General features: G+C 62.5%; 44 protein-coding genes (2 of these 44 only partly in view). 35 read left to right on the top strand and 9 right to left on the bottom strand.

Annotated features, from left to right (window positions below; translation table 11 throughout):
• Window positions 1-245, bottom strand: partial view of a XylR family transcriptional regulator gene (locus tag ACQRBV_RS24855; RefSeq protein ID WP_060755418.1) — the beginning only. It extends 931 nt beyond the left edge of the window; only the first 245 of its 1176 coding nucleotides appear in the window; it begins with the start codon at window positions 243-245; the stop codon falls past the left edge of the window.
• Window positions 246-384: 139 nt separating this feature from the next.
• On the opposite strand from ACQRBV_RS24855, the gene xylA reads away from it, so the two are divergent.
• The 4 genes from xylA (at window position 385) to ACQRBV_RS24875 (ending at window position 5630) form a co-directional block, all read left to right on the top strand.
• Complete coding sequence (gene xylA, locus ACQRBV_RS24860; protein WP_411984647.1) at window positions 385-1701, top strand: xylose isomerase; 1317 nt, start codon at window positions 385-387, stop codon at window positions 1699-1701.
• Window positions 1702-1941: 240 nt separating this feature from the next.
• Window positions 1942-2943: a D-xylose ABC transporter substrate-binding protein gene (gene xylF, locus ACQRBV_RS24865; protein WP_104993322.1), complete on the top strand. Its 1002-nt coding sequence runs from the start codon at window positions 1942-1944 to the stop codon at window positions 2941-2943.
• Entirely contained in the window at window positions 2940-4493 is a 1554-nt protein-coding gene (xylG, locus tag ACQRBV_RS24870; protein WP_411984648.1) for a D-xylose ABC transporter ATP-binding protein, read from the top strand. The genes xylF and xylG overlap by 4 nt, the downstream gene beginning before the upstream one ends.
• Window positions 4494-5630 (top strand): sugar ABC transporter permease, encoded by a 1137-nt coding sequence (locus ACQRBV_RS24875; RefSeq protein ID WP_090371873.1) that lies wholly within the window; start codon window positions 4494-4496, stop codon window positions 5628-5630.
• Between the two features lie 71 nt (window positions 5631-5701).
• On the opposite strand, the gene ACQRBV_RS24880 is transcribed toward ACQRBV_RS24875, so the two are convergent.
• Window positions 5702-8251 (bottom strand): hypothetical protein, encoded by a 2550-nt coding sequence (locus ACQRBV_RS24880; RefSeq protein ID WP_411984649.1) that lies wholly within the window; start codon window positions 8249-8251, stop codon window positions 5702-5704.
• 476 nt (window positions 8252-8727) lie between these two features.
• On the opposite strand from ACQRBV_RS24880, the gene ACQRBV_RS24885 reads away from it, so the two are divergent.
• Complete coding sequence (locus ACQRBV_RS24885; RefSeq protein ID WP_104993318.1) at window positions 8728-9036, top strand: DUF6124 family protein; 309 nt, start codon at window positions 8728-8730, stop codon at window positions 9034-9036.
• A gap of 143 nt (window positions 9037-9179) precedes the next feature.
• Here ACQRBV_RS24885 and ACQRBV_RS24890 read toward each other — a convergent pair whose 3' ends face one another.
• Window positions 9180-10679 (bottom strand): CoA-acylating methylmalonate-semialdehyde dehydrogenase, encoded by a 1500-nt coding sequence (locus ACQRBV_RS24890; protein WP_411984650.1) that lies wholly within the window; start codon window positions 10677-10679, stop codon window positions 9180-9182.
• A gap of 109 nt (window positions 10680-10788) precedes the next feature.
• On the opposite strand from ACQRBV_RS24890, the gene ACQRBV_RS24895 reads away from it, so the two are divergent.
• The 13 genes from ACQRBV_RS24895 to ACQRBV_RS24955 all read left to right on the top strand — a co-directional run bounded on the left by ACQRBV_RS24895 (window position 10789) and on the right by ACQRBV_RS24955 (window position 27677).
• The gene (locus tag ACQRBV_RS24895) at window positions 10789-11718 is read left to right on the top strand and encodes a LysR family transcriptional regulator (RefSeq protein WP_060755425.1); all 930 of its coding nucleotides are present in this window, start codon (window positions 10789-10791) and stop codon (window positions 11716-11718) included.
• Between the two features lie 382 nt (window positions 11719-12100).
• Window positions 12101-13966: a 3-dehydroquinate synthase gene (locus ACQRBV_RS24900; protein WP_411984651.1), complete on the top strand. Its 1866-nt coding sequence runs from the start codon at window positions 12101-12103 to the stop codon at window positions 13964-13966.
• Window positions 13963-14847, top strand: a complete 885-nt coding sequence (locus ACQRBV_RS24905) for a UbiA family prenyltransferase (RefSeq protein ID WP_244383832.1) — start codon at window positions 13963-13965, stop codon at window positions 14845-14847. The genes ACQRBV_RS24900 and ACQRBV_RS24905 overlap by 4 nt, the downstream gene beginning before the upstream one ends.
• Window positions 14844-15512 (top strand): EboA domain-containing protein, encoded by a 669-nt coding sequence (locus ACQRBV_RS24910; RefSeq protein ID WP_411984652.1) that lies wholly within the window; start codon window positions 14844-14846, stop codon window positions 15510-15512. Before ACQRBV_RS24905 ends, ACQRBV_RS24910 begins: the two co-directional genes overlap by 4 nt.
• Window positions 15513-15536: 24 nt before the next feature.
• Entirely contained in the window at window positions 15537-16421 is an 885-nt protein-coding gene (locus ACQRBV_RS24915; RefSeq protein ID WP_090371887.1) for a TatD family hydrolase, read from the top strand.
• Window positions 16418-17638, top strand: coding sequence for a metabolite traffic protein EboE (gene eboE, locus ACQRBV_RS24920; protein WP_411984653.1), 1221 nt, complete (start codon window positions 16418-16420; stop codon window positions 17636-17638). The genes ACQRBV_RS24915 and eboE overlap by 4 nt, the downstream gene beginning before the upstream one ends.
• Window positions 17628-19073: an alkaline phosphatase family protein gene (locus tag ACQRBV_RS24925; RefSeq protein WP_090371891.1), complete on the top strand. Its 1446-nt coding sequence runs from the start codon at window positions 17628-17630 to the stop codon at window positions 19071-19073. The genes eboE and ACQRBV_RS24925 overlap by 11 nt, the downstream gene beginning before the upstream one ends.
• Window positions 19043-20182: a hypothetical protein gene (locus ACQRBV_RS24930; protein ID WP_411984654.1), complete on the top strand. Its 1140-nt coding sequence runs from the start codon at window positions 19043-19045 to the stop codon at window positions 20180-20182. The genes ACQRBV_RS24925 and ACQRBV_RS24930 overlap by 31 nt, the downstream gene beginning before the upstream one ends.
• 10 nt (window positions 20183-20192) lie before the next feature.
• Window positions 20193-22556 (top strand): hypothetical protein, encoded by a 2364-nt coding sequence (locus ACQRBV_RS24935; protein ID WP_411984655.1) that lies wholly within the window; start codon window positions 20193-20195, stop codon window positions 22554-22556.
• Between the two features lie 60 nt (window positions 22557-22616).
• Window positions 22617-23534 (top strand): hypothetical protein, encoded by a 918-nt coding sequence (locus ACQRBV_RS24940; protein ID WP_411984656.1) that lies wholly within the window; start codon window positions 22617-22619, stop codon window positions 23532-23534.
• Between the two features lie 19 nt (window positions 23535-23553).
• Entirely contained in the window at window positions 23554-24804 is a 1251-nt protein-coding gene (locus tag ACQRBV_RS24945; RefSeq protein ID WP_411984657.1) for a hypothetical protein, read from the top strand.
• A gap of 3 nt (window positions 24805-24807) precedes the next feature.
• Window positions 24808-26631: a hypothetical protein gene (locus ACQRBV_RS24950; protein WP_205345518.1), complete on the top strand. Its 1824-nt coding sequence runs from the start codon at window positions 24808-24810 to the stop codon at window positions 26629-26631.
• Window positions 26628-27677 carry a hypothetical protein gene (locus ACQRBV_RS24955; protein WP_411984658.1) on the top strand — a complete coding sequence of 350 codons (1050 nt, stop codon included), beginning with the start codon at window positions 26628-26630 and terminating at the stop codon, window positions 27675-27677. Before ACQRBV_RS24950 ends, ACQRBV_RS24955 begins: the two co-directional genes overlap by 4 nt.
• 52 nt (window positions 27678-27729) lie before the next feature.
• Here the strand turns inward: ACQRBV_RS24955 and ACQRBV_RS24960 are convergent, their stop codons facing one another.
• Window positions 27730-29892 (bottom strand): TonB-dependent receptor, encoded by a 2163-nt coding sequence (locus tag ACQRBV_RS24960; protein ID WP_411984659.1) that lies wholly within the window; start codon window positions 29890-29892, stop codon window positions 27730-27732.
• 167 nt (window positions 29893-30059) lie between these two features.
• On the opposite strand from ACQRBV_RS24960, the gene ACQRBV_RS24965 reads away from it, so the two are divergent.
• From ACQRBV_RS24965 to ACQRBV_RS24990, 6 genes are all read left to right on the top strand, one after another.
• A complete protein-coding gene (locus tag ACQRBV_RS24965) occupies window positions 30060-30575 on the top strand; it encodes a sigma-70 family RNA polymerase sigma factor (RefSeq protein WP_198763550.1) in 516 nt (171 codons plus the stop codon).
• The gene (locus tag ACQRBV_RS24970) at window positions 30576-31553 is read left to right on the top strand and encodes a FecR domain-containing protein (RefSeq protein WP_411984660.1); all 978 of its coding nucleotides are present in this window, start codon (window positions 30576-30578) and stop codon (window positions 31551-31553) included. It abuts the gene before it with no gap.
• A 31-nt stretch (window positions 31554-31584) separates the two neighbouring features.
• The gene (locus ACQRBV_RS24975) at window positions 31585-33948 is read left to right on the top strand and encodes a TonB-dependent siderophore receptor (protein WP_411984661.1); all 2364 of its coding nucleotides are present in this window, start codon (window positions 31585-31587) and stop codon (window positions 33946-33948) included.
• 174 nt (window positions 33949-34122) lie between these two features.
• Window positions 34123-34575 (top strand): (2Fe-2S)-binding protein, encoded by a 453-nt coding sequence (locus ACQRBV_RS24980; RefSeq protein ID WP_060755441.1) that lies wholly within the window; start codon window positions 34123-34125, stop codon window positions 34573-34575.
• Window positions 34575-36812, top strand: coding sequence for a xanthine dehydrogenase family protein molybdopterin-binding subunit (locus ACQRBV_RS24985; RefSeq protein WP_244383843.1), 2238 nt, complete (start codon window positions 34575-34577; stop codon window positions 36810-36812). The genes ACQRBV_RS24980 and ACQRBV_RS24985 overlap by 1 nt, the downstream gene beginning before the upstream one ends.
• Before the next feature lie 16 nt (window positions 36813-36828).
• Entirely contained in the window at window positions 36829-38160 is a 1332-nt protein-coding gene (locus tag ACQRBV_RS24990) for a c-type cytochrome (RefSeq protein ID WP_411984662.1), read from the top strand.
• A 150-nt stretch (window positions 38161-38310) separates the two neighbouring features.
• Here ACQRBV_RS24990 and ACQRBV_RS24995 read toward each other — a convergent pair whose 3' ends face one another.
• The 5 genes from ACQRBV_RS24995 to ACQRBV_RS25015 all read right to left on the bottom strand — a co-directional run bounded on the left by ACQRBV_RS24995 (window position 38311) and on the right by ACQRBV_RS25015 (window position 45973).
• Window positions 38311-39585 carry a sensor histidine kinase gene (locus ACQRBV_RS24995; RefSeq protein ID WP_104996112.1) on the bottom strand — a complete coding sequence of 425 codons (1275 nt, stop codon included), beginning with the start codon at window positions 39583-39585 and terminating at the stop codon, window positions 38311-38313.
• 26 nt (window positions 39586-39611) lie between these two features.
• Window positions 39612-42689, bottom strand: coding sequence for an efflux RND transporter permease subunit (locus tag ACQRBV_RS25000; protein ID WP_411984663.1), 3078 nt, complete (start codon window positions 42687-42689; stop codon window positions 39612-39614).
• Window positions 42686-43849: an efflux RND transporter periplasmic adaptor subunit gene (locus ACQRBV_RS25005; RefSeq protein ID WP_411984664.1), complete on the bottom strand. Its 1164-nt coding sequence runs from the start codon at window positions 43847-43849 to the stop codon at window positions 42686-42688. Before ACQRBV_RS25005 ends, ACQRBV_RS25000 begins: the two co-directional genes overlap by 4 nt.
• Window positions 43846-45222, bottom strand: a complete 1377-nt coding sequence (locus ACQRBV_RS25010) for an efflux transporter outer membrane subunit (protein WP_411984665.1) — start codon at window positions 45220-45222, stop codon at window positions 43846-43848. Before ACQRBV_RS25010 ends, ACQRBV_RS25005 begins: the two co-directional genes overlap by 4 nt.
• Window positions 45223-45304: 82 nt before the next feature.
• Window positions 45305-45973: a response regulator transcription factor gene (locus ACQRBV_RS25015; protein ID WP_244698331.1), complete on the bottom strand. Its 669-nt coding sequence runs from the start codon at window positions 45971-45973 to the stop codon at window positions 45305-45307.
• Between the two features lie 116 nt (window positions 45974-46089).
• Here ACQRBV_RS25015 and ACQRBV_RS25020 point away from each other — a divergent pair, with 116 nt between their 5' ends.
• The 11 genes from ACQRBV_RS25020 to ACQRBV_RS25070 all read left to right on the top strand — a co-directional run.
• Window positions 46090-46782, top strand: coding sequence for a response regulator transcription factor (locus ACQRBV_RS25020; RefSeq protein ID WP_060755448.1), 693 nt, complete (start codon window positions 46090-46092; stop codon window positions 46780-46782).
• Window positions 46760-48133 carry a sensor histidine kinase gene (locus ACQRBV_RS25025; RefSeq protein ID WP_411984666.1) on the top strand — a complete coding sequence of 458 codons (1374 nt, stop codon included), beginning with the start codon at window positions 46760-46762 and terminating at the stop codon, window positions 48131-48133. Before ACQRBV_RS25020 ends, ACQRBV_RS25025 begins: the two co-directional genes overlap by 23 nt.
• A gap of 377 nt (window positions 48134-48510) precedes the next feature.
• Window positions 48511-49527, top strand: a complete 1017-nt coding sequence (locus tag ACQRBV_RS25030) for an iron ABC transporter substrate-binding protein (RefSeq protein WP_060755450.1) — start codon at window positions 48511-48513, stop codon at window positions 49525-49527.
• Window positions 49528-51120 (top strand): ABC transporter permease, encoded by a 1593-nt coding sequence (locus ACQRBV_RS25035; protein WP_411984667.1) that lies wholly within the window; start codon window positions 49528-49530, stop codon window positions 51118-51120.
• Window positions 51117-52184: an ABC transporter ATP-binding protein gene (locus tag ACQRBV_RS25040; RefSeq protein WP_411984668.1), complete on the top strand. Its 1068-nt coding sequence runs from the start codon at window positions 51117-51119 to the stop codon at window positions 52182-52184. The genes ACQRBV_RS25035 and ACQRBV_RS25040 overlap by 4 nt, the downstream gene beginning before the upstream one ends.
• A gap of 59 nt (window positions 52185-52243) precedes the next feature.
• Window positions 52244-53008: a COG4705 family protein gene (locus ACQRBV_RS25045; RefSeq protein ID WP_411984669.1), complete on the top strand. Its 765-nt coding sequence runs from the start codon at window positions 52244-52246 to the stop codon at window positions 53006-53008.
• A gap of 23 nt (window positions 53009-53031) precedes the next feature.
• Entirely contained in the window at window positions 53032-53460 is a 429-nt protein-coding gene (locus tag ACQRBV_RS25050) for a hypothetical protein (RefSeq protein ID WP_411984670.1), read from the top strand.
• 73 nt (window positions 53461-53533) lie between these two features.
• Entirely contained in the window at window positions 53534-54199 is a 666-nt protein-coding gene (locus ACQRBV_RS25055) for a response regulator transcription factor (protein WP_060755454.1), read from the top strand.
• Window positions 54175-55521, top strand: a complete 1347-nt coding sequence (locus tag ACQRBV_RS25060) for an ATP-binding protein (RefSeq protein ID WP_060755455.1) — start codon at window positions 54175-54177, stop codon at window positions 55519-55521. The genes ACQRBV_RS25055 and ACQRBV_RS25060 overlap by 25 nt, the downstream gene beginning before the upstream one ends.
• 84 nt (window positions 55522-55605) lie before the next feature.
• Window positions 55606-56553, top strand: coding sequence for an ornithine cyclodeaminase family protein (locus ACQRBV_RS25065; protein WP_411984671.1), 948 nt, complete (start codon window positions 55606-55608; stop codon window positions 56551-56553).
• 21 nt (window positions 56554-56574) lie between these two features.
• Window positions 56575-57671, top strand: partial view of an NAD(P)/FAD-dependent oxidoreductase gene (locus tag ACQRBV_RS25070; protein WP_411984672.1) — the 5' portion only. Its footprint extends 37 nt past the window's final position; 1097 of the gene's 1134 nt are visible here — the first part of the coding sequence; it begins with the start codon at window positions 56575-56577; its stop codon lies beyond the right edge, outside the window.

Below are 57671 nucleotides of genomic sequence, written 5' to 3' on the forward strand. Positions count from 1 at the left end.
ACCGGCAAGCGGCTCCCGGCCAGCGCTTCGCCGATCAGCGGGTCGTCGAAATCCGCAATGATGCCGTCGCCCTGCCAATGCTCGATGCCTTTGAGGCGGCACAGAAAGTCTTCCTCCAGAAACAGATCCCACGATGCACGGGTACTGCTCAGGTAGTTACCGATGCCGGCGATGATGCCGCGATCGTAGATTTTGCTGCCGTTGAACAACAGGGCGATACGGTGAACGGGCGGTAGGGTTTTCATTGTTTTTGTCCTGAGGCCAGTCGCCACAGACTAAACCCCGCCACTCAAAATCGCACCCTCCCTTGGTGATTTTCATAATCGGCGGGCCCAACGCCGTTGCTAGTATCCAGACACCGCCAAGAACAATAAGGAAAACGCCATGCAGTATTTCCCTGGTGTCGAGAAGGTCCGCTTCGAAGGCCCCGACAGCGACGCGCCCCTCGCCTTCCGCCACTATGACGCCAACAAACTGATCCTCGGCAAACCCATGCGCGAGCACTTGCGCATGGCCGTTTGTTATTGGCACACCTTTGTGTGGCCGGGCTCGGACGTGTTCGGCCAGGGCACCTTCAAGCGGCCCTGGCAGCGCAACGGCGAGCCGATGGAGCTGGCGATCGGCAAGGCGCAGGCCGCCTTTGAGTTCTTCTCCAAACTGGGCATCGATTACTACAGCTTTCACGATACGGACGTCGCCCCCGAAGGCAGCTCGCTCAAGGAGTATCGCCATAACTTTGCGCAGATGGTCGATCACCTGGAGCGCCACCAGGAACAGTCCGGCATCCAGCTGTTATGGGGTACCGCCAACTGCTTCAGCAACCCGCGTTTTGCCGCCGGCGCCGCCAGCAACCCGGACCCGGAGGTGTTTGCCTATGCGGCCGCCCAGGTGTGCAGTGCGATGAACGCCACCTTACGGCTCAAGGGCTCCAACTACGTGCTGTGGGGCGGCCGCGAGGGCTATGAAACACTGCTCAATACCGACCTCAAGCGCGAGCGCGAGCAGCTCGGCCGGTTTATGCGCATGGTGGTGGAGCACAAGTACAAGATCGGCTTCAAGGGCGACCTGCTGATCGAGCCCAAGCCCCAGGAGCCGACCAAGCACCAGTACGATTACGACAGCGCCACGGTGTTCGGCTTCCTGCATGAGTACGGCCTGGAACAGGAGATCAAGGTGAACATCGAGGCCAACCACGCGACCCTGGCCGGGCACAGTTTTCAGCATGAGATTGCCACCGCCGTGTCCCTTGGCATTTTCGGCAGCATTGATGCCAACCGTGGCGACCCGCAGAACGGCTGGGACACCGACCAGTTCCCCAACAGCGTCGAGGAAATGACCCTCGCCACTTATGAAATCCTCAAGGCCGGCGGTTTCAAGAATGGCGGCTACAATTTCGACTCCAAGGTCCGTCGCCAAAGCCTGGACGAAGTCGACCTGTTCCACGGGCACGTGGCCGCCATGGATGTCTTGGCCCTGGCATTGGAGCGCGCAGCCGCCATGGTGCAGAACGACCGCTTGCAACAATTCAAGGACAAGCGTTATGCCGGTTGGCGGCAGCCGCTGGGCCAGGCCGTATTGGCCGGCGAGTACAGCCTGGAGTCCCTGGCCGAGCACGCATTTGCCAATGAGCTGAACCCGCAGGCTGTGAGCGGGCGACAGGAGATGCTCGAAGGTGTCGTGAACCGCTTTATCTACGGCTGATTGTAGTGAGCGGGCAAGCCCTAATGCCAGTCAGTTAAGGCTTAACGCGGTCATTGTGGGAGGGGGCTTGCTCCCGATAAGCCGCGCAGCGGCCTCAAAAATGGGCCTGCTACGCAGTCCATCGGGAGCATGCCCCCTCCCACAGGTTATCCATCGTCTGCTCTATCGCTTAACTGACAGGCATTAGGGCTTGCCCGCTCACTACAGAGTCTTATTACAACAATAAAAGGACGCACCACCATGAAGTCATTCAAACGCACCTTCCTTGCCTCGGCCCTGGCCTTGCTCGCCCTGCCGGTGATGGCTGATTCCGCTCACCCGAAAATCGGCTTTTCCATCGACGACCTGCGCCTGGAACGCTGGTCCCGCGACCGCGACTACTTTGTGGCGGCAGCCGAAAAGCTCGATGCCAAAGTGTTTGTACAGTCGGCCGACGCCAACGAGCAGAAGCAGATTTCCCAGATCGAAAACCTGATCTCCCGTGGTGTCGATGTGATCGTCATCGTGCCGTTCAACGCGACCGTACTCACCAACGCCGTCGCCGAAGCCAAGAAGGCCGGGATCAAGGTGGTGTCCTATGATCGCCTGATCCTCAATGCCGATATCGACGCGTACATCTCCTTCGATAACGAAAAAGTCGGCGAGATGCAGGCCGGCGGCGTGCTGCAAGCGGCGCCCAAGGGCAATTACTTCCTGCTCGGCGGCGCCCCCACCGACAACAACGCCAAGGTGCTGCGCGAAGGCCAGATGAAGGTGCTGCAACCGGCCATCGACAAGGGCGACATCAAGATTGTCGGCCAGCAGTGGGTCAAGGAATGGAACCCTACCGAGGCCCTCAGCATCGTCGAAAACGCCCTGACGCGTAACGACAACAAGATCGACGCCATCGTCGCTTCCAACGACGCCACCGCCGGCGGTGCGATCCAGGCCCTGGCCGCACAGAAGCTGGCCGGCAAGGTGCCGATCTCGGGGCAGGATGCTGACCTGGCCGCCGTGAAGCGCGTGCTCGACGGCACCCAGACCATGACCGTGTACAAGCCGCTCAAGCTGATCGCCACCGAGGCGGCCAAGCTCTCGGTACAACTGGCGCGCAATGAAAAACCTAGCTACAGCTCGCAATACGACAACGGCAGCAAAAAGGTCGACACCATCCTGCTCACGCCCACCCCGCTGACCAAGGCCAATATCGATCTGCTGGAGAAGGACGGGTTCTATACCAAGGCACAGATTGCCGGGCAATGATGGTCATGTCCGACTACCTGTTGCAAATGCGCGGCATCGTCAAAACCTTTGGCGGTGTGCCCGCCCTGAACGGTATCGATATCAACGTGCGGCCGGGGGAATGTGTCGGCCTGTGCGGTGAGAACGGCGCCGGTAAATCCACCTTGATGAAGGTGCTGTCGGCGGTCTATCCGCACGGCACCTGGGACGGTGAAATCCTCTGGGATGGGCAACCGCTCAAGGCCCAGTCCATCAGCGAAACCGAGGCCGCCGGCATCGTCATCATTCACCAGGAGTTGACCCTGGTGCCTGACCTGTCGGTGGCCGAAAACATCTTCATGGGCCACGAGCTGACCTTGCCCGGCGGGCGCATGAACTACCCGGCCATGCTCCACCGCGCCGAAGCCTTGATGCGCGAGCTCAAGGTGCCGGACATGAACGTGGCGTTGCCGGTGTCGCAATACGGCGGCGGTTACCAGCAACTGGTGGAAATTGCCAAGGCCCTGAACAAACAGGCACGTCTGTTGATCCTCGATGAGCCCTCCTCGGCCCTGACCCGGTCGGAAATCGAGGTGCTGCTGGATATCATCCGAGACCTCAAGGCCAAGGGCGTGGCCTGCGTGTACATCTCCCACAAGCTCGATGAAGTGGCAGCGGTGTGCGACACCATTGCCGTGATCCGCGACGGCAAACACATCGCGACCACCGCCATGGCCGACATGGATATCCCGCGGATCATCACCCAGATGGTCGGCCGCGAGATGAACAACCTCTACCCCACCGAACCCCACGCGGTGGGCGAAGTGATTTTCGAAGCACGCAACGTCACCTGTTATGACGTCGACAACCCCAAGCGCAAACGCGTTGACGATATTTCCTTTGTGCTCAGGCGCGGGGAAATCCTCGGCATCGCCGGGCTGGTGGGCGCCGGGCGCACGGAACTGGTATCGGCGCTGTTCGGCGCCTACCCCGGCCGCTACAGCGGCGAAGTATGGCTGGACGGCGTGCCGGTCGACACGCGCACGCCGCTCAAGTCGATCCGCGCGGGGCTGTGCATGGTGCCCGAAGACCGTAAGCGCCAAGGCATCATTCCGGATTTCGGGGTGGGCCAGAACATCACCCTGACCGTGCTGGAAACCTACTCATACCTGACGCGCATCGATGCCGAAGCCGAGTTGGGCAGCATCGAGCAACAGATCGCCCGCCTGCACCTCAAGACGGCCAGCCCGTCGCTGTCGATCACCAGCCTGTCCGGTGGCAATCAGCAAAAAGCCGTGCTGGCGAAGATGTTGATGGCCAAGCCCAAGGTGCTGATCCTCGATGAGCCCACACGCGGCGTGGACGTGGGCGCCAAGTACGAGATCTACAAATTGATGGGCGCACTGGCGGCCGAAGGCGTGTCGATCATCATGGTTTCCTCGGAACTGGCCGAAGTGCTGGGCGTGTCCAACCGCGTGCTGGTGATCGGCGACGGGCAACTGCGTGGCGACTTTATCAATGAAGACCTCACCCAGGAACAGGTGCTCGCCGCCGCGCTCAGCCAAAACCATCATGATCGGAAGACCGCGTAGATGAATCAGGTCAAACACCTTTTTACCCGCTACAAAATGCTGGCCCTGGTCATCGCCGTGGCGTTTATCTGGCTGTTTTTCAGCTGGCAGACCGAAGGCGGCTTCGTGACGCCGCGCAACCTGTCCAACCTGCTGCGGCAGATGTCGATCACCGGAATCCTGGCCTGCGGCATGGTGCTGGTGATCATCAGCGGCGAGATCGATTTGTCGGTGGGCTCATTGCTCGGGCTGCTGGGCGGGCTCGCGGCGATCCTGGACGTGGTGTACCACATTCCGCTGCTGGCCAACCTGAGCCTGGTGGCCTTGTGCGGGCTGATGATCGGCTTGGCCAACGGCTACATGACGGCTTACCTGCGTATCCCGTCGTTTATCGTAGGTTTGGGCGGGATGCTGGCGTTTCGCGGGATTCTGCTGGGGATCACCGGCGGTACCACCATCGCACCGGTATCGCCGTCACTGGTGTACGTGGGCCAGGGCTATTTACCGCATACGGTAGGAGTCGGCCTGGGCGTGCTGCTGTTTGCGCTGACCGTGTTCCTCACCTGGAAGCAGCGGCGCAACCGCGCCTTGCATGGCCTGGCGGCGCACTCGCGGGTGCGTGATGGGTTGCGCGTGGGGGTGATCGGCGTGGTGCTGGCCGGGTTCGTCACCACCCTCAACAGCTACGACGGCATCCCGGTGCCGGTGCTGTTATTGCTGGTGCTGCTCGGCGTGTTCAGCTACGTCACCAGCCAGACCGTGTTCGGTCGTCGCGTCTACGCGGTGGGCAGCAACATGGAAGCCACGCGCCTGTCGGGTATCAACGTACAGGCGGTGAAGCTATGGATCTTCGGCATCATGGGCGTGATGTGCGCCCTCGCCGGCCTGGTCAACACCGCCCGCCTCGCGGCCGGTTCGCCGTCGGCGGGCAACATGGGCGAACTCGACGCCATTGCTGCGTGCTTTATCGGTGGCACGTCCATGCGCGGCGGTTCGGGCACGGTGTATGGCGCGTTGCTCGGGGCGTTGGTGATTACCAGCCTGGACAACGGTATGTCGATGCTGGATGTGGACAGTTACTGGCAGATGATTGTGAAGGGCAGCATTCTGGTGCTGGCGGTGTGGGTGGATGTAAGTACGCGGGCTGGGCGGCGCTGAACCCGCCCTGATCATTCCCACGGGATGTGGGAATGATCAGGGCTATGCGTCCGTGCCGAAAGCCTATGACGTCAATAAATCTGGGCGCCATTGTAGATATTGTAGAGATGGTCAGGGACCTCGGAAGGCGACGAAAAATAGACGAACAACTTTCCACCGTGTTCCTGGACAGCCAATACTTTGACGGGTTGGCCCGCGCCGATCGCGACATGATCCTTCAAGAAACTGGTTGATACGTTCTTCTTCGGTATGGACTCATCAAAGACATAGACGACCTGCTGAGTCCCCTGCCCCTGACCTTTTGCCACGCCTTTCGCCCAGCCTTCCCACTCCACTGAATTGTGCACGGTCGCCGAGGCGGACTGTACGCCAGGATCCTGGAAGACTTTGCCTACGCCATTTTTAAGCCGATTTGCACCCTCTGGGGTGACGAACGCCGAACGATACGCCTTGCCCTCATAGGGCTTTAATTGATCAAACTCACGCAAAAACGCTTCAAGTTCCGGCGTACGCCGATTCGCACGCAGGGGCTGATTGACGAAGTCTGAGCCTGCGCGAGTATAAGTACCCACATGCTCAAAATCATCAGCATTACTTTCTCCGACAAGTTTAGTGAGGGTCTTGGTGAACTCGTCCTTCTGCTGCTCGGAGAGCGCGCCCCCTGACTGCTTGTGTTTTTCCACAACGCCAGCCAGTTCCTTACGGGCATTTCTATATTTTTGCGAAAAAGCCTCTGATATTTTCCCGCCGCCCTCTACGCCTCTTCTTCTCCATACACCGGCGTTATCAGGCTTGGCAATTTTTCCGCTACTGACCAACTTCGTTGGGTCATCCGGTTTGGCGATGCGTAACACATAGTGGACGCCATCGCCGGCATCAGGCTTTTCGGAAACAAAATACTTCACACCGTTAAGCTCAATCTGTCTGACACCCGGTTGGCTGCGGGGCAACGGCACGGCGGCAGCCTTGAACTGCTCAATGCCCTGAGTTGCTTTTTTGGAAGCATTGGGTGCCCACTTCAAACCCTGTACGCCGCCTTCCCATTTAACCCCGGCAACCCCAGGTTTTAAGCTGTAACTCGCAAAATTTACCGACGGTTTCAAAAGCTTCGGGAGGATGGGTTTGACCCATCGGACAACTCCCCTGGTCAAGCCAGCAGCGGCTTGTTCAACAGGCGTAAACAGTGAGAGCAGATCAATCCATATTTGCGCGATGCCCTCGAACGGGCGACCCGCAACTATTGCCTCGACACCGTGCCAAAAAGGCACGAAACCTTTAAGGATTTCACGACGCTTCTCCCTGTCGGCCTTGAATGCCTGATAGTTTTCTTTGTCCTCTTTCTCGGCTTCAGTCACGCGCTCCGGATCCTCTTTTGCCCTCTCCAGCAAATCCAGATCCTTCATAAAAAACAGTTTTTCGGACACCGTCGTGCCGATCTGGCCGGTTCGCTCCACGAACTTTGCCTGATAGGTTGGCTTTCCGGCGCTGCCTTGCGCAGAGGCCGGAAAGGTCGCCAGCGGTTCCAGCGTATAAAGCTGGGCGGAAAACGGCGTATTGTCCGATCGGGCGCCCACTGGCCGATCAGCTTTCGCCTCATAGCGCTGCCCTTGAATGCCGGGTTTTGGCCACGCGGTGAATGCGTTCGAATAACTGCCGTCGGGTAAACGTTGTTTTCCGATGACGCTGTGGCCCTGAAAGACACCGACGTAATCGTCCCGCTTAACCACGGTCCCCCGTTCGGGGTTGACTTCATAGACCGTCGTCTTTCCTTCGTGAACCGCTTTAATCAAGAACGTAGTGCGCTCGGGCTCGCCGCCCTCTCCGGGTGACTTCATCGCATACACACCGACATCACCGTGCGCTATGGCGATTTGATCCGCCGGGGGCAGCGTTGAGAGAGCGTATTGGATGATCGTGCCGTAGGCGGCTTTCTTGTTCGCCAGATCGGCTTTGAAGTCTTCGCCGAATTTTTGGTCATCGTAGATAGCCACCGGGTATTTTTTATTATCCGGATCGGCATGGCCTTTGATGGGCGATACCTGTTGCGTCCCAAGGAAATAATCCTTCCTCATTGGCATGGGGCTAGAGAGGCTACCGATGGCACCCGCCATCTTTTCAAGATGCTGATCCAATGCGGCAAGGGCTTTTTGAATGTCCGCCTGCGAAAATTCGGTTTTATCTTCAAGAATGCCGTTGGCAACGGCCCACTCCAGCGCGGGGCCAATGCGCGTCGACGCAATCAACAGCTCTTGTTCGGGTGTCACCGCCATAGCATTCATTTTGCCGGGCAAGGCGATCAGTTCATCCTGGGTCATCCGCTTCGAAGAGCCCGGCTCGATGGCTTCGGCCAGGTTGACACCGTGCTGATAACTCACCCAACTCACAGAGCTTTTGCTGAGTTCCGATGGCGCATTATTTTTGCCCGCCTGGGCCGATGAGCCGCCGGTGACCTGAGGCGGGCTGGCGGCTGAGGGGCCTGATGCGGATTTGGGCGCCTCACTGTTGCCCGCTGCGTCAGAACCCGAAGATCGCTTGGTACGACTGCTCGCTGTTTCTGAGCCCCCTTCAAGGTTTCTGGCCCAATGGCGATCAGTAGGAAATGCAAGAATATTGGTGGTCATTATTCATCATCATGCGAGTGGAATGTTCTCTCGACCACGGTAGGAAACACGGCGGTAGATTTGTCCACCCTGTGTGGTACTGAGGTAAGAAATTGTTCCATTGCACGATGGCATGCCTGAATGCGACCAAACTTGTGGGGCGCGCGGTGGCGCTGGTGGCATTTGGTCATGGTTTGTGAAAGGCCAGCAAGCTGTGTCGCTTTAAATTGCAGGACGTTTCCTAGACAATCCCCACCGCCTTGTGCCTGTTGAAAGGGATGACTAGTCTGCGCTCCGTCACTGCCAAATCAGTGATCGGGTTTAGTCGCCCGTTTACATCACGCGCACGGCCTTCCATCGCTTTATGGTGGCTGTGCGCAGGGCACCTTCGGGTGCGCCGGATTTCGTGATGACCGGTCGACTAACCTGCGTACAGCCGCCACCCATTCGTTTAGTCGCGACGGGTGTCGCCCCTTAATTCATCACGGAGTTACACCATGAATAGAGTCGTCCCCGACCCACCCATTGATCCCGCCAAAGACCGCGCCGCCTTCAACCGCGCCATCGACCACTACCTGCCCACCCAAGGTTTCCACTCTGTCAATGAAGACCTGAGCTTCGAAGACGCCCTTTTGTATACCGCCAGTCTGTTGGACAGCGCCTCGGCGACTGCGCTGGATTGCGGTGAGCGGCTGGAGAGTCCCGAGCGGGCGAAGATCCTCGCAGTGTGGCATTTGCTGGAAATAGCCAAGACCACAGTGGATCGCTCAATTGAATGTATGAACCCTTCAAAGACCACTGCCTGAACGCATTTAAAACTGTGGGAGGGGGCTTGCTCCCGATGGCGGTGAGTCAGTCAATGTTCATCTGACTGATGCACCGCCATCGGGAGCAAGTCGAATCGTCGCACCGCCCCTCCCACAGTTACCCTACGGCGTTCTGCAGGTTGTTACTTGGATACCGGCATGGCGAATTCGGCGCCTTGTTCGATGCTCTCCGACCAGCGCTGCATGATCGACTTCTGCTTGGTGTAGAAGCGCACACCCTCGGTGCCGTAGGCATGCATGTCGCCAAACAGGCTCTTCTTCCAGCCGCCAAACCCGTGCCAGGCCATGGGCACGGGGATCGGTACGTTGATGCCGACCATGCCGACTTCGATACGCCGGGCAAACTCGCGGGCAATGTGGCCGTCGCGGGTAAAGCAGCTGAAGCCGTTGCCGAACTCGTGGTCGTTGACCAGTTTGATCGCTTCGGCGAAGTCGTTGACGCGCACGCAGGCCAGTACCGGGCCGAAGATTTCTTCGCGGTAGATGCTCATGTCCCGGGTCACGTGGTCGAACAGCGTGGCGCCGAGCCAGAAGCCGTGTTCCAGGCCGGCCTCGGACGGCACGTAACCCCGCCCGTCGAGCAGCAATTGCGCACCGGCTTGCACGCCCTGTTCGATGTAGCCACTGATACGCTCCAGCGCGGCACGGGACACGATCGGGCCCATTTCGGCTTTCAAGTCCCGGCCATCGGTGATGCGCAGTTGCTTGGCCCGTTCGGTCAAGGCGGCGATGACCTTGTCACCCACATCGCCTACCAGCACGGCGACGGAGATGGCCATGCAACGCTCGCCGGCACTGCCGTAGGCGGCGCCCATCAGTGCGTCGACGGTTTTCTCGATATCCGCGTCGGGCATTACCACCATGTGGTTTTTCGCGCCACCCAGCCCTTGCACGCGCTTGCCGTGACGGGCGCCGCTTTCGTAGATGTACTGGGCGATCGGCGTGGAGCCGACGAAACTCACGGCCTTGACGTCCGGGTGTTCGATCAGCGCATCCACTGCTTCCTTGTCGCCCTGCACCACGTTGAACACGCCTTTGGGCAGGCCGGCTTCGCGCAGCAGTTCGGCCATGAACAGCGAGGCGCTCGGGTCGGTCGGGCTCGGCTTGAGGATGAAGGTGTTGCCCGCCGCAATGGCGATCGGGTACATCCACATCGGCACCATTACCGGGAAATTGAACGGCGTCACGCCCGCCACCACGCCCAGGGGCTGGCGCATCGTCCAGTTGTCCATGCCACGGGACACCTGGTCGGAGTGCTCGCCCTTGAGCAGGTTGGGAATACCGCAAGCGAACTCAAGAATGTCGATACCACGGTCGACTTCGCCCTGGGCATCGGTGAAGACCTTGCCATGTTCGGCGACGATGATGCGCGCCAGATCATCCTTGCGCTCACGCAGCAGGTGCAGGAACTCGAACAACACGCGAGCACGGCGGATCGGCGGTGTGTCGGCCCAACCGGCGAACGCAGCCTGGGCAGCGGCGACGGCTTCGGACACGGTCTGGCGGCTGGCCAGGGCGACGCGGCCGGTCTTTTCGCCAGTGGCCGGGTTGAAGACGTCCTGATAGCGATCATCGCGGCTCACGCGCTGGTCGTTGATGTAGTGCTCAAGCGTGGTGGTCATGGCAGAGACTCCCTGGTGGATGGCAATGGAAGCCACGATAGGCTTTCGATTTGTTCCCAACCAGAGCAGAATTCAGAACTTATTGTCCATACAAGCGAACAATAGCACCATGGAAAAAGCCGAGATCGAGGGGTTGTGGACCCATATTCACTGGCTGTCGGTGCTGGAGGAGCAAGGCACCTACACCGCCGCCGCGGCGCGCCTGGGCGTGAGTAAGTCCGCCGTCAGCCAGCGCATCTCGGACCTGGAGAAAGCCACCGGTACACGGTTGGTCACCCGCACCACGCGCAGCGTACGGCTGACCGATGCGGGGCAATCCTTGACCCGCGAAGTGCGCAGCGCCTATGCCCAAATCGCGCGCAGTTTCTCTTCGGTACGCGACTCGGCCGGGGAGATTCGCGGCCTGGTGCGCCTCACCGCGCCGGTGGCCTTTGCCCGGCAACAGTTGGTGCCGCATCTGTCGGAGTTCTTGCAGCTCTACCCGCAGGTGCGCATTCAACTGGATGTTTCCGATACCTTGAGTTCGCTGGCGGCCGAGGGCTACGACCTGGCGGTGCGCCACGGTTTCCAGGTGCCGGAAACCCATGTGGCGTGGAAGCTGTGCGACACCGCCTCGGTGCTGGTGGCAACCCGCGAATACTTGCAACGCCACGGCGAGCCGTGCGAACCCGGCGACCTCACTGCGCATAATTGCCTGTTCTACCCACGCGGGGCCGACCAACCGGCCTGGACCTTCGAACGCAACGCCGAGCGTATCACCGTGCCCATCGCCGGTAGCTTTGCCACCAACAACAGCGAAGCCCTGCGCGACTCGGCGCTCAACCACCTGGGTATCGCCCTGCTCCCGGATTTCAGTGCCCACGCCGCATTGGCCAGCGGCACGCTGGTGCAGGTGCTCGAGGGTTGGACACTCAAAGGGGTATTTGCCGATGAGATCTACTTGATCCGCCCCTACTCGCCCCATGTACCCAAGTCGGTCAGTACGTTAGTTGGCTATCTAAAGAACAAGTTATCAGCGGGGTTTCGTTTCATTGGATAAACAACAAGCACATTAAGCGGAATCATTCTCGACAAACCGCTTTTTAATAATAAACCATATAGCCAGCGGCAATAATCCTCATAACAAACACTTCAACTATGTGGGCTCATAACAAGTTATTGACGCCCGCTGAATTTCAATACAACTATTTGTATTGAATATAAAAATCTTGCCCATACCGTCTACGTTACAGCCGTTGTGACTCGACGTACTTGCAAAAAAACCACAACCGTCTAGGTTCATGAATACCGTGAAGGCCAACCGCCATTGTTCATTCAGCCAGCCATTCTGGCGAGGGATTCTATTGCTCTGAAACAAGACCCGACGCTGCTCTAAATACAGACACGGAACTTAAGTCTTAATACTCAGAAGGGATGCTTTGATGAAACGCAGCCAGCCGTATCGTGCGTTCTTGAAAAAGGGGCCAGCCCAACATTTCTGGCTGTCATTGTTTGGCTTTTGCGTGTTGGTCATCGCCAGCTTCCTGTTGTTCGAGCAACAGATCCAGGCCTTCCTGCTTCACCTCAACCTGTACCAACCTTCCACGCCCGGTGTGGCACTCAACCTGGCCCTGCTGCTGATTACCCTGCTCGCGCTGGATGTGCTGCTGCCCGTACCCTCGAGCGTGGTTGCGCTGCTGGCGGTTGCCATGCTCGGCAGCCTGGGCGGCTACCTGGTGATTTTTATCGGCTTGTGCCTGGGTGCCGGGTTGGGCTACGCGTTGGGCGCCGGCTACTTTCGGTTGTTATCCGGTCGTCTTGGCCTGCATCAGCGTCGCCCGGGGCACTTGGCGTATCGGCTGAACACGCTGTCGTTGATTTGCCTGCGCGGGGTGCCGGTGCTGGCGGAAACTTCGGTGGTGGCCGCCGGAATGCAGCGTTACCCGCTGCGCGCGTTTCTGTTGATTACCACGCTGGCCAATGCGGGCCTGGCGTTGGCCTATACCGCCATCGGCACGTTCCTGATCGAGCAGAATGCACTGCTGGTGACGATCCTTGCCAGCATGGTGCTACCGCTGCTGTTCGTGGCGGGGTACAGCCTATACAAATCTTTGCGCAAACCCGCTGCCGAACAGGCGTTGCGTGGCTGCTTCAGCGTCAGCTATGACTACCCGGTGGTGTTCACCGACCACCTGTTCGACCCACGCAACCCTTGCCTGCATCAACAACTCAGCGCACCGCACAACGGGCCAGTGACGGTGCTGATATTTGCCGACGCACAACTGCTGCACAGCGCGCCTCAGCTGCGGGAGCAGATCGACGCGTATTTCGGCGCCCACACCGACCTGCACCTGCAAACGGCGCCCATCGCCGTGCCGGCCGGCGAACTGAGCAAAAACACCCAAGTCCTGGAGCAGCTCTACAGCGACATGCTGCAGCACCATCTGGACCGGCATTGCTACGTACTGGCCCTGGGCGGCGGTGCGGTGCTGGACGCGGTGGGCTACGCCTGCGCGACCTTTCATCGCGGCATCCGTCTGGTGCGCGTCCCCAGCACGGTACTGGCGCAGAACGACGCCGGTATCGGGGTGAAAAATGGCATCAATGCCTTCGGCCAGAAGAACCTGCTGGGCGCGTTCTATCCCGCTACAGCGGTGCTCAACGACTTCCAATTGCTCACCAGCCTGACCCACCGCGACCAGATCGCCGGGCTGGCCGAAGCGGTCAAGGTGGCGCTGATCAAGGACTCGGCGTTTTTCGAGTGGATGGAGCAGCATGCCGACGCCCTCGCGCGCTTTGATCACCCGGCCAGCCGCTACGCCATTCGCCGTTGCGCCGAACTGCACCTGGGGCATATCACCGGCGCCGGGGACCCGTTCGAACGCGGTAATGGCCGCCCACTGGACTACGGGCATTGGGCCGCGCACAAGCTGGAAAACCTCAGCCAGCACCGCCTGCGTCATGGTGAAGCCGTCGCCGTGGGCATGGCGCTGGACGGTCTGTACGCCAATGCCGTGGGGTTGTTGAGCGCTAGCGACACGCAACGGCTGATGAACCTGCTGCACACCCTGGGCTTCAACCTGTGCCCGCCGGAACTGAAGATGAAAGATGCCCAGGGCCGCTCCCAGGTGTTGCTCGGCCTGGAGGAGTTCCGTCAGCACCTGGGCGGGCAGCTGTCGATCCCCATGCTTCGTTGCATCGGAGAGTCGGTAGACCTGCATGCCATCGATGACGCACAAATGGAACAGGCGCTGCAACGGTTGGCGAACCGCGGCGACCTGGCGCTGCCACTGAGTTACGCGCAATGAGCCAGGCCAACCTGAAAACCTGGTTGACCCTGGGTCGCGTGTCCAACCTGCCCACGGTGTGGACCAACACGCTGGCTGCCGCCCTGCTCGCCAGCAGCGCCGGAGCGTTGGCGCCGCCGTCGTCGCTGGTCTGGGGGTTGCTGCTGAGCACGCTGTCGCTGTTGTACCTGGCCGGCATGCTGTTGAACGACTGGCTGGACGCCGACTGGGATCAACAACACCACAACCCGCGCCCCATCACCCTGGGCCTGGCCAGCCGGCAGCAAGTGGGCCTGGCCACGGCGCTGCTGCTGATCCTCGCCGCCATGGCCGTGCTGGGCCTGAGCCGCCTGATCGATCAGCCCCACTGGCTGCTTGGCGGCGTGGGGCTGCTGCTGGCCTGCATCTTCGGCTACAACCTGCTGCACAAAAAATACGCCCACAGCGTATGGCTGATGGGAGCGTGCCGCTCGGCGCTGTACCTCACGGCGGCAGCCAGCCTGGCACTGCCGCCGGAGCCGATCTGGCTGTGCGCAATGCTGCTGGGCGTGTACATCAGCGGCCTGACTTACCTGGCTCGCCAGGAACACCGCAACCAACTGGTCAGCCGCCTGCCGCTGTTGCTGATGCTCAGCCCGCTGGCTTTGGCGATCTACTCCAACAACCTGTGGTTCTGGCCGGTGCTGCTGCTCTGGCTGGGTTGGTTGGGCCTGCACTACCGCAGGCACCTGGCCAACCCGCAACAACGCCAGGTGCGCGCTTTTATCGGCGCAGGCCTGGCGGCGTTGCCGCTGTTCGATGGGCTGGTGTTGGCCGTGGCCGACCAGCCGTTGGGCAGTCTGCTGTGTGTGCTGGTGTTTTTCCTGCTTCCCCACTTTCAGCGTTGGATCAAGCCGACATGAACATGCGCCAGGATCGCCTTATCGAACTGCGCCAAGCGCTAAGCCAGCAACTGCACGACAGCCAAGCGCTGTGGTGGCGCCAGGCGCAGGCCACGCTCGCACAACAACCGGACGCCACCACGGCGGCGTTGTTGAGCAGCCAGTGCAAGCGCCACTTGACGGCCCCCGTGGTCGACCTGGCGCGTGCACTGCTGCTGGCCCAGGTACTGGCACCCGCCGCCGTTGGCGAACAACTGCCTCTGCTACGCCAGTTGTTCCTATGGGGCGACGATCAGGAAAAAATCGCCCTGCTCGGCGCCCTCGACTGGCTCGACAGCAGCGGTCAGTGCCTGGCGCTGGCCTTGCAAGCCGGACGCACCAGCAACCCGCAGGTGTTTGCCGCCCTGGCCCTCGACAACGCCTACCCATCACGACACTACCCCGAGCGCGCCTTTCACCAGCTGGTACTGAAAGCACTCGGCATGGGCCTGGACGTCGGGCGTGTGGTCGGCCTCAAGCAACGGCATAGCACCACGTTCAATCAGTTGGCCCTGGACCTGATGCAAGAGCAACAGGCCGCGGGCCGTCCCATATCGCCCGGCCTGCCCGAGGTGATCGCCTTCCACCTGCTGGACCCGGAACAACGCCGACACCTGCCACCGCAGTGGCACCTGTACCTGAACTGAGACTTTCCCAGAAGAGGATTCACTATGCCCACCTACTTCGATCCGCATATCCATATGGTCAGCCGCACCACTGACGACTACCAGAACATGGCCGCCGCCGGGATTACAGGGGTGATCGAGCCGGCGTTCTGGCAGGGCCAGGCACGCACCAGCGTCGGCAGTTTCATCGACTACTTCGACACCTTGCTCGGCTGGGAACGCTTTCGCGCCAGCATGTTCGGCATCCATCATTTCTGCACCATTGGCCTGAACCCCAAGGAGGCCAATGACCTGTCGGTGGCCAATGAGGTGCTGGAGATATTGCCGCGTTACCTGGTGAAAGACGGTGTGGTGGCCGTCGGTGAAATCGGCTACGACGACATCACCCCCGAAGAGGACCGTTTTCTCGCCGCGCAACTGGAACTGGCCAGGCAGTTCAACCTGCCGGTGCTGGTGCACACGCCCCACCGCGACAAGATCGGCGGCACCAAGCGCACCCTGGCGGTGATCCGCGAAGTGGGGATTGCCGAGCACCTGGTGATCATCGACCACCTCAACGAACTGACCTTGCCCCTGGTGCTCGACAGCGACTGCTGGCGCGGCCACTCCATCTACCCCAACACCAAGATGTCGGAGCAGCGCATGGTCGCCTTGCTCCAGGAATACGGCACGGAAAAAATGGTGGTCAACAGTGCCGCTGACTGGGGCATCAGCGACCCGCTGAAGGTGCCCAAGACCGGCCAGGCGATGTTGGCGGCGGGCTTCAGCCAGGCCCAGGTCGAACAGGTGCTGTTCCATAACCCGGTGGATTTCTTCGCCCAGAGCGGCCAGTTGGACAAGGCCCTGGTCAGCACACCGCTGCCCATCGACCAGCGCAAGCAATGGCAGGACAACTCGGCCCTGCGCGGCCAGGAGCCGGTGGTCAAATGAGCGACATCGGCGGTTGGACGGCCACTCAGGTCGGCTATTGCAGCAATGTGCACCCGACCCGCGACCTGGCCGGGCTCAGGGCCTCGATCGCCGAACATTTCCGGGGCGTGCGCAAACTGCGCGGGTTGGACGTGCAGGACAGTGGTTTGTGGATCTGCGCTCACGCGGCCCGGCAGTTGCAGCAACCCGCGGCGCGCCAGGAATTCCTGGCGTTGCTGCAAAGCAGTGGGTTGCGCCTGACCTCCTTGAATGGCTTCCCCTATGGCGAGTTCCATCAGGGCGCGGTGAAAGCCGAGGTCTACCTGCCCAGTTGGGCCGACCCGCAGCGGTTGGCCTACAGCCTCGACCTGGCGTACCTGCTGGCCCAGGCGTTACCGCCGGATTGCCGCCAAGGGGTGATATCCACGGTGCCGCTGGGCTATGCCGCCACCTGGAGCACGGTGCTGCAGGCGCGTGCCGACGAGCACCTCAGCCAACTCACCGCCGCACTCGCCCAATTGCACCAGGACAGCGGCAAGAAAATTGTGTTCTGCCTGGAGATGGAGCCGGACTGCGTGCTGGAAAACACCGAGCAGGCCATTGCGTTTTTCCAGCAACGGCAGGCGATGGACCCGAACCATGCCTACCTGGCCCTGTGTTTCGACGTATGCCACCAGGCGGTCATGTTCGAGGACTGTTACCAGTCCCTGGATCGGCTACGCCAGGCGGGCGTACCGGTGGGCAAGATCCAGCTGTCCAACGCGATGATCTGCCGCCTGCCGCCGCCGCATGATCCGCGACGCGAACACGTGCTCGACACCCTGGGCCGCTTTGCCGAGGCCACCTACCTGCACCAGGTGAAGGCTCTCGACCCACAGGGTCGACGCGTGGCCTGGGCGGACTTGCCCGCAGCCCTGGCGCAGTGCAGTGAATTTCGCGAGCTGCGCGTTCACTTCCATATCCCGCTGTTCAGCGAACGGCTGCTGCTGCCCGAACTCAGCGGCAGCCAGGAGGCGCTGGCGCAGACCTTCGACTACCTGTCCGACCACGTCGAGTTTCACCCGGTATTGGAGGTCGAGACCTACAGCTGGGGCGTGCTGCCCGCTCAACTGCGCCCCACCACCACCCTGGCCCAGCTCGAAGGCATCGTCGCCGAACTGCACTGGGTCGAGGACCAGTTGCGCCAGCGCGGCCTGTTGCACGCCTATAGCCGGGAGGCCTACGCCGATGCTTTCTGAGCAACCGCTGCTGCTGATCAACGTGGTAGGGCTGACGCCTGCGCTGCTCGGTGAGGCGACACCGCACATCAACCGGTTGCTCAAGACCGCCCAGTTGGCTCACTTGCAACCGGTATTCCCCGCCGTCACCTCGACGGTGCAGGCGTCGATCCTCACCGGCGCGCCGCCGTCGCAGCATGGCATCGTCGGCAATGGCTGGTACTTTCGCGACCAGGCCGAGGTGCGTTTCTGGCTGCAACCCAATGGGCTGATCCAGGGGGAAAAGGTCTGGCACACGCTCCAACGCGAAATCCCGGGGTTTCGCTGCAGCCAGTTGTTCTGGTGGTTCAACATGTATGCCGACGTGGACGCCGCCATCACCCCGCGCCCGCACTACCCGGCCGATGGGCGCAAACAGTTCGGCCTGTATTCGTCGCCACCCGGGCTGCATGAGCAGATCGAGCAGCAGATCGGCGAGTTTCCGTTCCCGGGGTTCTGGGGGCCGGCGGCGGGCATTGCCTCGAGCCGCTGGATCGTTGATTGCGCCATCACCGAATTCCAGATCAACCGGCCACATCTGCAACTGATCTACCTGCCCCACCTGGATTACAGCCTGCAACGCGTGGGGCCTGAGCATCCGTCGATCGCCGCCGAAGTTCGCGCCATAGACAGCCAGGTCGGGCGCCTGCTGGATTTTGCCCAGGCCCAGGGCGCCGCCGTGATGCTGCTCTCGGAATATGGAATCGATGCGGTCGAGCAATCGGTGTCGATCAACCGCATCCTGCGCAACGAAGGTCTGTTGCAGGTGCGCCAGTCCCTGGGCTGGGAACTGCTCGACCCTGGCGCCAGCCCGGCGTTTGCGGTGGCGGATCATCAAATTGCACATATCTACGTCAAACGCGCCCAGGACATTCCTCGGGTCAAGGCCCTGCTGCAGCGCCAGCCCGGCATCGAACAGGTGCTGGATAAGGCCGAGCAACACGCCTGGCAGCTCGACCATCCGCGCAGCGGCGAACTGGTGGCCGTGGCCGCCAGCGGGTGCTGGTTCGATTACTACTACTGGCTGGACGAGCGCAAAGCACCGGACTTCGCGCGTACCGTGGACATTCACCGCAAGCCCGGCTACGACCCGGTGGAGCTGTTTGTCGACCCGGCCATTCGCTTTCCCACGCTGAAAGTGGCGCGGCGCCTGCTGCAAAAAAAACTCGGCTTTCGCTACTACATGGACCTGATCCCGCTGGACACCTCACTGGTGCGTGGCAGCCATGGTCGCCTTCCGAGCAACGCGCAGAACGGCCCGTTGCTGATCACCGATTGCGCACTGTCGTTACCGCCACGGTTGGCGGCGACGGCCGTGAAGCAACTGCTCCTGGAGCATTTCCTGGGGCGCCCACAGACCGAACCGGCGACAGCCAAGGAGCTTCCATGCGGCGAGCCTTATCTATCACAGTCCTGAGTGCACTGGCCGGGTTGGCCCATGCCCAAGACACCAACCCCTTCGACTGCACGAACTTTTTGCAGTATGGAGGCAACCTCGATCAGACCCGGGCCACCTTCGTGCAAAGCCCCGAGACCCTGGCCTGGAACTGGTTTGCCTGCCTGAATCAGCCGGCTGCTGCACAGAGCCCGAATGTGGTATGGGAAACCTTGAAACCTTCCGACCAGGTCTACCTGCCCAATGGCGCCGCGCCCCAACCCTACAACCAGAGCGTGGCGCCGCCTGCCGCCGTACTGACCCAGGCCCAGGCGATGGGTATGAACCCGAATCGCACCTTACACAACCTCAACGCCACCCAGCAGGTGGACGGGCTGATCCTGGAAATGGGCGGCCAGGTACCCGCCGCCGAACAAGGCCAGGCGGTGCGCTTCCAACTGCTGATGGGCGAGGACACCTTCAATTACATCGTGCAGCAGAAGGTCTACAACGTGAATGGCCAGGCCGCGCTGACCAGCGACCTTGATTTTCCCGCCACTGCCTGGGAGCTCAAAGCCGCCTGGCTGTGGATCGGCAACGACCAAAGCTACCAGCAGCAACTGGCCAGTGACGGCTACTACATCGCCCAGGCCTACTACCAGCAAGGCACGCAATATGTGGTGGGGTATGCCGCGCTGAGTGGCCTGCATGTGATCAACAAACTCAATCCCGACTGGGTGTGGACCACCTTCGAAAACCGCAATAACGGCAAGTACACCGTGACCAACGCAATCCCGCCCACGCCGATGACCAACAGCACCGGGCCGACCCCGGCGGCGCAACCGGTCAACAGCACATTCCAGGCCCAGTACCCGACACTGGCGCAGTATGAGTTGATCGGCGTGCAGTCCAAGACCACCCCGACCTTGCTCGCCAACTCCCAGTTGGAATCAGCGTTCCAGAGCGAGTCGTCGTGTTTCGCCTGCCATGGCACCGCCGCGTATTCGCCCAAGCAGGGCTACTTCAATTTCGCCCTGAACAAAGACGGCGGCATCGTCTACCCCACCGCCCCGCTACCGGACACCGACTTTGTTGGTTACCACAAACTGGATTTTGTCTGGTCGCTCAAACGCGCCCAGTGGCAACGTTAAGGAGCCTGACATGAGCGTATTGAATTTCCCGCGCATCTACCTCGGCGGCCATATGTTCTGGAACCCGCCGACCGCCAACAACAATGACATGTTCCCGCTCTACGACGCGGTGAAGATGCAGATGAACTGGCGGTTCCTGAAAGACTTCGACATCACGCCATGGAACGCTGCCAGCACTCTGCTGCCCTGGACCATAACGCCGCTGCCGCCGGCCCAGGTGCCCGCCTACGTCATGCAGGTGCCGGGCAATGCCGCGAATTTGGCCGCGCCGACCATCCCCGGCGAATGGAACCTGTTCGGCGACAACGCCTGCGGCACCGTGAGCTACAACCAGACGCAGTCGGTGATCACTGGCGGCGAGCTGCCGGGGGGTGGCTACGTGAGCCAGGACCCGCTGATCAACCAGAGCTTTCAGTTGCTCGGCAACTCGTTCGGCGGTGCGCCGAACTCACCGGCGCGCTTCGTCGATGTGAGCCCTTGGCAGAACACCTTCACCGCGCTGTACTTCGACAGCCTGGTGTTGGGCAATGCCCAATGTGGCCTGACGCTCAAGCGCGAGCACCGCATGCTCGACCGCTTTCTCAACTTCAACTGGGCCAACCTCGGCGGCCTGGCCTACGTCACCACCACCTGGCAAACCTGCTTCCCGAAAGAAAACCTGTCCTGGGTGCTCGGCAATTCAGCGTTGCTGCAAAACCTGCAAACCCAGATGCAACAGCAAAATGCCAAGGGGTTGATGTTCCGCTTTTCCACCTACCTGACCTGCTACGACAAGAACGGCATCCTCAACAACTACCCACCGATCGATACCCACGACGCCACGCCCGAGGCCCAGGCTAAAGTGCAGGCCATGTATCAACAGGGCCTGGACAACGTCGGCGATATTTTCTTCAACCCGGCCTATAGCCGTACGGTGGGCACCCTGGGCCTGTGGTTCGATGACGAATTTCCCACTGCCCCCGCCGGGCGGCGCCTGGTACCCGCCCAGACGGTGCCGATCTACAAAACCTCACCGAGCGATGCCACCTCGGCGCAGCTCGGCGTGATCTCGGCCCAGGCCCATGGCAATACCTTGTCTCTGGACCTGGGCAACACCTTCCCGTTTTATCCCCTGGAGCCCAAGACCGACATCCCCGTCGCAGCCAAATACCAGGCCGGCGACTATCAAGTGGGCGTGCGCCAGGGCACGCAATTCACCCCCATCGCCAGCTTCGGCTACGACGATTACCAACAGGCGCAATTCGACAAGCGCTCGGGCATCCTCGACCTGCCGTTGACGGTCGATGCACAAAGCCTGTTGCAGACCGGTAGCCTGGAACTGCAACAACCCGGCACCACGGCCATCATCGCCGCGACCCAGCAACTGTGGACCGCCGAAGTGGTGCAGAGCGCCAGCTTCATCGATGTGGGAGACACCAAGACGCTGCAGATCATGGTGCAATTCGACGGCCAGCCGGCACCGGCCGGTACCACGCTGTGGGTTGCGCAATACAACAACGCCTACATGCTGTGCACCACCGATTACTACCTGGCATTCAGTAATGATGCGGACTTCACGCTGTTCAACAACGACCCGCAGAACCCCATCAACAACAGCCCCAACCTGCCGCAATTCATTGGGACGATACCGCTGGCCGGCCAGATCACCGAAGGCACCGGCCGCCAGCTGATGGCGACGCGCCTCGCCGTGTCCGACGATCAGACCGAGCCTGTGACCTACCGGCAATTTCTGCCGACACCGGCTTCGGTTGCCTTGAGCCCGTGTCTCACCTTTGCCAACCCGATCCCCATGCAAGGCACGCTCAAGGACCCCCTCAGCAACACCGTGCAATACAGCCTGGCCAAAGTGCAGACCGACGCCAACGGTATCGCCAACCTGACCGTCACGGCCCAGGCACCGGGGTTTCCCACGCTGCGTTTCTTTGTGCAGGAAGGTCAGCAGGCACCGACCATCCCCTTCAGCTTCCCCCTCAACCAAGCCTACACCGACTTCCTCGCGCCGTTGCGCGTGCTGCCGCTGGAACCCCAGTTGCAACAGGACTTCGTCAATGCGTGGAACCTGATTTACCAGCGCGAAGATGCCGGCCAGATCATCTGGGAGACCTTCATCTACCCCTTCATCCTGCAACCTTTTTATTACCTGTACCCGATCATGAGCAAGTACATGCCGCTCAACTCCCTGACGCGCATTGAAGGCGCCGTGGACCAGTTGATTGTGCTGATCAGCAAGCCGTACCAGGAAGAAAGCACCCTGGCGATGCCGATCACCCGCGACATGCCGCAAAGCCGTCGCGCGGTGCTGGAGCTGTGGGCACAAGCCCTGGTCAAGCGCAATTACCCTCCCATACCGCTCAGCATGAGCGACTACCACTGAACCACTGACGGAACCACCGGGTGACACCTGCGTCACCCGGCACAACACAGGAGTGTGATGATGAATACCCGCCTCTTGAACCGGCTGTTGCTGCTGCTAACGCTGCTCAGCCCCGGCGCGTTTGCCGACGACGCTGCCGTGTACTTCACCAACGGCGTGCACAACACCGAAGGATGCAATGAACAAAACGGCAACTGCATCGCCAAACGGCTTCCCGGCGAGCCGTCCGACCCGTTCTTCCCGGCGCAATGGATCAGCGAGTGGACGATGTACCGGGTGATGCACAACTACGAGAAAAACCCACCGCCCTACAGTAACCCGCCCTCGACCCTGCAACCTTCGGACTACACGGTATCCAAGGGCACCAGCTATTACGACACCACCTACATCCCGGCAGACGGCGACGGCTTCGGCGCGATGATGGAGCACTACGAGAAGTACTGCCTGCCGATCTTTCCGATCAAGAACAACAATTACAGCTGCTCCTTCGTGTCCCTGGGCAATAAGGCGTACTTCCTCACGTACCCGCAGGACCGCCCGAAAGACATGCCGGCCTGCTGCATGTTCTCGCCGATGAACCACCCGCCGCGCCAGGACTTCGTGCAGCACCTGCCCTACAGCGTCGAACGCAGCCAACACCTCAATGGCAGCGTGCAGGCTTACGCCCTGGACTTGCAGTCGCCGTCGGGGCCGATTCTGTTCGGCTATGCCTTCAACAAGCAGCAGACGGGCAAGCCGCCTTACCGACTGCCGCAATCGTTTTTCTTCTCGGGGGACACCAGCGTCGCCAACGCGCCCATCGTCAGCCAGAACTACACCCACTTTCGCATCGCCAAGCCCGACCCGGCCGAGACCTGGAATCAAGTGGCCGCCATGTGCCCGTCGAACCCGCCGCCTTGCCAGTTGTTCGAGCCACCGGCAGACCAGAGCAATGGGCATAAGGCGCAGTGGAACCAGCTCATGCAGCGCAAGCCCTGACCTTCAAGGATGAACCGCCATGAAAATGCTACTGAGTGTGATGTTACTCGGGCTGGCCAGCCTGTCGGCCCAGGCCCGGGAAGCTCCCCAGCCGTCGGCACAAGCGACCCAGCTCAATTGCCGGCCGCCGACCAGCGCACCGGCCGCCGACGCCGGGCAAGGACCGTTCGATAACTACAGTTGGCAGTTGTTTATCGCCTTGAACTGGCCGGCACAAAACGGGCAGCGCGGCCAGCCCGACTGCAGCAAAACACCGGGCGCTGCCGGTTACACCGTGTGGCAGACCTACAAGACGGTCGAAGAAATATTCCTGCCACAGGCCGCCAACCCGGGGCCGTGGAACACCCCGCTACTCGCCAAAAGCCTGGGCATCATCAATATTGCCGCATTGAAAAACAGCTCGCAGGTCAACTCGGTTGACCAGGCGGTCGGCGGTTGGCTGATCGACCAGGCCGGTAACCCGACCTTTTACGACATTTCGGCCAACGAGATCTCCTACAACTACATTGTCGGCAACACCTTCTACAACGCCAATGTGGTGTCCAAGGCGAACAACATCGCTTTCCCCAATGGGGTCATCGAGGTCAAGTCCAGCTGGCGCATCCTCACCCCCCACGACAACGCCAGCCGCTATCTGACGATGCTCGCCCGTGTGCCCACATTCGACAGCCAGGGCCAGCGTACCGGTGTGACCGAAGCCTACCTGGGGCTGGTAGGCCTGCATGTCATCACCAAGGCGGCCGGCTATACGCAGTGGATCTGGTCAACCTTCGAGCAGGTCGACAACCTGCCGTCTGCGCAGAGTAGTAACGGCACCTACAGCTACTTCAACCCAGACGCCAAAACCACCAACCAGTCGCCCTGCGACTGGCAAACCCACGGCACCCAGCTGGTCTGCGTGCCCAAACCGGGCATGACATTCCAAACCCCCAACCCGCTCAGCCGCGTGACCCCGATTGCCGACATCACCCAGGCCGTCAACACGACCTACCGCGCCAACACCGGGCTGCAAAACAGCCCGTTGAAGTACTACCAGCTCATCACCACCCAGCGCCCGACCACACCGAACGACCCCGGCAACCCCTTGGGTGACCCGACCCCGGCACTGTCGGCCAACGTGACCATGGAGAGCTATATCCAGCAAAACAGCAGTTGCATGAATTGCCACTCCATGGCGACGCCGGTGAAGAGCCGCTACAAGTCCGACTTCTCCTACCTGTTCAAATTCGCCAACGCGCCGGGCAACCCATCGCCCAAGGACAAGGAATAGACCATGAGCATCCTCAACGGACCCCGACTGAATTTCTGGGGCGGCATCCGCACGGACGTCAGCCTGCCGAACAACTCCCCGACCCTGCCGCAGAACTCGGACGCCAACTGGCCGCTGTTTGACCTGACCACCTCCACCCTGGCCCCCGAGGCCGAGCTGTATAGCGACGAGCAACTGAACAACATGATCAACACGCCCAACGGCAATTACTACACCGCCGGCGGCTGGAACCACTACGGGCAACATGTGGTGAGCATGAAGAACGCGCTGATCAGTTCCCAAGGCAGCCCGGGCAATGTCGGCACCAGCGGCGACCAGGTCGGCCAGCCGGTCTACCTGCTGGGCTCCATAGACCCGGTGACCCAACAAGGACCGATTTCCGGCCCGATGATGGTGGACCTGGACCCCACGGCCTCGACCACCACCCAGATCTTCGTCGGCGGCCTGCAGATCGGCAACAACGACAACATCCAACTGTTGATTCACGCCAATGCGGTGTGCAGCAGCCTGGATGTGAAAAAACGCGTGCTGGAACCGCCCAGCATGGATGCACCGGGTTCCTTTCGGTTCAGCGGCACCTTTCAACTGACTTTCCCGTTGAGCAGTATCGTCAGCTGGAACCAGAACAGCAGCGGCCTGCGCGCGATCATCCAGGCGCCGGGGGCCACCGGGATCGTGCTGCGTTTCGTGATGTTCGAAATGTGCCCGCAGATGACCACCGCGCAATTGGTCGACGACTACGCCAACGGCCGGGATACGCCGAACCCGAGCATCGGCCGGGTCATCGGCACCCTGGCCCCGGCGTTTGCCGGTGAACCCCTCGATTGCCAGCCGGGCCGGCAACTGATCAACCAGGACACCAGGAACACGGGCTACGCGCAGTTGGCCAATGCGGCGCTGTTGAGCCTCGATATGGTCAATGTGATCCCCAAACAGACTTTCCGCGCCGTCAGGGACGACATCACCAGCCCCATCGGGCCTAACGCCAATTACGGCCCGGTCACGCTGACCGCCGGCACCACCCCCCTGATCACCCTCGACCCCAGCGCCAGCCCGCTGGTCAATTACTACGTGTACGGCGGTATCGTCGATGTGCCGTTGAACACCAGCCAGCAGCAGGCGGTAAAGGCCAGCGCCCTGGCCATCAAGGCGCCGAACCGGGTGGCCGAGACCTCACTGAACGCCATCGAGTCGGTGTACCGGGTGTATGCCGACCAGCGCAATGTGTACCTGGAGGATTACCCCAAGGGTTTGTCGATTACCCTGTATGTCAGCTACCTGGGCGGCGCGGTGCCCAACACCACCCGGATCGACCTGACGCCCGGCGCACCGGCGGTCTACGACGCCCCGCAATACTGGGATTTCCTCAACGTGCCCGCCAGCGTGACGCTGGAAGCCGGCCAGCCCAGCGTCCGCTTCCCCGTCACGCTCAAACCCGGCAGTGCCGCCCAGGCGGGTTTCGTCGCCCTGGCCTATAGCGTCAATGGCCATCCCAGCGGCGCCTACTTCACCAACCTGCGCAAATACGCGCAGACCGATTTCGGCATTCCCAAGGGCACCACGATCACCTGGGCAATGATGTATCCCAAGGTCCTGCGTTTTCACTACCTGGCCTTCCCTGCCATGTCGCGCTACGTCGCGTTGAATCAGCCTGACGCAGTCATGGGCGCCAAAGATGCCATCCTCGCGCGCACCTCGGACGTGTACAAAGGCACCACACTTTTCATGCCGGTGGTGCGCTCGATGTCGCCCTGCCAGCGGGCGCTGCTGCGGGCGTACCTCACCGGTGAACCGTGGCAGCCGCCGCAGACGGAGCATCAGTCATGACCCTTCTTATACCTGCGCAGCCCGGCGAAAACTTGCGCCCCAGCACATTGATCGCCGAAGGCTTGCTCAACCCCCGCGGCCTGTGCCTGCAAGCCGATGGCAGCCTGTTGCTGGCCGAAGCCGGCTCCGGCTTGCCGGACCAGCCGTTCAGCGGTCGTATCAGCCGCCTGCGACCCGATCCCCATCAGCCCGGCGCCTACCTGCCTGGCGAGGTATTGGCCCAAGGGTTTCGCGCCATGAATATGCAGGCGCGCATGCTGCGCGATGAGATCATGGGCCTGTCGGACATCGCCTGCGGTGGCGGGCGCTGTCTGGCCAGCCAGACCGATTACGTTGGCGGTTCCAAACTGCTGGACCTGCAATACAGCCCGCCTGAGCCGGTATTCCATAGCCGGGGCAACCTGAATGCGCTGTGCTATCACCCCACCCGCAAGAGTTGGCTGGCGGTCAAGCCCGATACCAACCAACTGGTGGAGTTCAGCAGCGGCGCGGACGAGCGCGTGCTGGTGCAATTGCCCGATCTGGCGCAAGGCCAGGACGCCGTGCCCGTCACCCTGGTGTACGAAGCCCAGACCGATGCGGTGCTGATCAGCCTGTTTTCCGGTGAACTGCACGCTGATCCTGCGCGCAAAGGCATCGACTTCGCTGACCGCGCCGGCCAAGTGATTCGGGTAGACCCATCGAGTGGGCGTATCGACGTGGTGGTTCACGGCCTGCAACTGCCTACCGGCCTGGCACTCTGCCCGGACGGGCATCTACTGGTGCTGGAACTCTGCAGCCACCTGCAAGAGCCCTTGCCACCGGACTGGAGTGGCGAACCTTTGCATGGCGGTTTTACCCGTTTCAGCGGGCGGCTGCTGCGATGCGGCTTGAAAACCGGGCAGGTAGAAGTGCTGGCCCGCGGGCTGGATACACCGTCCAATGTATGCCGAGTGGACGGTGCGGTACTGGTGAGTGAAGGGATGGGGTTGACGGGGCGAGCGCTGCCTTCGCCCGACCACAGGAGCGTACCGCTGAGCGGCAGGCTGCGGCGGGTGCTGCTCTGAGTGATCAGGCGGGAGAGCGTTGCAGGACGCTCCCCCGCCGTTTGGCCCGTGCTTAGAAATCCACCGTGGCCGACAGTTGCAAGGTGCGCGGGTAGCCTGGCGAAAAAGCCCCATACGACGCAACGCCCGACCAATACTCACGATCAAACACGTTCTGCACCGTTGCGCGGAACGTTGTCGGGCGGCCCTCGATCTTCGTCGCATAGCGTGCACCGGCATCGACGCGTGTCCAGGAACCCAGCACCTGGGTGTTGGCCTGGTTGACGTATTGACGGTCGGTGTAGATCGCCCCGCCGGTCAGGGTAAAGCCCTCCAGCCAAGGCGTATCCCATTCGCCCCACAGGTTGGCCTGGATGTCCGGTACGCCGACCGGTTTATTGCCACGGTTGGCGGCAGTGGCCGACTGGGTCAGCTCACCCTCGAGCAACGTCACACCGCCCATCAAGCGCGTGCCGGGGGCCACTTCGCCGAACACACTCAACTCGACACCCCGGTTGCGCTGTTCGGCCTGCACCGAATACACACCGTCAGCGCCTACCTCACCGCCGGGCTTCTCAATCTGGAACAGCGCCACGGTGGTCATGAAGGTGCCGTGCTCATATTTCACACCCAACTCATGCTGCTTGGACGTATACGGCGCAAAGGCTTCCCCGGCGTTCACCGCCGTGCCCGGCGCGATATCGCCTTTGCTCAGGCCCTCCACATAGTTGTAGTAGAGCGAAACATCCTCCCAGGGCTTGACCACCACCCCCACCAGCGGCGTCGTAGCGTTGTCTTTGTAGCGCGAACTGACGACGCCCGTGGCCGCGTAGTTACGCGACTCGCTATCCTGGCGGCGCACGCCCAGGGTCAACTGAATACGGTCGTCCAGCACGCCGAGGGTGTCGCTCAATGCGAGGCCGGACAACTCCGATTCGGAAATGCGCAACACCTTGGGGCTGTTGATGGACTGCTTCGGCACATCCACCGGGTGATAAATGTTGGAAAGGATCGGCGTACCGTTGTTGATGCCACGGGACAACTCATCCTGATAACGAGTCGCCATCAACGTGGTGATATGGCTCACCGGGCCTGTGACAAAGTTGCCCCGCAGGCCAATATCAGCCGTCGAACGATCGACATTGAATTTGTAGTAACCGGGTGTATTGCGGGTGTCACCGGCGTCATTGAGGATCTGTGGCACTTGGTCGGACATGCGTTTCACATCCGACCGGCCGCCGCCCGCATGGGCGAACACGGTCAGTGAGTCGTTCAAGTCATATTCGCCGCCGAGCAGTGCCGACTGCTCTTGGGTGTCCGACCAGCCCCATTTCTGCGGCAGGCTGGTACGCCCATTGGCGGCCGACGGCACCTGCACGCCAGCGGCAATGGTGAACGGTCGCGATGCGCCGTCGAAGCTTTCTTTCTGGCTGATGTAGTCGAGGTTCAGGCGCAACCGTTCGCCGCGATAATCCAGGGCAATCGCCCCGACCCCCACGTCGCGACTCTGGTTGTCGACCGCCGTGTCCCCACCCTGGAGGCTGCCGTTGAAACGCACGCCGAACTGGTTTTCGTCACCAAAGCGGCGGCTGATATCCAGGTGCCCCCCTACTTGGGAGTCCGAGGCGTAGCTACCGGTGAAACGGGTCAAGTCTTGGTCCAGCGGGCGCTTGGGCACGATATTGATCACCCCGCCGACACCGCTGTTGGGCGAAATGCCGTACATCAGCGCACCCGGCCCCTTGAGCACTTCGATGCGCTCGGCATAGTCGGTGAAGGCCCGGTAGTTGGGCGCCACGCCGTACACACCGTCGTAGGCCAACTCGCCCAGGTTGCCCTCACCGACGGCAAACCCACGAATGAAAAACGAATCGACGATGCCTCCTGTCTGCCCGGTAGAGCGCACCGACGGGTCGCGCTCCAGGGCATCGGCCACCGTCACGGTTTGCAGGTCGGCCATGGTCTTGGCGGTGTAACTGGTCACGCTGAATGGTGTGTCCATCACGTCCTTGTTACCCAGCATACCCAGGCGAGCGCCACGGGCCACCTGGCCGCCGGCAAGCACGTCGGGCAAGTCGCCAGGGCCGTTGTAACGGGCGTTGACGTTGGTTGCGTCAAGGGTCAGGGGCTGCGTGCCGTCAGCCGGTTCCGGGGTGGCGGCCCAGGCGTGGGGGCTTGAGACGGCCAGAATCAAGGCGCTACGAATGGCGAGTGTTAACCGGCGAGTGACGGGCATGACATCGGGGTCCTTTCAACGAGAGGCAATGGGAATTACGCCTATTGCCAGTCGACTCGCGAAAAAGTATCAGCCTCCTGAATATTTTTTTGACCTCATGGGCGTTGCGCGATCAAGGCTTTGCCCTTTAGCATTGGGAATACTTCTCAATTGCACGAATGCGCGCCATGAGCGAAACCTGTTCCGACGATCACAACCACCACCTGCGCGCGATCGAGGCGCTTTACAGCGGGCACCACGGCTGGTTGTACGCCACTCTGAAAAGAAAACTCGGGAATGCCATGGATGCGGCGGATCTGGCCCAGGACACCTTCACTCGCATCCTCGCCTCCCAAGTCACTGTCATCGAGCGGCCACGGGCTTACTTGAGCTGCGTGGCCAAGGGCATCCTGGTCAATTGGTATCAGCGCAAGGCATTGGAACGCGCCTACCTGGATGCGCTCGCCCATGCGCCGCAGCACGAGGCGCCTTCGCCGGAATCGCACTTTCTGGTGCTGGAGACCCTGCATGAAATCGATGCGATGCTCGACGCGCTGCCGCCCATGGTCAAACGTGCTTTCCTGCTGTCGCAGATCAACGGCCTCAAATACCACGACATCGCCGTGCAACTGGACGTGTCGCTGATCACCGTCAAGCGCTACATGAAACAAGCCTTCCTGCAATGCCTGATGTGGGTCGAATGAATGCCCACAGTGCGTAGAGAGCCACCGCTGACAGCCGAAACCCTCGAAGAAGCCGCCGAGTGGCTGATGCGCCTGAGCGAGAACGACCTGAACGACAGCGAGCGTGCCGACTGGGAACGCTGGAAGGTCAGTACGCCGGAGCGTGCCCGCGCCTGGGCGCGGGCACAATGGCTGCAGAGTACGCTGGGCGGCCTGCCGCCGTCCCTGACGATGTCGGCACTCGATCGGCCAAGCCACCCGGAACGGCGCGCGGCCCTGGGCAAACTGGCCTTGTTACTGGCAATGATGCCCGTGGGCTGGGGCGGCTGGAAGCTGGCCCAATCCCAGCAGTGGACAGCGGACTACCGTACCGCCGTGGGCCAACGCCGCGAACTGACCCTGGCCGATGGCTCGCGCATCACCCTCAATACCGACACGGCCATCGATGTGCGGTTCGACCACCAGCAGCGCCTGGTCTATTTGCGCGAGGGCGAGATCCTGGTGCAGACCGCAACGGATACAGCCGCCCTCCCCCGGCCGTTTCTGGTCAATACCCGCCAAGGCCGCATGCGTGCCCTGGGCACGCGCTTTACCGTACGTGAACGGGGTCCGCGCACCCAGCTGGTGGTACTCGAAGGCGCGGTGCAGGTAGCGTTGGCCGAGAACCGTCAGACGTCGCCGCTGGTCGTCAATGCCGGGCAACGCACCGCCTTCTCTGCACAGACCGTCGACGCGCCGAGCCTGGCCGATCGCAACGCCGATACCTGGACCCAGGGCATGCTGATGGCCGACAAGATGCGCCTGGCCGATTTTGTCGCCGAACTGGCACGCTACCGCCGAGGCTTCGTGCGCTGCGATCCGGCGATTGCCGACCTGCGCATTTCCGGCGCCTTCCCCATCAGCGACACCCAGCGCACCTTGAACATGCTGGTGCACACCTACCCGGTGCGTGCGGCCGACCATTTGAGCGGCTATTGGGTCACCCTTGCCCCCGCCTGACCCGGCGCACCGATAAATAAGGGGCCTCTTCATGCTCGTCATTCGCAGCACGCTGCTCAGCCTGGCGCTAGCCGGCGCGGCCCTGGCAGCCACCCCACCACCGTTGGATTCGCTCAGCCCACGCACCTACCGGATTGCCCCTGGACCACTGGGCCCCACGCTGTCGGGTTTCGCCATGGACGCCGGTATTGCCCTGTCGTTCCTGCCGGCCTTGACCGAAGGGCGCACCAGCCCAGGGCTGTCCGGGACTTATTCGGCCCAGCAAGCCGTCACGCGTTTGCTCGCCGGCAGTGGCCTGGAGATGGTGCCGCGCGACGACGGCAGTTATACCCTGATGCTGCGCCAGGTCATTCTGTCCGCCACCACGGTCAACGGCGCTACACCCCGTACCGAGAGTTTGCCGCAGCCCTACTCGGGCGGCCAGGCCGCCGCCGGTGGGCGCCTGGGTATGCTGGGCAATACGGATGTGATGGACGCGCCCTTCAGCCTCAGCACCTACACCGCGTCGCTGATCCAGGACCAGCAGGCCGTGACGGTAGGCGATGTGCTGGAACGAGACTCATCGGTGCGCTCCACCGGCCAGGCGGGCGGGATTGTCGATTCGTTCTTCATACGCGGCTTTCCTGTCGGGGAAGGCAACCTCGGTGAGCTGGCGTTCGACGGCGTGTACGGCGTGGCCGCCAACTATCGGGTCTTCACCGACTACGCCGAGCGTGTCGAAGTGGTCAAAGGCCCGGGCGCCCTGCTCTACGGCATCTCGCCGAACAGCGCTGTCGGCGGGGTGATCAACGTGGTGCCCAAACGCTCCCTGGATGAGGACCTGACCCGTTACACCGCCAGCTACGCACAAGATGCGCACGTCGCGAATCGAATCGATATCAGCCGACGCTTCGGCGACGAACGCCGCTTCGGTGTGCGCTTCAATGGCGGCGTGCAACAAGGCGATACACGCGTCGACGCGCAATCGCGTGCAGTCGACATCGGTGCCCTGTCCCTCGATTACCAGGGTGACCGCTTGCGTACCAGCCTGGACCTGATCGCCCAACAGGAACAATTCGACGCCGCTTCCCGACCGTTCCTGATCGCCCCAGGTATAAAAATTCCCGACGCCGCCAATGGGCGTACCAACGTGAGCCAGGAATGGGGCTGGTCGAAAACCCGGGATAAATCCGCCCTCTTCAGCGCAGAGTACGACCTGAGCGACACACTCACCGTATTCACCCATGCCGGTGGCGGCCAATCGGGCGTGGCACGCCTGTCCGATCAGACACCCACAATCATCAATACCGCCGGCGACACCTCATCGACCCCTGGCTATTACCGTTTCGAGGTCCGGCGGTACACAGTGGATGGCGGTGCACGCCTGCACTTCGATACCGGCCCGATCAGCCACAGCACCACCGTGCAGGTCAGCCGTTATCGCGACGAGCTGTCGCGCGGGATCAATTCCGGTACGCCGATCCTGTCCAACCTCTACCATCCCGTCGACCGCCCTGAGCCATCGATTGCCAAGCCGGACGCCCTGAAGGTCTCCACTTCCGAACTGTCCGGCGTCGCCATTGCCGATACCCTGTCGCTGCTGGAGCAACGTGTGCAAATGACCGTCGGCCTGCGCCAGCAGCACATCCAGTCGCATAACTACACTGCGAGCGGCACGGTGGCCACGACCTACGACGCAGGCAAGACCACACCGCTGTTCGGCGCGGTGGTCAAGCCGTGGGAGCATGTGTCGCTCTATTACAACTACGTCGAAGGTCTGAGCAAGGGTGACATTGCCCCCGCCAACGCCTCGAACGCCGGTGAGGTCTTTACGCCTTACGTTTCGAGGCAGCACGAACTCGGCTTGAAACTCGACTACGGCACCTTCATGTCGACCCTGGCGCTGTTCCAGATTTCCAAGCCCAGTGGCGAATTGGTCAACGGGAGATTTTCAGTACAGGGTGAACAACGCAATCGTGGCCTGGAGTTGAGCCTGCTGGGCGAAGTCGCCCAAGGCGTGCGCCTGCTCGGCGGTATTACGTTGCTGGATGCGCAATTGACCCGAACCGGCGTTGCCGCCGACCTGGGCAATACGCCGGTGGGTGCACCCAAGGTGCAGGCCAACCTCTGGACCGAATGGGATGTGCCCTGGGCAGAAGGGCTGACGCTGACCGGCGGCACGCTCTACACCGCCAGCCAATACGTCAACCAGGACAACACCCAGCAACTGGCACCCTGGACCCGCATCGATGCCGGCGCGCGATACAGCACGCGCATCGCCGAACGACCGACCACATTCCGTGCCTCGGTGCAAAACCTGTTCGACCGCCATTATTGGTCCGGCGTGGCTTCCTACGGTGCCTTCTCCCAAGGCGCGCCGCGCACCCTCGTGCTATCAGCCACCGTCGATTTCTGAAACCCGTACGCTCACCCAATCCTCTCGAATACTTGCCTGATCCTCTGAACTTGCCGACTAGCGGATAGATCCCCCTTGCGCGCTGGTCTAGAGTTCGACGATGGGCGACTTGTTGTCGCACCACTCCTATAAGAAATCAGCACCACCAACCGATGATCAGCAGGTGACCCAGCCATGGAATTACGTATAAACCAAAAGGCCTATCAGGTTGAGGCCGACGCCGACACGCCCTTGTTGTGGGTTATCCGCGATGACCTGGGGCTGACCGGCACTAAATACGGTTGCGGCCTGGCCCAGTGTGGTGCCTGTTCGGTGCTGGTGGACGGCAACGTGGTGCGCTCCTGCGTGACGCCGGTGGCCGGCGTGGTGGGACGGGAGATCACCACCATCGAGGCCGTTGAAAATGATGACGTAGGCAAGCGCGTGGTCGCGGCCTGGGTCGAACATCAGGTGGCGCAGTGTGGTTACTGCCAGTCCGGGCAGGTAATGGCGGCCACGGCGCTGCTCAAGCACACCCCAGCGCCCACGCCGGCGCAGATCGACGCGGCGATGGTCAACCTGTGTCGCTGCGGCACCTATAACGCGATCCATACCGCCATGCAGGACCTGGCGAAGGAGGTCGTCTGATGAATACCTCCGACAAAAACCTCGACCTGCCCCTGGGCGATCCGGTCAACCTGTCCCGCCGTCGTTTCCTTGCCGGCACCGCCGTGGGCGCGCTGGTCATTGGCTTCGGCCTGCCGCTGAGTTCGCCCAGGGCATTGGCAGCCACAGCCAACGCCGCAGAACGGGGTACCCAGGTGCCGGCGTTCCTGGAAATCCGCCCGGACGGCAGCATTCACCTGCGCAGCCCATTCATGGAAGGCGGCCAAGGCACCCACACCGCCATGGCGCAGATTGTCGGCGAAGAGCTGGATGCCGACCCCGCCACCTTTATCGTCGAGGCTGCCCCGCCCGGTGAAGCCTATGTGGTGATGGAAAACGGCATGCGCATCACCGGCGGCAGTATGTCGGTGCGGATGAGCTACCCGACCATGCGCCGCCTCGGCGCCCTGGCCCGCGCCATGCTGCTGCAGGCCGGTGCCGAACAGCTCGGCGTGCCCGTGGCCCAATTGACCACGCAACCCGGCCGCGTCGTGCATACCGCCTCCGGCCGCTCGGTGGGTTATGGCGAACTGGCCGGTCGCGCGCTGGACATGCCGGTGCCCGATCCGGCAACGATCACCCTGCGTGATCCAAGCCAGTTCCGCTGGATCGGCAAGCCGGTCAAACGCCTGGATGCCTACGACAAGTCCACCGGCAAGGCGCAATACAGCATCGACCTCAAGGTCGACAACATGCTCCACGCCGCCGTGCAACATGCGCCGCGCCTGGGCATGACCGTCGGCAGCCTGCGCAACCAGGCGCAGGTCGAAGCCATGAAGGGGGTGCACTCGGTCCATCAACTGCCCGGCGCAGTGGCCGTGGTTGCCGAACGCTGGTGGCATGCCAAGCGTGCCGTCGAGGCGATCCAGGTGGACTGGCTGGAAGCGCAGGCCGACTCGCCGCTGCGGGTCATGCCTGCGAATTTTTCCAGCGACAAGCACCGTGACTTCCTTGCCGCCCAACAGGGGCCAGCCCGTGACGACGAAAAGGAAGGCGATGTAGCCGGTACGCTGGCGAATGCCAAAACCAAGGTCGAAGCCACCTACCACAACCAATACCTGAACCACGCCCAACTGGAGCCACCGTCGGCCCTGGCACGCTTCAACCCCGACGGCACGCTGGAGGTCTGGCTGCCCAACCAGGCGCCGGACATGTTCCGCGGCGATATCGCCAAGCGCACCGGGCTCGACCCCGCGAAGATCACCCTGCACTCGCCGTTGCTCGGTGGTTTTTTCGGCCGGCACTTCCTGTATGACTCGGCCAACCCGTATCCGCAGGCCATTGCCTTGGCCAAGGCAGTCGGCCGCCCGGTCAAGTTGATCTGGAGCCGTGAAGAAGAGTTCCTGCGTGATGTGCTGCGCCCGGTCGCCGTGGTCAAGTTCCGCGCTGCGCTGGACGACAAGGGCCTGCCGGTCGCCCTCGAGGCGGTCAGCGCCACCGAAGGCCCGACCGAAGCCCTTGCCGGCAAACAGGGCGATAAAATCGACCCCACGGCCCTTGAAGGGCTGTCGGGCAAAGCCTACGCGATCCCGAACAAACGCATCGCGCAGATCTACGTCAAAGGCGCGCCCATGCTCGGCTACTGGCGTTCGGTGGGCAATTCGCTCAATGACTTCTTCTACGAGGCGTTCCTTGACGAACTGGCCGACAAAGGCGGCCACGACCCCTACGAGTTGCGCCTGCACCTGTTGCGCGACAACAAACGGCTGACCACCCTGCTGCAAGCGGCGGCGGAACTGTCCGGCGGCTGGAAGCGCGGGCCGTACACCGCGGAAGATGGCAGCCGACGCGCCCGCGGCATCGCCATGGCCTCGCCGTTCGGCTCCCAGGCGGCGGTGGTCGCCGAAGTGTCGATTGAAAATGGCCAGGTCAAGGTGCATCACATCTGGGAAGCGATCGACCCGGGCAGCATCGTCAACCCGGCGATTGTCGAGGCGCAGGTGCATGGCGCCGTGGCGTTGGGCTTGTCGCAAACCTTGGTGGAAGAGTCGGTGTGGGTAGACGGCAAACCCCGGGCGCGCAATTACGACCTGTACCCGATCCTGCCGCCTTCACGCATGGCGCAGGTGCACGTGAAGATCGTCGAGAGTGGCGAAAAAATGGGCGGTATCGGTGAACCGCCGCTGCCTGCAGTGGCGCCCGCCGTGGCCAATGCGGTGGCGCATCTGACCGGCCAGCGCATCCGCAGCCTGCCATTGAGCCGATATACGTTCGCCTAACCGACAGGAACCGCCCATGAACAACCCACGATTCGCAAGAACCGCAGGCTGGCTGGTGCTGGCCGGCCTGGTCGCGGCCGGCGCGCTGGCCTGGTATGTCACACGCCAGCCCGCCACGCCTTTCGAGCAGGAACAGACCTTTGACCCGGGCCTGGTCAGCCGCGGCGAGTATGTCGCCCGCGTCAGTGACTGCGTGGCCTGCCACAGCCTGCCGGGCAAGGCACCGTTCGCCGGTGGCCTGGAGATGGCCACGCCGTTGGGGGCGATTCATGCCACCAACATCACGCCTGACAAGGGCGCCGGTATCGGCGCCTACACCCTGGCCGACTTTGACCGTGCGGTGCGCCACGGCGTGGCACCCGGCGGGCGACGGCTTTACCCGGCCATGCCCTACCCGTCCTACGTCAAGCTCAGCGATGACGACATGCGTGCGCTGTACGCGTTTTTCATGAAGGGCGTGCAGCCTTCCAACCAACCCAATATCCCCAGTGATATTCCCTGGCCGTTGAATATGCGCTGGCCCATTGCACTCTGGAACGGCCTGTTTGCCCCCAGCGCCCCGTACGCGGCCAAACCCGGCCAGGATGCGCAATGGAATCGCGGCGCCTATATCGTCCAGGGGCCCGGCCACTGCGGCAGTTGCCACACACCACGCGGCCTGGCCTTCAATGAAAAAGCCCTGGATGAGTCCGGCACCCCGTTCCTCGCAGGCGCCCTGCTCGACGGCTGGTATGCACCCAGCCTGCGCCAGGACCCCAACACCGGGTTGGGCCGCTGGAGCGAGCCTGAGATCGTGCAGTTCCTCAAGACCGGTCGCAACCGGCATGCCGTGGTCTATGGCTCGATGACCGAGGCGTTCAATAACTCCACCCAGTTCATGAACGACGAGGACCTGGCAGCCATCGCCCATTACCTCAAGTCACTGCCCGGCGACCCGCAGCGTGACGGCACGCCCTGGCAATACCAGAACGCCGCCGTCGACACCCGCCCCGGCGCCTACACCTACGCCACCCGCTGCGCGTCCTGCCACGGCGCGGACGGCAAGGGCCAGCCCGAGTGGATGCCGCCCCTGGCCGGTGCTACCTCGGCGTTGGCGACGGAAAGTGCCTCAGCGATCAACATCACCCTCAACGGCTCACAACGGGTCGTGACCGCCGGCATGCCGGACGCGTACCGCATGCCGGCGTTTCGTGAGCAGTTGTCGGACGCAGAAATCGCCGAAGTGCTGAGTTACGTGCGCAGTACCTGGGGCAACCATGGCGGCGCGGTGGACGCCCCAGCGGTGAGCAAGTTGCGCGGGCAGACCGACCCGGCCAGCAGCAGCCCGATCATCCTGCATATGCGCTAAACAAGCCGCTCCTGGGTTAAATGTGGGAGGGGCGGTGCAACGATTCGACTTGCTCCCGATAGCGGTGGGTCAGTGGGTATATCTGCCGACTGACCCGCCACGATCGGGAGCAAGCCCCCTCCCACATTTGGATCGCGGTGCATCCATTGATCAAGCGTTGCGTTCCAGGCTCACGGCGAAACAACAGCCGTTCGGCTCTCTGGCGGTGAGGTCGACCCGCCATTGCTGAATGCCGCAAATCCGCTGCACCAGCGACAGGCCCAGGCCCAACCCTTCGCCACGGCTTTGTTCGCCGCGTACGAAGGGTTGGAACATCGCTTCGCGCTTGTCATCGGGAATGCCGATACCACTGTCTTCCACGCTGAAGCCATGCTCACTCAGGGTCAGGCGAATAAACCCTTGGTCGGTGTAGTGCCAGGCATTGCGCAGCAGGTTGCCCATGACCGATTGCAGGAACGTCTGGTTGTACAACTGCGACGAGGCGTGTTCGCTGGCATAGATGAACGTCAAGCCTTTTTCGCGAATCATCCGCCCCCAGATCTCGACCAAACCGTCGGCCACTTCTTTCAGGGTGGCCTGCGCGCCATTTTCCCGGGCATCCGAAGCCCGCGCCAGCATCAGGAAGGTGTCCACCAGTTGGCGCATTTCATCGCTGGCCCGGGCAATGCGGCCGACCTGCGCTGCCGAGCGCTGATCCAGGGAAGGGTCACTGAGCAACAGCTCACAGGAGCTGGCCAATACCATCAGCGGCGTGCGTAATTCGTGGCTGACGTCACTGGTGAAGAGCTTTTCCCGGCTCAACGCGTCGCGCAGCCGACCCAGGGTCTTATCGAAGGACAGGGCCAACTCCCCCACCTCATCTACCGCGTAGTCCGGATGCAGGGGCGGCGCCACGTCCAGCAACTGATCACGATGGCGCACCTGCCGCGCCAGGCGGATCACGGGCGCCATGACCCGGCGAGCCAACAAGCGGCCCAACAGGATCGCCAGCAGAATGCTCAGCACAAAACCCACCGCCACCGCAGCGAACAGCACGCGCTCGCGTTGCTCGAAGCTTTCCTGATTACGCAACAGCACATATTGGCGACCGTCCACCACCTGGGAAACCGCGTAGTAAGACTGCCCCTGATACTCGATTTCCTGGAACCCCGGCGCCAGCGTGGCCAGGGCCGGGTCGAGGGCCATGTCGCCCGACTCGCCCTGGGCAAAAAACAACTCGTCTTTTTCCGGGTGGTGGCTCCAGGCGCCAGCATCGTCCTGGCGCAACAGACGGTTCAAGCCGCCCCCAAGGTCGGCACTGGTGAGTTTGGACTCGACGACATGCACGGTCGCCACGATACCTGCGGCAAACACTCCCGCTACAAAGGCACTCATCAGGGCAAACACAATCACGATCCGCTTCGTCAGGCTTTGCCTGAAATCCATGCCCATACGAGGTTCCACTGCCGCGTTCAAACCGCAATACCCTTGGTGTCGGGCAGTGCCTTGCGACGCCGCCGTTCGAACCAAAGATAGACTACGGGAGTGGTGTAGAGCGTAAGAATCTGCGAAACCGCCAACCCGCCGACAATCGCAATACCCAACGGTTGGCGCAATTCAGCCCCGGCCCCATGCCCGAACGCCAGCGGCACCGCCCCCAGCAAAGCGGCCAGCGAGGTCATCAGGATCGGCCGCAAACGCAGCAAGCAGCCTTCGCGCACCGCCTCGCGGGGTGACATACCCTGCTGCTGGGCCTGCAAGGTGAAGTCGACGATCATGATCGCGTTTTTCTTGACGATGCCGATCAGCAGGATGATGCCGATCATGCCCAGCACCGACAGGTCCTGGCCGCACAGCATCAGCGCCAGCAAGGCGCCAAACCCGGCAGACGGCAACGTCGAAATAATCGTCAGCGGGTGGACCGCGTTCTCGTAAAGCACACCGAGCACGATGTACACCGTAAGGATCGCCGCCAGGATCAGCCACGGTTGCGACTTCAGCGAGTCCTGGAACGCCTGAGCGGTCCCCTGGAAACTGCCGACCACGGTGTCCGGCATCGCCACCGCCAGGCTCGCCTGGTTGATGGCATCCACGGCATTGCTCAGGGCTTGGCCGGGCGCCAGGTCGAACGACAGCGTAATCGCCGGGAACACGCCCTGATGGTTGATGATGATCGGCACTTGCTCGGTCTGCACGCTCGCCAGCAGGTCGAGCGGCACCCGCGCGCCGGAACTGGCGCGCACAAACAGATGCGCCAGGGTGGCGGTGGAGGTTTGCCAGCTCGGGTCGAGTTCGAGGATCACATGGTTCTGGTCCAGTTGGGTGAACATCGTTGCGACCTGGCGCTGGCCGAAGGCGTCATACAGCACGTCATCAATCGCCTGCACCGTCACGCCCAGGCGAGCGGCCGTCGGGCGGTCGATCACCAGGGTCGACTGGGCGATGGCCTGCTGCTGGTCGGAGGTCACATGCTGCAGTTGCGTCAAGGTCTTGAGCTTGGCCAGCAGCACGCCGCTCCAGTGGTCCAATTCAACGCTGTCCGGGTCTTGCAGGGTGTATTGGTATTGGGTCTTGCTGGCGCGACCGCCGATCTGGATGTCCTGGTTGGCCTGCATGAACACTTTCACACCGTCCAGGCGATCCAGCGCCGGCTGCAAGCGACGGATCACGTCAGCGGCACTGGCGGTGCGCTCGCTGAAGGGCTTGAGGTTGATCATCACCTTGCCCTGGCTGACGGTCGGGTTGGGACCGATCCAGAAATACACGCGTGCCACCGCGGGGTCTTGGCCGATGACTTCGGCGGCGCGGTTGACCTGGGCACGCATCGCCGACGGCGAGATATCCGGCGCCGCTTCGGCCACACCCTGGATCAGGCCGTTGTCCTGCTGTGGGAAGAAGCCCTTGGGAATGCCTACGTACAGCACCGCCGTAGCGGCCAAGGTCGCAATGGCGACCGCCAGGGTCATGCGCTGATGGTCCAGCACCCAGTCCAGGCTGCGTCGGTAGCCATTGTGCAAGCGCGTGAAGGCGCGCTCGCACGCCTGGGCGAAGCGCCCCTCTGGTTGCTCGGCGTGAGGTTTGAGCAGCCAGGCGCAAAGCATGGGCGTAATGGTCAGCGAAACGATGCACGACATCAGGATCGCCACGCTGACCGTCACTGCAAACTCGCGCATCAAGCGCCCGACGATCCCCGACATCAACAAAATCGGCAGGAATACCGCAATCAACGACACCGTCATCGACACAATGGTGAACGCTACTTCGCGCAGGCCATCCACCGCCGACTGCAAGCGCGACTTGCCCATTTCCAGGTGACGCACGATGTTTTCCATCACCACGATGGCATCGTCCACCACAAAACCCACGGCAATCGCCAGGCCCATGATCGACAGGTTGTCGAGGCTGTAGCCCAACAGGTACATCACGCCGAACGTGGCCACCAGCGACAGCGGGATGGTCAGGCTCGGGATCAGCGTGGCCGTGGCCTTGCGCAAGAAGATAAAGATCACCACGACCACCAGCGCGATAGACAGCAGCAAGGTGAATTGCATGTCGTTGACCGAGGCTTCGATGGTTTGCGTGCGATCGCCGACCACCTGGACCTGCACATCGCGCGGCAACGAAGCGGTGAGTTCAGGCAACTTGGCCTTGAGCGTGGCGATCGTCGACAGCAGGTTGAAGCCCGGCTGTTTATGAATATCGACGATCACCGTCGGCTCACGCCCCAACTGGGCGGCTTGCTGGGTGTCTTCGGCCCCGGCGATGACGCGGCCGAGGTCGCCGAGCTTGATCGGCATGCCATTTTTATAGGCGATGACCTGGTCCCGGTAATGCTGCGGGTCAAGCATCTGGTCGGTGGCGCCAAGGGTGATGGAGCGGCTGGGCCCGTCGAGGCTGCCCTTGGGCTGGTCGAGCGTGCTGACACCGATCACGCTGCGCACGTCCTCCAGCGTCAGGTCACGGGCGGCCAGCGCATCCGGGTCGATCTGCACGCGCACGGCAGGTTTCTGTTCACCGTGAAAATCCACCAGACCCACACCGGGCATCTGCGACAGGCGCTGGGCGATGTAGTTGTCGGCGTAGCGGTCCAGCTCCGGCAAGGTGCGTGTGGGCGACGTGACCGCCAGGGACAGCACGGTGCCTTCGGCCGGGTTGACCTTGTTGAAGGTCGGCGCGCTGGACATCGTCTTGGGCAGGTTGGGCGTGGCGGTATTGATCGCGGTCTGCACATCCTGGGCCGCACCGTCGATGTCACGGTTGAGATCGAACTGCAGGACGATCTGAGTCTTGCCGGCGGCGCTCGATGAGGTCATCGAGGTGACTTGCGGCACGGCGGCGAACGCCCGCTCCAACGGCGTCGCCACCGAGGAGGCCATGGTTTCGGCGCTGGCGCCGGAGAGTTTGGCGGTGACCTGAATCGTCGGAAAATCCACGGTCGGCAGCGGTGCCACCGGCAACTGGAAGTAGGCAAACGCGCCCAGCAGCATCACGCCCACCGCCAACAGGCTGAGGCCGACGCGGCGTTGAATCAAACCGGCCAGGCCCGTCATGGCTTGGTCTCCGCCAGCACAGCAGTGTCGGTGTTGGCAGGCATCACCTTGACGCCGGGGGCGACACGGGATTGGCCTTGTACCACGACGGTTTCCCCGGCGTTCAGGCCCTGGCGAATCCACTGTTTGCCGTCGACCACGGTACCGGCGTCGACCTGCCGGGGTTGCACGCGCTGATCTTCGCCCACCACGTACACAAAATTGCCTTGGCGACCGAACTGCACGGCCTCGGCAGGTACCACAGTCACATCCTGGTGGGTTTGCACCAGCAAGCGCGCGCTGACCAGTTCACCCGGCCACAGCTGGCCGGCGGTGTTATCGAATTGCGCCTTGAGCTGCACCTGACCGCTGGCCGCCGCCACCTGGCTGTCGATAAAGCTCAAGCGCCCCTGCGCAATCGCCTGGCGACCATCGCGGGTCATCGCCACCACCTGCAACGCGCCCTTGGCGTTCTCTTGAAGAATCTCGGCCAAGTCATCCTGGGACACGGCAAACGCCACCGAAATCGGGTTCATCTGGGTAATGGTCACCAGCCCCGTGGCCTCGGCGCCGTGGGCAATAGCGCCGACATCCAGCAGGCGCTGGCCGGTGCGCCCGGTGAACGGCGCCTTGACCTGGGTGAACTCCAACTGCAGGCGTGCGCTGTCCAGCGCGGCCTGATCAGCCTGCACCGTGGCCTGTTGCGCAGCCAATTGGGCACGGAAGGTGTCCACATCCTGGGTCGGCCCGGCCTTGGCGGCGGCCAATTTGCTGGCGCGGTCGAGGTCGACACGCAGGTTGGCCAGTTGTGCCTGATCTTTAGCCACCAATGCCTGGGCCTGGGCGACTTGCGCCTGATACACCCGTGGGTCGATCACCGCGAGCAGGCTGCCGGCGCTGACCATCTGGCCTTCGTTGAACAGGATCTTTTGCAACTCGCCGTCGACCCGCACCCGCACATTGACGCTGTTGAGCGCCTGCACATTGCCGATGGCGCTGATCCAGATCGGCAAGTCCTGACGGCTGACCGTCGACAAACGTACCGGCACGGCACTTGCCTCCACCGGCAGCGGTGCGGCCTGCGCGCGCCGGACCCAATGAACGCCCCCGGCCACGACGGCCAGCGACAGCACGATCAGGGTGCCCAGAACCAGGCGATGACGGGAATTGGAGACACTCATGGCTGAGCCACCTGTACGGGAGATTGGGAAGCAAGGCCGGCGTCGGAGAAGTCACCGCCCAGAGCGCGGAACAAACCGACGGCGGCCTGTAAATGCTGCAGGCGCACCTGAAGCAGGCTGTCTTCGGCCTGGTACTGGGTGCGCTCGACGATCAACAGCGTCTGGAAATCGGTGGAGCCCAAGCGGTAGCGCACCTGGGCCAGCCGCGCGGCTTCGCGGGCCGAGTCGACAGCGGCCTGGTTGAGCGCGTAGCTCTTGTCCAGCTCACGGGTAGCGCTCAGTTGGGTCTCGACGTCTTGCAGGGCCTCGATGATCGATTCGCGGTAGCTGGCGGTCAGCTCCTGCACATGGGCTTGATCGAAATGCAGTTGGCCCTTGAGTTGGCCGCCCTGGAACAGCGGCTGGCTGAGGGTGCCGATGGTGCTCCAGATTTGCCCGCCGGCCAGGGTGTCGATACCGCCCAGCAGGTCCAGGGACAGGTTGGGCAGAAACGCCGCACGCGCCACGCCGACATCGAAGTTGGCCGATACCAGGCGCGCTTCGGCGGCCTGAATGTCCGGGCGCTGGCGCAGCAGCCCGATCGGCAGGCCCGTGGTCGGCTGCGGAATTTGCAGCCCCTTGAGCCCATCCCCTTGCAAATGGAAGCCCTCGGGCGGCGCGCCGACCAGCACCGCCAGTTGATACAACGCCTGGTCGCGCTGCTGGCGCAGCGGTGGCATGGCCGCTTCGAAGGTTTGCAGGGCGTTGCGCTGCTGGGCCACTTCCAGGTTGGACACGGCGCCCTGGCGGGCTTGCACCTCCACCAGGTCGAGCACTTGGCGCGCATCGTCGGCGATGGATTGGGCCAGGCGCAGGCGCTCTTGCAGGGACAGCACCTGGAAATAACTGTCGGCGATGCTTGCGCTCAAGCTCATACGCAAGGTGCCGGCATCAAACACCGTAGCCTTGGCCAGTGCGTCTGCCGAGTCTGCCGCTGCACGCTGTTTGCCCCAGAAGTCCAGCTCATAGGTGGCTTCGGCAAACACGCTGCGTTTTGGTGTGGTGCCGTAATTGTTCTGGCGTTGGAAGTTGCCTCCCAGATTCAGCGCCGGAAACTGCGCCGCGCCCGCCACTTGCGACGAAGCGCGGGCTTCATCGATACGACTGACCGCCGCCTTGAGCGTGTAGTTGGCGGCCAGGCCACGGGCGATCAACTGGTCCAGCTCGGCGCTGTGGAATTCGCGCCACCAGCGCCCGCCCTGCGCCGCCGACGCCGACGCCCCGGCATCCCATTGCGCGGCCAGGGGTAAGGTGGGCGTTTGATAATCGGGCACCATCGAACAACCGCTGAGCAGCAGGCCGACAAGCCATAAAGAGGTTCTTGCAACTGACATGGGCACCCGCCCCCCGCTAAAGAATGCGGCGAAGATAGCGAGAGGTGCCTGCCAGGGCGTTCGTCAGTCGATAAACTTTTGTTTAAGAAACCTGGAAACTGTAGCCGGCCCCGGGGATGGTCTTGATCAGCGAGTACTCGAAGCCTTCATCCAATTTGCGCCGCAAGCGGTGGATGTGTTTGTCGATCACGTTGTCGTTGGGGTCGAAGTCATAGTCCCAGGCACTGTCGAGCAACATGTCGCGGGTCACCACCTGGCCACTGTGGCGCATGAGCTTTTCCAGCAACAGGGCTTCGCGGTGCTGCAGGGCAATGCTACGCCCCTGGCGCACGGCGGTGCGGGTGGCGCAGTCAAGTTGCAACTCGCCGACGTGCAGGGTTCTGCCCGATTGTTCGCGGCCACGCAGCAACGCATCGAGTCGCGCCAGCACTTCGGCAAACGCATAGGGTTTGGACAGGTAATCATCGCAACCCGCTTGCAGGCCCTCGACCTTGTCGCGGGTTGATGATTGGGCGCTGAGCATCAACACCGGCACCCGCGACTGGCGTGTGCGCAGCGCCTTGACCAGCGCAATGCCGTCCAGGCCCGGCAGGCGCCGGTCGACGATCAACACGTCGTGAATGCCCTCCAGCGCCAGGCCGAGGCCGCTGGTGCCGTCCACGGCCACATCCACCACATGCCCGCTTTCGCTTAAACCGCGCAGCAGGTAGTTGGCGGTCTGCTCGTCATCTTCAACCACAAGGATGCGCACGCTTGTCTCTCCAGCTCGAATCTAAACTTTAATTTATCTGGCGGGAACGTGGCGCCGCTCCAGGCTTTGCCACACTATGCCACCTCTGCCCTGAAGACGTGACCGGTTCTCTTGCCATGACTCATGTTCTGGTCGTTGAAGACGACTTAACCACCGCCCGCGAAATCGAACTGGCGCTGATCGACTACGGCTTCAGCGTGACCACGGCGCTGAACGGTCGCGACGGCCTGCTCAAAGCCTTGAGCGAGCCGTTTGACCTGATCGTGCTCGACCGCATGTTGCCCGGCGGCCTCGATGGCCTGGGCGTGCTCACTGCATTGCGTGCGGCGGGCACCACCACGCCGGTGCTGATCCTCAGCGCCTTGAGCGCCCTGGATGAACGCGTGCGCGGACTGCGTGCCGGTGGCGATGACTACCTGACCAAACCCTTCGAGTTCATTGAGCTGACCGCTCGCCTGGACGCGCTCAACCGCCGCCGCGCCGAACCGGTGGCCCCGGCGCCGGAAACCCACCTGCGCGTGGCCAACCTGGAAGTCGACCTGCTGCGCCGTACCGTACGCCGTGGCGAGCGCACCATCGAACTGGTCCCGCGCGAATACGCCCTGCTCGAACACCTGATGCGCAACGCCGGCCTGGTCATCACCCGCACCATGCTGTTCGAGGCCGTGTGGAATTACCGCTACGACGAGCGCACCAATGTCATCGAAGTGCACATCGGCCGCCTGCGCCGTAAAATCGATGGCGACGGCGAAGGGCAGATGATCCATACCGTGCGAGGAGCCGGCTATGTCCTTCGCACGCCTGAGTGAAATCCCGCGGACCATCAGCTTTCGTACCGGGCTCTTGTTTCTGGGTCTGTTCGGCTGCTCGTTCCTGGCGTTGTTCGGCTATATCTACTGGCAGACCTCGTTCTACCTGAAAACCGAAGCGGATACCGCGCTGTATCGCCAGGTGGAAAACCGCAGTGCACAAGACGCCGAGTTGCGCCTGCATGAAATCCGCAAACACGCCGCCCAAGACACCGACGGCCGCCTGCCCCACAGCCTGTTCGATGCACAGGGGCAGTTCATTGCCGGCGCGATTCGTCAGTTGCCGGCGTATACGGCGTTGGACAAACCCCAGGAATTTCGCTGGCTCAAAACCAACGGGCACCACCGGCCCGTGCGTTTTATCGTGCATCGACTGGATGACGGCAAGCTGCTGCTGGTTGCCCAGGATGTGCATGACATCCGCGAATTCGACGAACTGCTGATCAATGCACTGATCTCCGGCGGGCTGCTGTTGCTGCTGGTCGGACTGGTGGGCGCGGTAGGGCTGGGCTACCTGGCCCATCGTCGCCTGGACAAGGTCAGCCGTTCGATCACAGGCATTATCGAAGGCGACCTGAGCGGCCGCCTGCCGGTACGCGGCAACAACGACGACATCGACCGCCTGGCCCAGGTGGTCAACGGCATGCTCGATGAGTTGGAGCGCTTGATGAGTGAGGTCAAAGGCGTGTGCGATGACATCGCCCATGACCTGCGCACCCCTTTGACCCGCCTGATCGCCGGCCTTGAGCGTGCACAACGCCGTGACATGGCCCCCGCCGACTATGCCGCCAGCGTGGACGCCGCGCTGAGCGAGGCCAAGGGGTTGCTGCTGACCTTCAAGGCATTGCTGCGCATCTCTGAAATCGAAAACAGCGCCCGGCGCAGCCACTTCGCCCCGGTCGACCTCAACCTGATCGCCGCCGACGCCGCCGAGCTTTACGAGCCGCTGGCCGAAGAGCGTGGCACGGTCCTCAGCGTCGACACCCACGACGCCCCGGTGATCATCGCCGGTGATGCGCAACTGTTATTCGATGCGCTGTGCAATTTGCTGGATAACGCCATCAAGTTTTCACCCGGGAACAGCCAGGTGCGGCTGAGCGTGATTGCCGATGCGGCCTGGACCGGCATTCACGTGACCGACAACGGCCCCGGCATTCCCGAAGCCGAGCGCCAGGCGGTACTACGCCGCTTGTATCGCGCCGAAGCGAGCCGGCACACACCGGGCAATGGGCTGGGGTTGAGCATGGTGGCGGCGGTGGCGCGGCTGCATGACATGCAACTGACGGTCAGCGATGCGCAGCCTGGGTGCCGGGTGGAATTGGTAGGCAAGACTACCGCCAAGACGCTCTAGCCCCCTGTGGCCCCCATCTGTAGTGAGCGGGCTTGCCCCGCGCTGGGTGGCGAAGCCGCCCCAATAAGGACGCCGTGGTGTTTCAGAAAAAACGCGGTGCCTGGATTAGGGCGGCTGCGCCACCCAGCGTGGGGCGAGCCCGCTCACTACAAGGCCGGGTCGGGGCGGATATTCTTGACTGACGGGAATGAGGCTACCTCCCTCATTGGTTTTGAGCGCTGCGCCCGACGATATTTATCACGTTTTTTTGACGTTTTTTTCTCATTCCCGGCCCTACATTCGCCGCGCTTCAATATGCAAATGATTCCTATTGGTTTAATCTCGAACACCACTCGCGGATCTCCCGTGCAGCCATAAAAACCCGGAGCTTTCACCGCATGACCAGCCGCCTTCCCTCGTTCGTCAAAAAAGCCCTGCTTGCCACTGCCTTGGTCAGCGCCGGGCACGTGTACGCCGCCAGTGAACCGGTCGGCCTGGTGGTGTACAACGCCCAGCACGAAAGCCTCACCAAGGCCTGGGTCGAAGGCTTCACCCAGGAAACCGGGATTCCGGTGACGATCCGCAATGGCGATGACACGGAGATGGGCAACCAGATCGTGCAGGAAGGCGCCGCCTCCCCGGCGGATGTGTTCCTCACCGAAAACTCCCCGGCCATGGTCCTGGTGGACAACGCCGGCCTGTTCGCGCCGGTCGCACCCGCCACCCTGGAACAGGTTGATCCTGCCTACCGTCCGGCTCACGGCAAATGGCTGGGGATTGCCGCACGCTCCACGGTGTTTGTGTACAACCCGAGCAAACTGAAAGACGCCGACCTGCCCAAATCGCTGATGGACCTGGCCTCGCCAAGCTGGAAAGGCCGTTGGGCCGCCTCGCCGGCCGGTGCCGACTTCCAGGCCATCGTCGCCGCCGTGCTGGAACTCAAGGGCGAAGCCGCCACCCTCGACTGGCTCAAGGCAATGAAGGCCAACGCGAGCATCTACCGTGGCAACAGCGCCGTGCTCAAAGCCGTCAACGCTGGCCAGGTCGACAGCGGCGTGATCTATCACTATTACAGCTTCGTCGATCAGTCCAAGACCGGCGAAAACAGCAAGAACACCCAGTTGCACTACTTCAAGCATCAGGATCCGGGCGCGTTCGTGAGCATCTCCGGTGGCGGCGTATTGGCCTCCAGCAAACATAAAGAACAGGCCCAAGCCTTCCTGAAGTGGATCACCGGCAAAGACGGCCAGGCGATTCTCAAGGACGGCAACTCGTTCGAATACGCGGTGGGCCTGAACGCCCAGTCCAACCCCAAGCTGACCCCGCTGGCGCAATTGGATGCACCGAAAGTCGACGCGTCCAAGCTCAACAGCAAAAAAGCGGTCGAGCTGATGACCCAGGCCGGACTGCTCTGATTGTTGCCTGAACCTTCCCTGACCGGCATCGCCCACGCGTCGCCGCGCAAACGCTTCCACGGCCTGTTCAAAAGCCGTGGCGGCACGTGGGTCACCAGTTTGTCGGTACTGGTTTCGCTGCTGGCCCTGCTGCCGATCGCGTTTGTGATCGGCGTGTCGTGGCAAATTGGCTGGGCGCAGATCGAAGCGCTGGTGTGGCGCCCGCGTGTGGGCGAACTGTTGCTCAACACCGTATTGCTGGTGCTGTTCACCTTACCGTTGTGCATGGCGCTGGGCATTGCGCTGGCATGGCTGACCGAGCGCAGCAACCTGCCGGGGCGGCGCGCCTGGTCGTTGTTGGCCGTGGCGCCGCTGGCGGTGCCGGCGTTTGTGCACAGTTACGCCTGGGTCAGCCTGGTGCCGTCGATCCACGGCTTGCCGGCGGGCGTGCTGGTGTCGGTGATTGCCTACTTCCCGTTTTTGTATTTGCCGGTGGCGGCGACGTTGCGCCGGCTTGATCCGGCCATCGAAGACGTGGCCGAGTCCATGGGTCTCAAGCCCTGGGCGGTGTTTTGGCGGGTGGTGCTGCCACAACTGCGCCTGGCGATCTGCGGCGGCGCGCTGCTGGTGGGCCTGCACCTGTTGGCCGAATATGGCCTGTACGCGATGATCCGCTTCGACACCTTCACCACGGCCATTTTCGATCAGTTCAAATCCACCTTTAACGGCCCGGCGGCGAACATGCTGGCTGCGGTGTTGGCGTTGTGCTGCCTGGCGATGCTGACCGTCGAATCCGCCGCACGCGGGCATGCGCGCTATGCGCGGGTCGGTTCCGGCAGCGCCCGCGAACAGCGCACCGTCACACTGGGCGCGACCACCACCCTGCTCGCCCTGGCCTTGCAAGTCGCCACCTGCGCACTGGCCCTGGGCGTTCCGCTGGTCACCCTGGGCAAATGGCTGATCGCCGGTGGCAGCGAGGTCTGGCAGCTCGGCGAACTGTTGCCGGCACTGGAACAGACCGTGCTGCTGGGGATTGCCGGGGCGCTGTTGACCACGTGCGCGGCGGTACCGATCGCGTGGCTGTCGATCCGTGCGCCGGGGCGCTTGCAGCGCATGCTGGAGGGCTGCAATTACATCACCAGCTCGCTGCCGGGTATCGTCGTCGCGCTGGCCCTGGTCACGGTGACCATCCACTTCGCCCGACCGATCTACCAGACCACGATCACCGTGCTGCTCGCCTACTTGCTGATGTTCCTGCCACGGGCGCTGGTGAGTCTGCGCGCCGGTATCGCCCAGGCGCCGGTAGAGCTGGAAAACATGGCACGCAGCCTCGGCCGTTCGCCGGGCCGCGCGTTGTGGCTGATCACCATGCGCCTGGCCGCTCCCGCCGCCGCTGCAGGGGCCGCGTTGGTGTTCCTGGCGATCACCAATGAACTGACGGCGACGCTGTTGTTGGCCCCCAACGGCACGCGCACCCTGGCCACCGGGTTCTGGGCAATGACCAGCGAAATCGATTACGCCGCCGCGGCGCCCTATGCGCTGATCATGATCCTGCTCTCACTGCCGTTGACCGGCCTTCTCTACCACCAATCCAAACGCACGGCAGGCCGATGAACGCCCTCGAACTCCACGCCCTCTGCAAGACCTTCGGCACCCAGCGTGCCCTGGCGGACGTCAGTCTGTCGGTGCCCACGGGCAGCCGCACAGTGATCGTCGGGCCGTCCGGCTCCGGCAAGACCACCTTGCTGCGCATGATCGCAGGCTTTGAATTCCCCGACACCGGCCGCCTGACCCTCAACGGCCAGACCCTGGTGGACGCCACCCACGCCGTACCGGCGCACCAGCGCCAGATCGGCTACGTGCCGCAAGACGGCGCGCTGTTCCCGCACATGACCGTGGCCGACAACATCGGCTTCGGCCTGGCGACCAAAGGTGAGGCCCGCGACACCCGCATCGCCGAGCTGATGGACAGCGTGGCCCTGGACGCCAACATGGCCCGGCGCTGGCCCCACGAGTTGTCCGGCGGCCAGCAGCAGCGTGTTGCCCTGGCCCGTGCATTGGCGCAACAGCCACGGCTGATGCTGCTGGACGAGCCGTTTTCGGCACTGGACACCGGCTTGCGCTCGGCCATGCGCAAGATGGTTGCACGCCTTCTGAGCGACGCGGGCATCACCACAATCCTGGTGACCCACGACCAAAGTGAGGCGCTGTCGTTTGCCGACCAACTGGCGGTGATGCGCCAGGGCCGCCTGGTGCAATCGGGCCACCCGATGGACCTGTACCAATACCCGGTCGATGAGCAAACCGCGTTGTTCCTCGGTGAAGCGGTGGTGCTGCCCGCCAGGGTCGAAGGCGGCTGGGCGCATTGCGGCCTGGGGCGCGTACCGGTCGACAACCCGTCCCTGCACGACACCACACGGATCATGCTGCGCCCGGAGCAGCTGCAGTTGAGCACCAGCGGTGATGCCGGTTGCCGTGGCGTGGTGACCGAGCGCGAATTCGGCGGCAATACCTGCACCCTGACCGTGGTATTGCACCCCGAAGAGGACGAACCGGGCCAGGCGATTTTGGTGCGCAGTTCGGGCTTGCAGGCGCCGCCGACCGGCACTGAGGTGCACCTCACCACGATCGGCATGGCACATATCCTGAAAAAAGACGCGGCGCTCAGTCTCAGCTAAGTTTCGGGGCTTACCTTCTCCCCTGCGCCAACCACAGCGCAGTCAAGGAGAACTAACCCATGAATGCCACAGCAGCCCGCTGGCTGAACAAAGTACCCGAGGTGACGCTGTCATTCTGGGTGATCAAGATCTTGTCCACCACCGTGGGCGAAACCGGCGCGGATTACCTCGCCGTCAATGCCGGTTTCGGCGCCGGCTGGACCAGCATCGGCATGGCCGCGCTGCTGGCGGTGGCGTTGTTCTGCCAGATGCGCACCAAAGCCTACACGCCTTGGATCTACTGGCTGACCGTGGTGCTGGTAAGCATCGTCGGCACACAGATCACCGATATCCTTACCGATAAACTCGACGTGAGCCTGTACGCCAGCACGGCGATTTTTTCGGTATTGCTCGCCCTCAACTTCATCGTCTGGTTCCGCACGGAACGCAGCCTGTCGATCCGCGACATCGTGACCCCACGGCGTGAGTGGTTCTATTGGACCACGGTGCTGTGCACCTTCGCCCTGGGCACCGCCGCCGGGGACCTCGCCACCGAAGCGCTGGGCCTGGGCTTCACCCTCGGTGCAGTGATCTTCGCCGGTCTGATCGCGATTGCCCTGGTGGCCTGGCGCCTGGGCGTCAACAGCGTGCTGACCTTCTGGGTCGCCTACATCCTCACTCGGCCGTTCGGCGCCTCCCTCGGCGACCTGCTCACCCAAGCCAAGACCTACGGCGGCCTGGGCATGGGCGCCAGTTGGACCAGCGCGCTGTTCCTCTGCGTCATCGTACTGCTGGTGGCGGTCGCGCAAATCAGCGTCGGCAACCGCAAAGTCATCACTCAATAATCTCTGCTATCAAGGAAATCCTCATGCGCATCGCTCAAAACCTGCTTCGCCGCGTCGCCATCGCCTCGGCCATCTTTATGCTGGCCCTGGCCACGGGCTGCTCGAAACCAGCCGACAAGCCCAAGGACGCCGCCGACGCCAACCCGACCAGCAGCCAGGCCCACGCCTCGAAACTGGGTGACCTGTCCGAATTCCGCAGCATCGCGGCAGATGTGTCCGCACGGGTCGCCAAGCATGACCTGCCCGGCGCCAAGGCCCGTATCAAGGACCTGGAAACCAGTTGGGACGCCGCCGAAGCCGGCATCAAGCCACGGGCCGCGAACGACTGGCATGTGCTGGACAAAGCCATCGACCGTGCCCTTTCGGACTTGCGTGACGGCAACCCGAACCAGGCCACCTGCAAGGCCTCGATGGATGACCTGCTCAAGACCTTCGACTCGATGAAAGGCTGACGCGGTTCGGCACAGGTGCTTCAATACACACGCGGCGATCCTTTCGCCGCGTTTTTTTTGCGTGGAGAGAAACATGCGGATACTGCTGGTCGAGGACGACCCGATGATTGGCGATGCCATCCAGCGCGCGCTCAGCGATGCGAGCTATGCCGCCGACTGGGTCAACAATGGTGTCACGGCCCTGGCCGCCCTCGACACCCATCCCTACGACCTGGTGCTGTTGGACCTGGGCCTGCCCGGCAAGGATGGCTTGCAAGTGCTGGAGACCCTTCGCAGCCGCAACAACCCGGTGCCGCTGCTGATCATCACCGCCCGCGACAGCCTCGACGACCGCCTGCGGGGGCTCGACGGCGGTGCCGACGACTACTTGCTCAAGCCCTTCGACATGCCCGAACTGCTGGCCCGCATGCGCGCCGTGCTGCGCCGTAAAGGCGGCAGCGCCTCATCCTTGCTCAGCAACGGGGTGGTCTCGCTGGACCTGCTCTCCAAAGAAGCCAGCAGCGCGGAACAACCTGGCGTGGCACTCTCCAGCCGCGAGTTCGCGCTGTTGCAAGCCTTGTTGATCCGCCCGGGAGCGATCCTCTCGCGCAGTGAACTGGAAGATCGCTTGTATGGCTGGGGCAACGAGGTGGAAAGCAACGCCATCGAGTTCTTGATTCACGCCTTGCGGCGCAAGTTAGGCACTCACGTGATCAAGAACGTCAGGGGCATGGGATGGATGGTTTCAAAAAACGTTTGAGTGAGTCGGTTCAACTGCGGTTATCGGTGACCCTGTCCCTGGCGATTCTGTTGGTGGCGCTGGTGGCCAGTGTGTTTGCCTTCGTCTCCGCTTTTGAAGAAACCCACGAACAACAGGACGACACCCTGCGCCAGGTCGCCATGCTGTTCGACCGCCAGCAGATGAGCCTGAACTACCCGCAAGGCAAGGCCATCGAGGGGGATGACGAAGAGTCCCGGGTGATCATCCAGTACCTGGGTGACAGCCGGCACTCAACAGGCACCACCGATGAGGCGCTGCCCCTGCCCTTTCCCACCACGCTCACCGATGGCCTGTCCACGGTCGAGGTGGCCGGCGAAGCCTTCCGTGTGCTGGTGCGCACCACCTCCAAAGGCGAGCGCATTGCCGTGGCCCAGGAGCAGGATGCACGCGACAAGGATGCCCGCGAAAGCGCATGGCGCAGTCTGCTGCCGTTTCTGATTTTGTTTCCAGTGCTGTTGTTGGTAGTGGGCGACCTGGTGCGCAAGCTGTTCCGCCCGATCGGGGTACTGGCAGCGGAGATCGACCAGCGTGCCGAGCAGGCATTGCACCCGATTGATGAGCAGCATCTACCGACCGAAGTGCGCCCGTTCGTGGTGGCGATCAACCGTCTGCTGGGCCGTGTCGCACAGTCCATGGACAGCCAGCGCCGCTTTGTCGCCGATGCCGCCCATGAACTGCGCTCACCCATGACCGCCCTGTCGCTGCAGGCCGACCGACTGGCCGCCACCGACATGTCGCCGATCACCCGCGAACGGTTCTTGCCGTTGTCCCGGGGCATCGAGCGTGGCCGCAAACTGATCGACCAACTGCTGAGCCTGGCAGCGGCGCAATCGGCGGCGGATCGGGCGCCCACCCAACTGTCCGTGCATGACGTGTATCGGCAGGTGCTGGAGGATCTACTGCCATTGGCCGAGGCCAAGCAGATCGATATCGGTGTCGACAGCGCCGTGGACGTGCCGGTGATGTTCAACGCGATGGATCTGTTCACCCTGGTGAAAAACCTGGTCGATAACGCCATCCGCTATACCCCCTTGGGCGGACGGATCGACCTGTCGGTGGTGGCGATGCCTGGCGCGGTCCAGTTGCAAATCAAGGATTCGGGGCCCGGTATCACCGTGGAAGAACAAGCGCGGGTGTTCGACCCGTTCTATCGCAGCCTGGGCACTGAGGAGGCCGGCTCCGGGTTGGGCCTGTCGATCGTCAAGGCGATTGCCGAGCGCACCGGGGCGCGGGTGCAGCTGGGGTTTACCGATGAGGCGCAGCAGCGGGGGTTGTGTGTCACGGTGTGGCTGGCGACGTAACGTTCGCAACGCTTTTTTCGTGCGGATATTGCCAGGCATAACTAAAAGTCCATAATGGACAAAATAGTTTATGCGGAGATATCCATGTCCAGCACGCCTCTCGTGATCAACCAGGGCCAGGCCCGTGAACTGCTCGCACAAGTCGATGTGCCGCACATCCTGCACCAGCTGTTTCGCGACCTGGACGCCGGGCAAGCGGTGCAGCCCGCGCAACAGTGGGTAGAGTTCCCGCACGGCGCGGGTGACTTCATCAATTACCTGGGCGTGCTGGCCGCCGACGCGGTGTACGGCGTCAAGACTTCGCCGTATATCGTGCGCGAGCAAGGGCCATTGGTGACGGCTTGGACATTGCTGATGTCGATGCACACCGGGCAGCCGCTGCTGCTGTGCGACGCGGCAGAACTGACCACCGCCCGCACCGCCGCCACGACAGCACTGGCCGTGGATGCCCTGGCGCCCGTGGCAGCCCGACGCCTGGCGATTATCGGCAGCGGCAAGGTCGCCCAGGCGCACCTGCACTACGTGCAGCACCTGCGCGGCTGGCAAAGCATCCGCCTGTATTCGCCAAGCCTTGGCAGTGCCAGTGTTGAAACCCTCACGCAACTCAAGGCGCTGGACCCGCGCCTGAGCCTGGCCCGATCCTGCGACGAGGCCCTGCAAGACACCGACGTTATCCTGCTGTGCACCTCGTCGGCCGGTCCGGTGATCGATCCCTCGCACCTCGGTAAACCGGCGCTGATCACCTCCATCAGCACCAACGCCCCGCGTGCCCATGAAGTACCGCCCCAGTGCCTGAACGCCATGCATGTATTCTGCGACTATCGCCAGACCACGCCGGACGCGGCCGGTGAAATGCTGATTGCTGCCGAGCAGCACGGCTGGGATAAACGCGCCGTGGTCGGCGACCTGCCCGAGTTGCTCAGCGACAGGGCACAGCCTCCGAGCTACGATCGCCACGTTTTTTTCCGTTCCATCGGGCTGGGCCTGGAAGACGTGGCACTGGCCAATGCCCTCTACCAGATCCAGCGCTGAATCCCATTCAAGGAGATGTTCATGAGCCATGCAGACTTCATCATCATCGGCGGCGGCATTGCGGGTGCGTCCACCGGTTTCTGGCTGTCGCCGCACGGCAAGGTGTTGGTGCTGGAGCGCGAAAACCACCCGGCCTATCACTCCACCGGGCGCTCGGCGGCGCTCTACACCGCCGCTTATGGTACGTCGCAAGTGCGTGCCCTGACCCTGGCCAGCCGGGCGTTTTTCGATAACCCGCCCGCAGGTTTCTGTGAGCACCCGTTGCTCACGCCACGGGGTGAGTTGACCGTCGACTTCAACAATGACCCCGCCGAATTGAACGCCCAATACCTGAGCGCCAAGGCCACGGTGCCGCAGGTCGAACAGTTGAGTGCCGACGAGGCTTGCGCACGCTTGCCGATCCTGCGCCGCGAAAAAGTCCATGGTGCGATCTATGATCCGACGGCCAGCGACATCGACACCGACGCCCTGCACCAAGGCTATTTGCGCGGCATCCGCCGCAATCAGGGCGAAGTGCACACCGACAGCCACGTGCTGGACCTGAGCCGCGATGCCGACGGCCTGTGGCAGGTGCGTACCCAGCACTCGACCTTCACTGCCCCGGTTATCATCAATGCCGCCGGGGCCTGGGCCGATCACATCGGCGCGTTGGCGGGCGCCGCGTCCATCGGCCTGCAACCCAAGCGCCGCTCGGCGTTTATCTTCGCCGGGCCTGAGGGTGTCGACAGCCATGCCTGGCCGATGCTGGTGGCCCTCGACGAAGCCTTCTACATCAAGCCCGATGCCGGCATGTTCCTCGGTTCACCGGCCAATGCCGACCCGGTGGAACCCCAGGATGTGCAGCCCGAAGAGCTGGACATCGCCATGGGCATCTACCAGATCGAAGAAGCCACCACCCTGACCATCCGCCGCCCCACCCGCACCTGGGCCGGCCTGCGCAGCTTTGTGCCGGATGGTGATTTGCTGTCGGGCTTCGATACCCGCGTGCCCGGGCTGTTCTGGGTCGCGGCGCAAGGCGGCTATGGCATCCAGACCTCGCCCGCCATGGGCCAGGCCAGCGCCGCCCTGGCACGCGGCGCCCCATTGCCCGAGCACCTGACGCGGTTCGGCCTGGACGC

Source organism: Pseudomonas sp. R11F (genome assembly GCF_050312575.1).
GTDB classification, from domain to species: Bacteria; Pseudomonadota; Gammaproteobacteria; order Pseudomonadales; family Pseudomonadaceae; genus Aquipseudomonas; species Aquipseudomonas palleroniana.

Bases quoted from the DNA above. Each gene is read 5' to 3' on its own strand.
- ACQRBV_RS24985 (WP_244383843.1), top strand. From the start codon at position 34,575: ATGAATACCTCCGACAAAAACCTCGACCTGCCCCTGGGCGATCCGGTC.
- ACQRBV_RS24945 (WP_411984657.1), top strand. From the start codon at position 23,554: ATGAAAATGCTACTGAGTGTGATGTTACTCGGGCTGGCCAGCCTGTCG.
- ACQRBV_RS24965 (WP_198763550.1), top strand. From the start codon at position 30,060: ATGAGCGAAACCTGTTCCGACGATCACAACCACCACCTGCGCGCGATC.
- ACQRBV_RS24875 (WP_090371873.1), top strand. From the start codon at position 4,494: ATGAATCAGGTCAAACACCTTTTTACCCGCTACAAAATGCTGGCCCTG.
- ACQRBV_RS24935 (WP_411984655.1), top strand. From the start codon at position 20,193: ATGAGCGTATTGAATTTCCCGCGCATCTACCTCGGCGGCCATATGTTC.
- ACQRBV_RS25005 (WP_411984664.1), bottom strand. From the start codon at position 43,849: ATGAGTGTCTCCAATTCCCGTCATCGCCTGGTTCTGGGCACCCTGATC.
- ACQRBV_RS24950 (WP_205345518.1), top strand. From the start codon at position 24,808: ATGAGCATCCTCAACGGACCCCGACTGAATTTCTGGGGCGGCATCCGC.
- ACQRBV_RS25060 (WP_060755455.1), top strand. From the start codon at position 54,175: ATGGATGGTTTCAAAAAACGTTTGAGTGAGTCGGTTCAACTGCGGTTA.
- ACQRBV_RS25040 (WP_411984668.1), top strand. From the start codon at position 51,117: ATGAACGCCCTCGAACTCCACGCCCTCTGCAAGACCTTCGGCACCCAG.
- ACQRBV_RS25030 (WP_060755450.1), top strand. From the start codon at position 48,511: ATGACCAGCCGCCTTCCCTCGTTCGTCAAAAAAGCCCTGCTTGCCACT.
- ACQRBV_RS24960 (WP_411984659.1), bottom strand. From the start codon at position 29,892: ATGCCCGTCACTCGCCGGTTAACACTCGCCATTCGTAGCGCCTTGATT.
- ACQRBV_RS25065 (WP_411984671.1), top strand. From the start codon at position 55,606: ATGTCCAGCACGCCTCTCGTGATCAACCAGGGCCAGGCCCGTGAACTG.
- ACQRBV_RS24955 (WP_411984658.1), top strand. From the start codon at position 26,628: ATGACCCTTCTTATACCTGCGCAGCCCGGCGAAAACTTGCGCCCCAGC.
- xylF (WP_104993322.1), top strand. From the start codon at position 1,942: ATGAAGTCATTCAAACGCACCTTCCTTGCCTCGGCCCTGGCCTTGCTC.
- ACQRBV_RS24925 (WP_090371891.1), top strand. From the start codon at position 17,628: ATGCTTTCTGAGCAACCGCTGCTGCTGATCAACGTGGTAGGGCTGACG.
- ACQRBV_RS24930 (WP_411984654.1), top strand. From the start codon at position 19,043: ATGCGGCGAGCCTTATCTATCACAGTCCTGAGTGCACTGGCCGGGTTG.
- ACQRBV_RS24885 (WP_104993318.1), top strand. From the start codon at position 8,728: ATGAATAGAGTCGTCCCCGACCCACCCATTGATCCCGCCAAAGACCGC.
- ACQRBV_RS24975 (WP_411984661.1), top strand. From the start codon at position 31,585: ATGCTCGTCATTCGCAGCACGCTGCTCAGCCTGGCGCTAGCCGGCGCG.
- ACQRBV_RS24915 (WP_090371887.1), top strand. From the start codon at position 15,537: ATGCCCACCTACTTCGATCCGCATATCCATATGGTCAGCCGCACCACT.
- ACQRBV_RS24900 (WP_411984651.1), top strand. From the start codon at position 12,101: ATGAAACGCAGCCAGCCGTATCGTGCGTTCTTGAAAAAGGGGCCAGCC.
- ACQRBV_RS25045 (WP_411984669.1), top strand. From the start codon at position 52,244: ATGAATGCCACAGCAGCCCGCTGGCTGAACAAAGTACCCGAGGTGACG.
- xylG (WP_411984648.1), top strand. From the start codon at position 2,940: ATGATGGTCATGTCCGACTACCTGTTGCAAATGCGCGGCATCGTCAAA.
- ACQRBV_RS25000 (WP_411984663.1), bottom strand. From the start codon at position 42,689: ATGACGGGCCTGGCCGGTTTGATTCAACGCCGCGTCGGCCTCAGCCTG.
- ACQRBV_RS24910 (WP_411984652.1), top strand. From the start codon at position 14,844: ATGAACATGCGCCAGGATCGCCTTATCGAACTGCGCCAAGCGCTAAGC.
- ACQRBV_RS24905 (WP_244383832.1), top strand. From the start codon at position 13,963: ATGAGCCAGGCCAACCTGAAAACCTGGTTGACCCTGGGTCGCGTGTCC.
- ACQRBV_RS25055 (WP_060755454.1), top strand. From the start codon at position 53,534: ATGCGGATACTGCTGGTCGAGGACGACCCGATGATTGGCGATGCCATC.
- ACQRBV_RS25020 (WP_060755448.1), top strand. From the start codon at position 46,090: ATGACTCATGTTCTGGTCGTTGAAGACGACTTAACCACCGCCCGCGAA.
- ACQRBV_RS25050 (WP_411984670.1), top strand. From the start codon at position 53,032: ATGCGCATCGCTCAAAACCTGCTTCGCCGCGTCGCCATCGCCTCGGCC.
- ACQRBV_RS24890 (WP_411984650.1), bottom strand. From the start codon at position 10,679: ATGACCACCACGCTTGAGCACTACATCAACGACCAGCGCGTGAGCCGC.
- ACQRBV_RS25010 (WP_411984665.1), bottom strand. From the start codon at position 45,222: ATGTCAGTTGCAAGAACCTCTTTATGGCTTGTCGGCCTGCTGCTCAGC.
- ACQRBV_RS24880 (WP_411984649.1), bottom strand. From the start codon at position 8,251: ATGACCACCAATATTCTTGCATTTCCTACTGATCGCCATTGGGCCAGA.
- ACQRBV_RS24995 (WP_104996112.1), bottom strand. From the start codon at position 39,585: ATGGATTTCAGGCAAAGCCTGACGAAGCGGATCGTGATTGTGTTTGCC.
- eboE (WP_411984653.1), top strand. From the start codon at position 16,418: ATGAGCGACATCGGCGGTTGGACGGCCACTCAGGTCGGCTATTGCAGC.
- ACQRBV_RS24940 (WP_411984656.1), top strand. From the start codon at position 22,617: ATGAATACCCGCCTCTTGAACCGGCTGTTGCTGCTGCTAACGCTGCTC.
- ACQRBV_RS24980 (WP_060755441.1), top strand. From the start codon at position 34,123: ATGGAATTACGTATAAACCAAAAGGCCTATCAGGTTGAGGCCGACGCC.
- ACQRBV_RS25025 (WP_411984666.1), top strand. From the start codon at position 46,760: ATGTCCTTCGCACGCCTGAGTGAAATCCCGCGGACCATCAGCTTTCGT.
- xylA (WP_411984647.1), top strand. From the start codon at position 385: ATGCAGTATTTCCCTGGTGTCGAGAAGGTCCGCTTCGAAGGCCCCGAC.
- ACQRBV_RS24895 (WP_060755425.1), top strand. From the start codon at position 10,789: ATGGAAAAAGCCGAGATCGAGGGGTTGTGGACCCATATTCACTGGCTG.
- ACQRBV_RS24970 (WP_411984660.1), top strand. From the start codon at position 30,576: ATGCCCACAGTGCGTAGAGAGCCACCGCTGACAGCCGAAACCCTCGAA.
- ACQRBV_RS24990 (WP_411984662.1), top strand. From the start codon at position 36,829: ATGAACAACCCACGATTCGCAAGAACCGCAGGCTGGCTGGTGCTGGCC.